General features: G+C 42.9%; 39 protein-coding genes and 1 riboswitch (1 of these 40 running past the window's edge). Of the genes, 24 read left to right on the forward strand and 15 right to left on the reverse strand.

Features of this window, described 5'->3' with window-relative positions; genetic code table 11:
• Positions 1-294 precede the first annotated feature (294 nt).
• From K5R16_RS12875 to K5R16_RS12905, 7 genes are all read right to left on the reverse strand, one after another.
• Positions 295-2,355 carry an alkyl/aryl-sulfatase gene (locus K5R16_RS12875; protein ID WP_220737968.1) on the reverse strand — a complete coding sequence of 687 codons (2,061 nt, stop codon included), beginning with the start codon at positions 2,353-2,355 and terminating at the stop codon, positions 295-297.
• A gap of 342 nt (positions 2,356-2,697) precedes the next feature.
• Positions 2,698-3,600 (reverse strand): LysR family transcriptional regulator, encoded by a 903-nt coding sequence (locus K5R16_RS12880; RefSeq protein WP_220737969.1) that lies wholly within the window; start codon positions 3,598-3,600, stop codon positions 2,698-2,700.
• Positions 3,601-3,813: 213 nt separating this feature from the next.
• Complete coding sequence (locus K5R16_RS12885) at positions 3,814-4,818, reverse strand: bifunctional oligoribonuclease/PAP phosphatase NrnA (RefSeq protein ID WP_220737970.1); 1,005 nt, start codon at positions 4,816-4,818, stop codon at positions 3,814-3,816.
• 450 nt (positions 4,819-5,268) lie between these two features.
• The gene (locus K5R16_RS12890) at positions 5,269-6,939 is read right to left on the reverse strand and encodes a hypothetical protein (protein ID WP_220737971.1); all 1,671 of its coding nucleotides are present in this window, start codon (positions 6,937-6,939) and stop codon (positions 5,269-5,271) included.
• A 471-nt stretch (positions 6,940-7,410) separates the two neighbouring features.
• On the reverse strand, positions 7,411-8,802 hold the full coding sequence (locus K5R16_RS12895; protein ID WP_220737972.1) for an FUSC family protein: 1,392 nt from the start codon (positions 8,800-8,802) through the stop codon (positions 7,411-7,413).
• Positions 8,803-8,825: 23 nt separating this feature from the next.
• Complete coding sequence (locus K5R16_RS12900) at positions 8,826-9,689, reverse strand: HlyD family secretion protein (RefSeq protein WP_220737973.1); 864 nt, start codon at positions 9,687-9,689, stop codon at positions 8,826-8,828.
• 12 nt (positions 9,690-9,701) lie between these two features.
• Positions 9,702-9,914 carry a DUF1656 domain-containing protein gene (locus K5R16_RS12905; protein ID WP_220737974.1) on the reverse strand — a complete coding sequence of 71 codons (213 nt, stop codon included), beginning with the start codon at positions 9,912-9,914 and terminating at the stop codon, positions 9,702-9,704.
• A 207-nt stretch (positions 9,915-10,121) separates the two neighbouring features.
• On the opposite strand from K5R16_RS12905, the gene K5R16_RS12910 reads away from it, so the two are divergent.
• From K5R16_RS12910 to K5R16_RS12955, 10 genes are all read left to right on the forward strand, one after another.
• Positions 10,122-11,033 (forward strand): LysR family transcriptional regulator, encoded by a 912-nt coding sequence (locus K5R16_RS12910; protein ID WP_220737975.1) that lies wholly within the window; start codon positions 10,122-10,124, stop codon positions 11,031-11,033.
• Positions 11,034-11,353: 320 nt separating this feature from the next.
• A complete protein-coding gene (locus K5R16_RS12915; RefSeq protein WP_220737976.1) occupies positions 11,354-13,036 on the forward strand; it encodes a hypothetical protein in 1,683 nt (560 codons plus the stop codon).
• A gap of 365 nt (positions 13,037-13,401) precedes the next feature.
• Positions 13,402-14,808, forward strand: coding sequence for a cation:dicarboxylate symporter family transporter (locus K5R16_RS12920; protein WP_220737977.1), 1,407 nt, complete (start codon positions 13,402-13,404; stop codon positions 14,806-14,808).
• Positions 14,809-14,904: 96 nt separating this feature from the next.
• Positions 14,905-16,227, forward strand: coding sequence for a CoA-disulfide reductase (locus K5R16_RS12925; RefSeq protein WP_220737978.1), 1,323 nt, complete (start codon positions 14,905-14,907; stop codon positions 16,225-16,227).
• A 211-nt stretch (positions 16,228-16,438) separates the two neighbouring features.
• The gene (locus tag K5R16_RS12930) at positions 16,439-16,846 is read left to right on the forward strand and encodes a rhodanese-like domain-containing protein (RefSeq protein WP_220737979.1); all 408 of its coding nucleotides are present in this window, start codon (positions 16,439-16,441) and stop codon (positions 16,844-16,846) included.
• Between the two features lie 98 nt (positions 16,847-16,944).
• Positions 16,945-17,499 carry an RNA polymerase sigma factor SigZ gene (gene sigZ, locus K5R16_RS12935; RefSeq protein WP_220737980.1) on the forward strand — a complete coding sequence of 185 codons (555 nt, stop codon included), beginning with the start codon at positions 16,945-16,947 and terminating at the stop codon, positions 17,497-17,499.
• Between the two features lie 342 nt (positions 17,500-17,841).
• Positions 17,842-19,611: an ABC transporter ATP-binding protein gene (locus K5R16_RS12940; RefSeq protein ID WP_220737981.1), complete on the forward strand. Its 1,770-nt coding sequence runs from the start codon at positions 17,842-17,844 to the stop codon at positions 19,609-19,611.
• Positions 19,604-21,481, forward strand: coding sequence for an ABC transporter ATP-binding protein (locus tag K5R16_RS12945; RefSeq protein WP_220737982.1), 1,878 nt, complete (start codon positions 19,604-19,606; stop codon positions 21,479-21,481). Before K5R16_RS12940 ends, K5R16_RS12945 begins: the two co-directional genes overlap by 8 nt.
• Positions 21,482-21,508: 27 nt before the next feature.
• A complete protein-coding gene (locus K5R16_RS12950; RefSeq protein ID WP_220737983.1) occupies positions 21,509-23,005 on the forward strand; it encodes a glutathione synthase in 1,497 nt (498 codons plus the stop codon).
• A gap of 405 nt (positions 23,006-23,410) precedes the next feature.
• Positions 23,411-25,228: a sodium:proton antiporter gene (locus K5R16_RS12955; protein WP_220737984.1), complete on the forward strand. Its 1,818-nt coding sequence runs from the start codon at positions 23,411-23,413 to the stop codon at positions 25,226-25,228.
• 93 nt (positions 25,229-25,321) lie between these two features.
• Here K5R16_RS12955 and fadE read toward each other — a convergent pair whose 3' ends face one another.
• Complete coding sequence (gene fadE, locus K5R16_RS12960; protein ID WP_220737985.1) at positions 25,322-27,769, reverse strand: acyl-CoA dehydrogenase FadE; 2,448 nt, start codon at positions 27,767-27,769, stop codon at positions 25,322-25,324.
• Positions 27,770-28,278: 509 nt separating this feature from the next.
• Between fadE and K5R16_RS12965 the strand changes: the two genes are divergently transcribed.
• Positions 28,279-29,055: a class II glutamine amidotransferase gene (locus K5R16_RS12965; RefSeq protein WP_220737986.1), complete on the forward strand. Its 777-nt coding sequence runs from the start codon at positions 28,279-28,281 to the stop codon at positions 29,053-29,055.
• Positions 29,056-29,444: 389 nt separating this feature from the next.
• Here the strand turns inward: K5R16_RS12965 and K5R16_RS12970 are convergent, their stop codons facing one another.
• From K5R16_RS12970 to K5R16_RS12990, 5 genes are all read right to left on the reverse strand, one after another.
• Positions 29,445-30,062 carry a MarC family protein gene (locus K5R16_RS12970; protein ID WP_220737987.1) on the reverse strand — a complete coding sequence of 206 codons (618 nt, stop codon included), beginning with the start codon at positions 30,060-30,062 and terminating at the stop codon, positions 29,445-29,447.
• Positions 30,063-30,179: 117 nt separating this feature from the next.
• Positions 30,180-31,271, reverse strand: a complete 1,092-nt coding sequence (locus K5R16_RS12975) for a two-component system response regulator (RefSeq protein WP_220737988.1) — start codon at positions 31,269-31,271, stop codon at positions 30,180-30,182.
• Positions 31,272-31,307: 36 nt separating this feature from the next.
• Complete coding sequence (locus tag K5R16_RS12980) at positions 31,308-36,806, reverse strand: response regulator (RefSeq protein ID WP_220737989.1); 5,499 nt, start codon at positions 36,804-36,806, stop codon at positions 31,308-31,310.
• A 542-nt stretch (positions 36,807-37,348) separates the two neighbouring features.
• Positions 37,349-38,140, reverse strand: coding sequence for a DUF3108 domain-containing protein (locus K5R16_RS12985; protein ID WP_220737990.1), 792 nt, complete (start codon positions 38,138-38,140; stop codon positions 37,349-37,351).
• Positions 38,141-38,170: 30 nt separating this feature from the next.
• Positions 38,171-38,524: an MGMT family protein gene (locus K5R16_RS12990; RefSeq protein WP_259649875.1), complete on the reverse strand. Its 354-nt coding sequence runs from the start codon at positions 38,522-38,524 to the stop codon at positions 38,171-38,173.
• A 222-nt stretch (positions 38,525-38,746) separates the two neighbouring features.
• Here K5R16_RS12990 and K5R16_RS12995 point away from each other — a divergent pair, with 222 nt between their 5' ends.
• Positions 38,747-39,415, forward strand: coding sequence for a hypothetical protein (locus K5R16_RS12995; protein WP_220737991.1), 669 nt, complete (start codon positions 38,747-38,749; stop codon positions 39,413-39,415).
• 68 nt (positions 39,416-39,483) lie between these two features.
• On the opposite strand, the gene K5R16_RS13000 is transcribed toward K5R16_RS12995, so the two are convergent.
• Positions 39,484-41,205, reverse strand: coding sequence for an MFS transporter (locus tag K5R16_RS13000; protein WP_220737992.1), 1,722 nt, complete (start codon positions 41,203-41,205; stop codon positions 39,484-39,486).
• Positions 41,206-41,417: 212 nt separating this feature from the next.
• Between K5R16_RS13000 and def the strand changes: the two genes are divergently transcribed.
• The 5 genes from def (at position 41,418) to K5R16_RS13025 (ending at position 49,016) form a co-directional block, all read left to right on the forward strand.
• Entirely contained in the window at positions 41,418-41,909 is a 492-nt protein-coding gene (gene def / locus K5R16_RS13005; protein ID WP_220737993.1) for a peptide deformylase, read from the forward strand.
• A 217-nt stretch (positions 41,910-42,126) separates the two neighbouring features.
• Positions 42,127-43,638 carry a translesion DNA synthesis-associated protein ImuA gene (imuA, locus tag K5R16_RS13010; protein ID WP_220737994.1) on the forward strand — a complete coding sequence of 504 codons (1,512 nt, stop codon included), beginning with the start codon at positions 42,127-42,129 and terminating at the stop codon, positions 43,636-43,638.
• Positions 43,639-43,662: 24 nt separating this feature from the next.
• Positions 43,663-45,255 (forward strand): DNA polymerase Y family protein, encoded by a 1,593-nt coding sequence (locus K5R16_RS13015; protein WP_220737995.1) that lies wholly within the window; start codon positions 43,663-43,665, stop codon positions 45,253-45,255.
• Positions 45,255-48,422 carry an error-prone DNA polymerase gene (locus K5R16_RS13020; RefSeq protein WP_220737996.1) on the forward strand — a complete coding sequence of 1,056 codons (3,168 nt, stop codon included), beginning with the start codon at positions 45,255-45,257 and terminating at the stop codon, positions 48,420-48,422. Before K5R16_RS13015 ends, K5R16_RS13020 begins: the two co-directional genes overlap by 1 nt.
• A gap of 78 nt (positions 48,423-48,500) precedes the next feature.
• Positions 48,501-49,016: a tRNA-uridine aminocarboxypropyltransferase gene (locus K5R16_RS13025; protein ID WP_220737997.1), complete on the forward strand. Its 516-nt coding sequence runs from the start codon at positions 48,501-48,503 to the stop codon at positions 49,014-49,016.
• A gap of 60 nt (positions 49,017-49,076) precedes the next feature.
• Here K5R16_RS13025 and K5R16_RS13030 read toward each other — a convergent pair whose 3' ends face one another.
• Positions 49,077-49,766 carry a hemolysin III family protein gene (locus K5R16_RS13030; protein ID WP_220737998.1) on the reverse strand — a complete coding sequence of 230 codons (690 nt, stop codon included), beginning with the start codon at positions 49,764-49,766 and terminating at the stop codon, positions 49,077-49,079.
• Positions 49,767-50,123: 357 nt separating this feature from the next.
• On the opposite strand from K5R16_RS13030, the gene K5R16_RS13035 reads away from it, so the two are divergent.
• The 7 genes from K5R16_RS13035 to thiH all read left to right on the forward strand — a co-directional run.
• Positions 50,124-51,122: a hypothetical protein gene (locus K5R16_RS13035; protein ID WP_220737999.1), complete on the forward strand. Its 999-nt coding sequence runs from the start codon at positions 50,124-50,126 to the stop codon at positions 51,120-51,122.
• Positions 51,123-51,288: 166 nt separating this feature from the next.
• Positions 51,289-51,387: riboswitch (TPP riboswitch) on the forward strand.
• A gap of 156 nt (positions 51,388-51,543) precedes the next feature.
• Complete coding sequence (gene thiC / locus K5R16_RS13040) at positions 51,544-53,556, forward strand: phosphomethylpyrimidine synthase ThiC (protein WP_220738000.1); 2,013 nt, start codon at positions 51,544-51,546, stop codon at positions 53,554-53,556.
• A gap of 2 nt (positions 53,557-53,558) precedes the next feature.
• Positions 53,559-55,157 (forward strand): thiamine phosphate synthase, encoded by a 1,599-nt coding sequence (gene thiE, locus K5R16_RS13045; protein ID WP_220738001.1) that lies wholly within the window; start codon positions 53,559-53,561, stop codon positions 55,155-55,157.
• On the forward strand, positions 55,144-55,956 hold the full coding sequence (locus tag K5R16_RS13050) for a HesA/MoeB/ThiF family protein (RefSeq protein ID WP_220738002.1): 813 nt from the start codon (positions 55,144-55,146) through the stop codon (positions 55,954-55,956). Before thiE ends, K5R16_RS13050 begins: the two co-directional genes overlap by 14 nt.
• Positions 55,957-56,004: 48 nt before the next feature.
• A complete protein-coding gene (gene thiS, locus K5R16_RS13055) occupies positions 56,005-56,208 on the forward strand; it encodes a sulfur carrier protein ThiS (RefSeq protein WP_220738003.1) in 204 nt (67 codons plus the stop codon).
• Between the two features lie 2 nt (positions 56,209-56,210).
• A complete protein-coding gene (locus tag K5R16_RS13060; protein WP_220738033.1) occupies positions 56,211-56,975 on the forward strand; it encodes a thiazole synthase in 765 nt (254 codons plus the stop codon).
• Positions 56,976-57,011: 36 nt separating this feature from the next.
• Positions 57,012-57,671, forward strand: partial view of a 2-iminoacetate synthase ThiH gene (gene thiH, locus K5R16_RS13065; protein ID WP_220738004.1) — the 5' portion only. The gene runs 450 nt beyond the window's last position; 660 of the gene's 1,110 nt are visible here — the first part of the coding sequence; its start codon is at positions 57,012-57,014; its stop codon lies beyond the right edge, outside the window.

Here is a 57,671-nt window from a genome sequence, read left to right on the forward strand (position 1 = left end):
AGTTCAGTTGGTTAGAATACCGGCCTGTCACGCCGGGGGTCGCGAGTTCGAGTCTCGTCCGTTCCGCCATTACAAAGACGAAAGCCTCATCGAAAGATGAGGCTTTTTTCGTTTAATTCTTCAGCAACTTTTTCGACTTAATTTCTTTTTTATTCTCTTGATAGTCAGCCATTTTCATACAGCTTTGTAAGCTGCGATGAGTGATACTTCGCAGTGGTTTTTGTATAACGGGAAAGCCTCTTGCTACATTAAGCAAGAGGCTTTCTTTATCTGAACATAAAATAGAGGTCGATTTTATTGATACAGTTGAGCATCAACTTCACTACCTGCAATAGGCCGAGGTAATATTTCAAATGATGGGTCGAACTCTATCGATGCTGCTGCAAGCTTGCTGAGTACTGATGCATCACCTTTGATACTGGCTTTACCTTCTTTTATTAACGTGTCTAATGTTGTTTGCCCAAGTAAGATCTGAGTGATATCAGTCTTATTGATATTCAAAGTCGCATCAGCTTCACGAGTGTTGTTCACAATAATATTATTGAGGTTACCGTTAGACATATCGACAAAGTGGATCTCATTGAGATCAACGACATTAACATTCAAGGTGAATGGTGTTTCAGCAGCCTTTTTAGCTACAATTTTAACCGCCATGAAATCGAGTAAATTTGTTACACTCATTTCAGATAATACGTCAGCAGAGCCTGATTTCGGTGTGCCGGGCATTGAACCTATCCGCAGCTCTTGTGCTGAGGTCAAGAAGGTGTTTCTCCAACCAGCACCCTCTGCTTGATAGCCTTGCTGCTCTAAAGAATCTGCTAATAATTTGCGTGCAGCCTTATGAGTCGGCTCAGCAATCACCACCTTGTTTAATGCCGTCGACACGAAACGGTATTCACCATTTTCAAAATCAATTTTGGCTTTTTTAACAACCGCGTCAGCGCCGCCCATGTATGCAGTGAACTTTACCGCCTCTGCATGGACTGGCAATGGGTCCAAATTTGCTGCGTTCATATCAAAGAAGCCCAAGTACATATTGTAGACGGCGCGAGCATTATGAGAGTAAGTACCGTGATAGCCATTTGTGTGCCAGCTTGTGCGGATCTGTTCGGGTAACTCATCATAAATAAAGCTACCGATATCCTGCATCGTCATACCATTATTTGCTAGACGAAGAGTTTGATTGTGCACAAAACCATAGTTATCTCGTTGCAGTGCCATAAACTGATTGATCTCTTGGTTACCCCATATTGGCGCAGAGTGAGATCCAAATAAGTACTCCACGGTGCCACCCCAAGCAGAAATCATCTCATTGATGTCTTTTGACCACTTTAACGAGTCACGTACTTTTGCGCCGCGCAGAGTATAGATATTATGCATGCCTTGATACATCATTTCTCCAGACCAAATAGCATTCATACTTGGAATGTAAGTGACCATGCCTGCAGGTGCTTCCGTACCTGCGGTATCCATGAAGACCATTTCAAGACCATCGACCTTATAGGTTTCAAATTTGTCACCGCTGTTAAAGGTGTAATCAGGAGCAACTAAGGTGACTTCGCCGTGAGAGAAGCCATTCGCCAGCGCGGCATCGACAACACCAGTAGCTGATGCCTGGCCTAAGGTTGAACCATACTGAATACCCACGCGGCGGCTCATGGCATTTCCCGCCAATACGTTCTCATCAACAGTTTCTTTAATGAAGCCTTCTGGTGCATAGATTTTTACATCGGGAAAAGCTTCGGCAATAGCGCGAGAACCACCAAAATGATCGGCATGGGAATGAGAATAGATCATTGCGACAACGTCGAGATTTTTTTCTGGTGCATTGTCTAAAAAGAAGGCCAGTGATGCTTCTGCCGCTTCTTTAGTCATTAATACATCGTAAACAATCCATCCCGATTTACCGCGAATAAAGCTCATCGAAGAAAGGTCGGTTCCACGAACTTGGTAAATACCATCTCTGACTTCATATAGCCCCGCTGCGGAAAAGTTCAGTTGCGCTTGGCGCCATAGTGAAGGGTTGACAGAGTCAGGTGATTGGTCTGCAATTTCCTGTCCTTGATGTAGGTGTGAGTACCTATCTTGCAAGGTTGCCTTTGTCGCTTTATTAAGTGGTACCAGCAAACCTCGGTCATTATTATCGAAGGCGCGTTGATCTTTGAAGTTAAGCCCTGCGGCAAAATGTTCATTTGAGCTGATGGTATGCGCTGATGCGGGTTTGCCTGAAACCGATATATCACCTGAGATCACCACATGGTCATGACCTGAATGGTCATCATGATTATGGTTTGAGGCGATTGAATTGAAAGAGATGGCCGATAAAACGGATAACGCAATGATAGATCTGTTCATAATAATACCCAATGGCTGAAGTTATTTTGAAAAGTAGCTGTCACAGAGTCAGGTTCTAAACTGTTCATGGTCATCAGAAGTGTTAAGCCAGTACTGTAAAATAAGTGTGGTTTAATTAGCTCTGTAAGCATCTACTTAATGTGTATGCCACCAATATACGCAACTCAATTCATACAATGTAGCTATGAAACTTGATATCTAATATAGCCATTGCTGATGGGAGGGTGGTTTAGAGGTTTAGAGGTTTAGAGGTTTAGAGGTTGAAAAGTTGAAAAGTTGGGTTTAAATAATGAGAGTATGCTTGAGATAACCTATCCGTTGACCATAAAGGCTAACACTCCTCTATAGGTTATTTGGGAGTAGATCCGTCAGTTTATTTCTGAGCCACTGGTGGGGCAGGGATTGCTCGTTTCTTTTATGCCATATCATTTGGTGGCGCATAGGTGAGGATTCAAAAGGGAAAGGGATGAGTTTGAGGCCAAAATTCTGTGCCTGTTCTTTAGCAATATTTTTAGTAAGTAAACCTAAACAGTTATTTTTTGATAACAGTGCCATCATCGAGAAGATAGAGTCAACTTCGCAGGACTCTTTTCTTGGTTTAAGGTTTTCTGCGGTTAAAAGATCGGCGACCGACAAACGAGAGCGCTTGAATCTTAAAATGACATGCTCTGCGGCGTAATATTCATCAGGTGATATTTGCTGTTTAAATACAGGATGGTGCTTGCGACAAGCGAGTACCATCTCTTCTTGATAAAACACCTTGGACGCAAAAGCGGTGTTATCAGCAGTACTTATATCAATGGCAAGATCTGCTTTCTGGAAATTAAGTAAGTTAAATATCTCATCATCAGTTGCTGGTGACGGAATAAACTTAATTGAGCAGTTTCCCATAGAGGTATCGTGCGCAACTCTTGATTGAAACAGGTGCATTGCGGGTTCATCGGCAATTACGGTGAATTGATGTGCTGATTGGGCGTCAAAACTGTCGATATTTTTTAGTGCGTTATTGATAAGGGTTAAGCCAACTTCAATATCGTTAGCAAGCTTTACTGCTGTCGCTGTGGGGGTTATGCCTCTGCCTTCTCGAAGAAACAGTTCAGCACCAATTTGTTCTCTGAGCCTTTTTATTGCACCACTGACTCCTGGTTGAGTCATATTCAGAGATTCAGCCGCCAAAGTGAAAGATTGAAAGCGATACACTTCTAGAAAAACATTGAGTAAATTTAAATCGACATTTGGCAGCATCGTTTACTGATTCTTGTTGCTAAGGGGAGACCTCTGTAGGTTATCCTATTTATCTTTACAGTTCCTCAAAATAAAGTTTGTTTATTATTGAGTGAATCAGAGTAAATCAAATTACCCATCGAAGTGGTTTGAGACTTTTATCTGCGCCACCTACATTGTGTAGTGGACATAGCTAAACTATGAAGGTGGCCAAAATCATCTTAACTTTAATGATTAGCCAGCGTGTAAACGAGTACTCCTTAAGGCTAAAATTGAATCTATTATTGGCGATAGGTGAAGCTCTTTTTCGGTGATGAATTCACTGAGAAAATCTTTAAATACAATACCGCCTGCCATGTGTGGATGGCCGCCACCAAAACCAAGGTTCTTAATGTTTAATTGATCCCTCACCACTTTAGCAACATCAACATACTGGCATTCTGAGCGCAGTGAGAGCTGAATGCCGCGTTGGCTGGACTGCGCGATGACCACGACATCGAGTTCATTAACCGTCAGTAAGAAATCGCCTAAAATACCGAGCATATTTTTTGGGCAATCAATCGACACAGTTGCAAGCCCGACACCTTCAGTTTGTTTAACTGACTGGCAAACGTGCTCAAATAAGTTGAGCTCAGAATAAGTAATTTCATTGCGACAGATTTTATTCACTAATGCCAAATCAGCTTGTTGATTGAACATCACAAAGGCTTTTAGATCGGCAGAACAAACGCCACGGGTCATATGTGCGGTGTCAATCTTAAGACCAACCAATAATGCGGTAGCAACATCTTTAGACATGTTAATGTTGAAAGCTTGGTAATACTCAAACAATATCGTTGCCGTTGCCCCATAGTCTTCTCTGACATCACTAAACCATAAATTATTGGGTGGGGTAACCACATGGTGGTCAATCACTGCAATCTCTTCACCCGGCATATCGGTGACATTGCGCTCACCAATACAACCATCAATGGTAATAATTTTGTCCATTGTAGTGAGTTGAGCCTTGCTGCAATGGCTCACAGGTATGTTTAGCCACTCAATCATATTAGATAACGATATACGGTCAATTTCGCCGTTATAAACAATAATTGAATCAATCCCCAACTCTTTGAGTAGCACTGACATGGCATAGGCAGAAGCAATGGCATCATGATCTGGGTAATCATGAGCTTGAATAACCACACGCTGCAAAGAAGATAACTTTTGTACAAAATTAATTAATGCCGATGTTTTCATTATATTGGTTACTTTTATTATGTTTAAGTATTTTGAGCGACTATTTAAAACCTCAAGAAATGAAGCTTGAGTACGAATTATTTAGGTGAGAGGCCATAACTAAGGCTAGCATTTTGAGTATTCTTTTTACTAGGCACACTTTATAGGCAAATAAATCATCCTTGAATCAATGATCTCCAATGAGATTGACCATGACATTATTTTACAGACAGTAACCTATTTTATTGTTGTTTTCCATCGCATTAATAAGTCGTCGCAGCTTTAGTTTATGTGCTAATAATATCAGCCGTGTGACATGAGTCGTCATTAACAAGGGGGGCTTGTTCTAACCGTTAAGATGGGGAGGGGGCGAAACCGCCCCATTAGTTATCCATTGTAATTACTATCAGACATTGGCGTATTACCAGTTAGCCGAGCGACTCAGAACTGTATATCTTATAGATCTTGGTGCTAGAATCGATATCCCAAGTTAATGGTAAAGGAATTTCTTGTTTCCCCTTTATTGTATAAACCGGTTAAGTTCAAATTTCTGCCTATTTGCTTGTTGAATCCAATGAGATAAGCCCATTGATTCAAGTCGACACCAACATCATAGGTAAAATCGCGGCCTAACGCATCGATATAGCCAAGGTTACCTGTCATTGATGACTTTAGCCCTTGGTATTCCGCACCAATGAACACTTGTGCGCGATAGTCTAAAAATTGATATCCCAACATGGGTTGAATTGTAACTATGCTGTCACCCCAACTTTCTTGGCCATTTAAGCGAGTTTTAGAGTAAGTGGCGGTAATCGATGCAAAAAACTCTTTATAACCGACAGACAGTGTTGTCCCAATGCCTGCTGAATCGTATTCAAGATGCAACGGGAGGCTAAACTCTCCTGGCGAACAGATATCAACACCTTTGCTTGCTATCGCCCTACAGGCAAGTTTGCCACCGATAGCTCCTAGCTTATCTTCAAAGATATCTTTCACTTTCCCGGTATATTGAGCATCAACAACCGCATCCACGTTAAGTTTCCCAACAAAGCCAAAGACATTCCAAAATGGTAAAATATTCATATCGGCTCTAAACGTATAGCTCTCGGCATTAACCGCTCCTATTGAGCTTGAAGGATCAAAAAAAGCATCCAGATTAGCGCCCATGATATTAAAAGTGTCAAATCCTATATCCATATTTTGGTTCCGGTATGCAACAGAGAAACCAAATGGTAGAGGAACATCTATGCCTTGCTGCCGCACCAAATCCGCCATTAATGGAAATAGTCTATCAAGATCAACTTTCTCTTCACGAATTCGGGGATCTGATACCGTAGAAAGTAAGCCTTCATCCATCACCATTACACCATGTACATCGTCGTAAAAAGCAACCGGTGTAATGGTGTTGCGATAACTGACCGTTTTTTCCCCTTGTTTGCCGCTCGCCTCAATCACTTTGTTTTTCATTACGGTTTTACCGCTTGCCAGCGTTGTAAATTCAATTTCTTGTGAGTATTGCTCAACTCTATAGCCATCAAAGTCGTAAGGTTTAGCATTGGTAATAATCATTTTTGTTGCTTTACCATTAATGAGCGTCAATTTGACACGCATAAATCTGAAGTAGGCAATGTCTTGTGGCAACCCATATTTTGAATAGTTGAAACTTATTTCTAACTGTTGTGAAGAAACGTCATTGATAATAACTGAAGACTTGTCATAACTATCCAAGTAGTCTTTTAGGCGATATTCAACTTTTGTTAATTTCTCGATGCTTCCAATAACATCTTCTTTAGCGTCTAAGTTATTTTCGTTATACTTTATTCTAAGGTCAATATTGCCGCGACTATCAGTGCTTTGAACTAAGAATACTGATGAGTCTGTCACTTCGTCACCGATCTGTAGCCGACGTTGAACATGCTCCACCAATTGGTCTCCATGAGAAAGAGAGCTTAAGCCGAGTTGCAACACTTCTTCAGAAATCCCATATTGCTCGAAAGTACTGTGTAGAACATTATCTAGCGGGGATTTTTCTGTGTTGAAATCAGTCGCAGAGACAATACTTGTAAAGGTTAAAGCGACTGTAAATACGAGGTTTTTCAGCCTGACTTTTTTGCCCACCATTTCTGCGTAAGTATCGAGCATTACTGTTACCTTTCTCGTTGGCCAGTCAATGGCACATTAATATCTGAAACGGGTAGAAAATACTGCTTCTGTCAGCAAGTGATTTCTAATATTCGTCGAAAGAATTAAGTGAGGTCATTAGCCACTACTTTTCAACAAGGGAATTCTATCCGTTGAGGTAAAAATGCAATAATCGGTTGTGAAGGATGAAACCCTTCAATAGCTTCATGCGTTTGAATCTAACAATGAGCACGTTAAATTCTTATCAAAGCTGTTCTATAGGCAGTGCATAGAGATATCAGGGGAGGTGAACTAACCTCAATCGATAAGATTTCTGTTGGAAGGTAGGTTTGCATAAGAGGATTGACAGTGAATACAGTCAAACTAAGTCGAGTGTGTTCAGCTTATATAGGAATATAAGCAGCGTATTTATAGGCTTACGCTGCTCGTTATCTAAGTGGGCGTTTAAAAACGCTAGAATGCTTATATTTCTCAGCGATGAAATAAGCGTGTGTAAAAGCCTGCAATAGCCAAAACCATCAGCATGATTATCAACATCAGTATCGGCATAATAATATCAAATTTAGGTGTCGCATAGAGTGCATTCATCGTCATTAATACCATCATGATCCCTCCTATCATTCTAGTCATCGCATCTGATGGTTTATTAAATACAGCGTAGATCAAAAAAGTGTTTACCATATAGAAGGCGATAAGCTGCCAAAGTTCAGTGATTGATGGGAGAACAAAGCAGTACTGGACTAGGAAAATACCTCCCCACGAAATGACGGAATATTTAGCCTGCCTAATAATACGATCAGGCATCAACCTAGTGGCATTGGCAATAACAGCGCCAAGCATTGGGAATATGAAGCTGCCAGGAATTGCAAAGTAGATCCATAGGCCAAAGCAGGTTGAGGAGGTCGCTACGGCGGAGGCTACTCTTTCTAATCTGCGCTTTAGCAGGCTTTTTGTAACAATAAAGCTGGATTTACTTTCTGTGCTGTAAATACTCTTCTTCCAATAGTTTATTAGTGCAACAGTATCGTTTTTGTTACCTTCAAATGCCTGCTCAAGTAATGCTATTTCCTGTTTTAAATCAATTAAATGTTGCTCAACATTTGTTCTGTTTATGTCTTGCTCTATATCTTCAACTATTAGGTTTATATGCGCTTGTATGCCAAAGCATGCATTGATAACCGCTTGCCATTTGTTTTTTTGATGCTTTAAACGATAGCTACTGGTCAAAGGCAAGTTAAGTAGTTCTTGTAGTTGATTAATAGTCGATTGATTATCGAATTGCTGTGACTCTGTCTCTAAGAATTGGTTGTTTGCGAACGTCCGCTCAATACTCGTTTGTGCTATGTGAAACTGTCGAGTGGTCGTCTTTAACGTTTCAAAGAAGCGTGACTCAGTTGTGACGGGCCAAATGAGCTTAAAGACTGCTGAATATGCTAATACTCCGAGTATGGTTTCTTGGGCGCGCAAAATGGCGTAGTTGAATGATACTTCTCCATTGCCTCTGCCCATCATTGCAATGATGGCAAATACAGTGAATGCCATGGTAAAGGCATAGCCATACTTCTTATTGTCGGCGAAGAAAACACAAACGGCTAAAAATAACGTGAAAAAGCATATGAATAGAAAAGGGTCTTGCGGAAAAAGACTAATCATTAAAAATGCGTAGCCAATCCCGGTTAGAGTTCCAACTAACAGTAGGTTAGCGCGCTGTATACCATGGCCAAATGTTTCGCTCATTGATACCGCGATAACCGTGATTGCAGCCCAATAGGGTTTCTCCCATTGAAAAAACAATGCTAAGGCAATTGCAATACTAATGGATAACGTGACTTTAATTGCCTCTTTTAATGTGGGACTGAGCATAGGGACCTCAATGTATAACAAAACTAATGCTTTATGATTTTGACCGATGCAGTCATACCAGCTCGTAGTTGAAGGCCTTTAGGTAGCTGATTGAGCTTGATCTTTACAGGGATCCGTTGAGCAAGTCTTATCCATTGAAAGCTTGGATTTACATTAGGGAGCAGAGAGTTGCCTGTACTTCCATCGGTCTTAGATATACCGTAACCAATGCTCTGAACTTCACCTGTTAGCATTTCACTGTCGTGCATTAACAAGGTTACTTGAGCCTTGTTGTGAGGAGCTACATCATTTAAGTCCGTTTCCTTAAAAAAGCCTTCAATCCAAAAGCTGGTCTCATCAATTAATGCAACGACAGGATTATTAGCGATCACTTGAGAGCCAACTCGGTAACTTAAATTAGTAATATAGCCATCTGTTGGTGCGATAATCTGGGTGTAGTCAAGGTTTAATTCAGCTTCCTCAACTTGAGCTTTGGCGAGCAACAAGTTTGCTTCTGCTGTTTCTATGGCATTTTGTAAGTTATTAAGTGTTAACTCCGACTGTGCTCCTGGAGTTAACTTCTCTAGATTAATCGCGCGGTAATCTTCATTTTTAGCTTTCTTTAGTAGAGCCGCAGCTTGCTTTTCGCTGGCAATCGCTTTACTCAAGCTAGTCTGGTAGATACTAGGGTCAATAGTAAATAGCAGTTGTCCTTTTCTAACATGTTCATTATCTTCAACAGACATTCTAACTATCTGCCCAGTTACTCTCGGCGTAATTTGAATAACATGGGCACGTACTTGGCCATCTCGTGTCCAAGGGTTTTCTGTATACGTATGGTATTGCGAATAGATGATGCTAGCGGCTATAGCGACGATGAACAATGTAATTGAGATACGTTTAAACATGGTAATACCTATCTAAAAAATATAAACAAACTGACTGAGAACACCAATAAAGATGATCATAAAGGCAAACTCTACTACTGCCGGACATACAACATATTTATACCAGCCTAGTTTGGTCGCAATTGAGGTAAATAGAGCGGCTAGAAAGTAAGCTGTTATACCGACAAGCAATAATGGTGGGAAATAGACATCACTCAATGCTATTTCATGTGGCATTATGTTCATTCGTAAGCCTTAAAGGGTAAATTAAGAGCTGCTTTCAGCATCTTATTGGGTAGGGTTAATAATAATGGGTTTAATATTTACTGGTTAATCGCTTATGATGGATCAGACCCTACATAAAAACATAAGTGAAATAACGGTAAGCTTTAGGGCAGAGACTAGATATTGACCACTTTTATTGGTCATCCACATTTTAAATGGAGTTTGGCTATGAGTTTCAGCTTAGAACAATTACTTGCTTTTGTGACCGTTTATGAACAGAAAGCCTTCAGTAAAGCGGCTGTTAAGTTGAACAAACACCGAACTACCATTGGTCAAGTTATTACTAATCTAGAAGATCAGCTCGCGATTACATTATTCGAAAGAGTTGGACGCACAGTAGAGCCCACTGAAGATGCGACTCTTCTCTACCATTATGCGAAACAAGCTATTGAGCAAACTAGGACCTTTGACAGGGTTGCATTAAGTTTATCTTTTGGCGAATTAGAATCTGTCACTATCGCTTATTCAAGCTTTATTCCTCAGCAACTTTTAACTTCGATACGTAGCAGGTTAAACAGTGATTTCCCCTCAATGAGGGTTAATTTATTAGTAAGATCGAAGTCTGAGATTAAGCAAGGTATTCAAGATGGTGCTATTCACTTTGGTATGGTAAACATATTTGAAAGTAAACTGATCAACAGTATCGATTCAGTATTAATGCGAAATATGCCTTTTGTACCTTTTACTTCTATCGATAGTACGTTAGCACAATTACCGTCAGACCAAACTTTCAACAAAATGAAATCAACTCGACAATTTGTACTCAAATCAATGCTAGACGATGATATGTCCGGGAAAGTGATTCTCTCGTCAAATTATGAAGTGCTTGATCAACAAACGCTCATTATTAGAATGGTCCAGGAAGGATTAGGTTGGGCTTTATTACCGCGCAGTACCTTGCGAGCAGAGTACTATTCTGAAAATATTGTACAAATAAAAGCGGACCAGATAAAGGAGGCCGTTAATGTTCCTGTTTCGCTTTGGTGTCCACACTCTAAACAGGTTGGGCCGGTTAAACAATCAATAGTTCAATGTATTACAGATTATATCGAAGCAGCTACATCTGGATTGAGAGGCTAACATTGTTAATACCTTATGCATATAGCCTTTGCTGATGATGGAAGTCATCGCTGTATCAACAGCTGTTTTATAGTCTAAACCTTTTCGAAACAGGATTATCCGACCTTCGTCGCTTAGAGTGAGGACTGGATCCTGCATATGCGATTACCTTCTCTTTGACATTTTGCATAGACTTACTCACTAAGATACTGGTTTGTAATTTTTACTCCAGATATTGATATGGAAAACATAAACGAGTCACAAGCTTACCGTCGCTCGTTTAATTCTAACTGCATGTGGCTTTTAGCTGAGCATGTGTAAACCATAAAAGTGATTAAGCTATGGATACATTGCAATACATATTAAATACATCACCGTATTTTCCTGTTTTAGTAACCTTGGTGCTCGGATTAATAGTTGGAAAACTAACCATAGGCCGTTTTTGCCTCGGCAGCACACTCGGTATACTGACCATCGCTGTCATTGTCGGTCAAGTTGGCGTCAAAGTAGATCCTGACTTGAGATGGATTTTTTTTGGTGTATTTATGTATGTCGTTGGATATCAAGGCTATTATCAACTTGTTGGTGTTATTAAAGATCATAAAAAATCGATAATAATTGCAAGTATATTGATGAGCTTTGTTCCGCTAATAGTTGTTGCGGTAGCAAGTCAATTATTTGATATCAATATATACAAGGCAATTGGTATTGCAGCTGGTAGTTTTATTCATCCTGAAATCATCCCGGTTGCGACTGAGACTATTCAACAATTAGTGGGGTTAAGCAATCAGACAAAAGAAATTGCTATAAATGAGCTTTATATTGGGTACGCATTAACGGTTATTTTGGGTATAGCAGGAACAGTTATTATTCTGAAATGGTTATTTCCCATAATGGTGAAGCGGAGCAACACTGATAACTATATAAATCTACAGCGGGACTTATTTTTTAGTGAGCCCAACAAAGGAAACTGTGTCAACACTGTGGGTAATGTTGTGCGACGTTCTTTTCAAGTAAATGTTCATAGTACGGTAATAGGAAAGACAATTAAGCAACTTAATGCTCCCTCTGTCGATGTTACTTTTGAATTAGAATCGAATGATAAAGATGAGTTCAGTCTTATTACGACGGGTGACATCATAACTATTACAGGTAGAAGTAATACTCTATATTATTTCGATGATAACATATTGGGAAATGAATTACCGTTAGATGATAATCAGTGTGCTATCGAAGAACATACGATGGTAATGGTAAGTTCTACCCCTTTTGTCGGGAGTAAATTGCAAAGCGTTAAATGTAAGATTAATGAGAATACATTCCGTGAAGTTTGTGTTACTCAAGTAATAAGAGCTAGGGAAGAGATGGTTCTTACACCGGAACTGGTGTTGAAGAAAAATGACGTTATCCAACTTATAGGGCATGGCGTTGATATTAAATTGGCTGGAAGTTACTTTAAAACGTCTGCTGAAGATGTTTGGCATCATCAGTTGTTATTTGGTTTTGGGTTAGTCATAGCTTATTTAATTAGCCTTTGGCATATTAGCCTTGGTAGTCTAAACCTTTATTTTAGTTTAGGGATAACGAGTTTAATTTCAGGCGCTGTTATTGGTTATTCCTGTAATAAAAATATTCCACTAGCTTTGATGCCGAAAGAAATTTCAAATCATATCCGTAGGCTTTCCTTAGGTGGATTTATTGCAATCTCTGGTCTTTATTTTGGACCTATCACGATTAACGCAATCAGTGATGTTGGCGTTAATGTGTTTTTTATAGGTTGTGGTATTGTTGCCTTGTCCCAACTGGTTTATTTTGCTATTTGTTACTCTCTCTTTATGCGTAGCTCTTCAGCGGCAAGTGCAAGTTACGCCCGCAAAACTCCTGGTGCTGGTAGTGGTTTTTCAGACCCATATAGTCAATATTTGAATCGTTCAGTGATGCTGTCATTTTCAATATCTTATGTATCTTCGAGTATGTTAATGCTCATTTTAGTTTCATCAGCACTAAACCTGATATCAAGATAATTGAAACTTTGATCTGATGAAATAAATAATACCTTTTTATCAAGCTGATCGATGTATCACATTGATCACCGAGGGACTGTGTCAGATATTTATGGTCAAGGGGCTTATCATCCACTTAGTATTCTATAAGTCAGTATCCTTTGAGTTTGTGCCATGCAATTCACTTTTTGATATTGCTGATTTTTGGTGGCGTAGCGACTAAGTCAATCTTTGACTCTGTATGATCTAAGTTCACAATCTGCTCGATGCTACAGTTGTAAGCCTTGCTACAGTTGTAAGCCTTGCTACAGACTATTTTCATGAATTTCGCATCTTTTCTCAATTGAGGGCGTCTTACTAATATCATTTATTATTAGGGAGCTCTGATGAGCATACCATTCATCTTATTGAGCATATTTTTTTTAGGATTTTATGCACTTTTAGCGAAACTTAAAAAACAGAAGAAAACTTTCAATTTTAGAGTATTGAGCGCATTGATTGCTGGTCTACTATTTGGAGGGCTCATCCAAGCTATATTTGGTGTTAATAATTTGGCGACAGTTGGCTTTACTGAACTGTTGTCGATATTTGGCAATGGTTATATCAAGCTACTTCAACTCATTGTTATACCGTTGATTTTAGTCGCTATGATCTCCTCTATTATGAATGTAGAGGGGAATGGGTCATTATCGAAAATAGCCCCAAAAATTATCGGCATACTTATCGCCACGGTTGCTGTTTCAGCTGCAATCGGTGTTGCCAGTGTTTACCTTTTTGGTATTGATGCTAATGCCTTGGTTAGCATTGTTGGAAGCAACAGTGCAATTGAAACTCGTGGGGATTCCTTACTTGCCACTCAAGATGCATTAACAAGTGCAGGTCTATCCGGTTTGGTATTGTCTATTATTCCAACCAATGTGTTTGAGATGCTAACGGGATCAGAGCGCACTTCAACTCTTTCAACTGTCTTGTTTGGTATGTTTCTGGGTTACAGCATTTTACAAATTAAGAAGCGAAAACCGGAGAAGGTGGCGAGTTTTGTAGCCTTTATTAATGCCTCTAAAGAGGTTGTGCTGTCCATGGTTCGTGAGATCCTAAAGCTCACTCCCTATGGTGTATTCGCTTTAATGACCTCATTCATGATGACTAATGATTTGTTCGCTTTGGCCGAAATGGGACGTTTTTTAGCTGCAAGTTATGCAGCAATAGGCGCGATGTTTTTGATTCACTTTACCCTTGTGTTGGTATTTGGTTTATCGCCAATCGCTTTCATCAAAAAAACATGGCCAGTATTAGTATTTGGTTTTGGATCTCGTTCAAGTATGGCAGCCATTCCACTCAATGTTGAAACACAAACTCAGCGCTTGGGTGTCGATGAAGAAACCGCAAATATGTCGGCTACTTTTGGTACCAGTATTGGTCAAAACGGTTGTGCCGGTATCTATCCAGCGATGCTTGCTGTTATGGCTGCGCAGGTGATGGGGATCCCGATTGACTTGAGCTTTATTTTGCAACTTATAACCGTAATAGCCATTACTTCATTTGGTATAGCGGGCGTCGGTGGCGGTGCAACCTTTGCTGCCGTAGCGGTACTGACCATTATGGGGTTAGATATTACGATTGTGGCGATTCTCGTTTCAATTGAAGCATTGATCGATATGGCCCGTACAGCCCTTAACATTTCAGGCTCTATGCTTTCTGGTGTTGTCACATCAAAGGCAAATGGTTCGTTAGATACTGAGCGATTTAACTCTAACAACCTGACCACCAAAGACAGTGAACTAACAGTTTAAATTGTCGATAGTGCGAATTTATTTAGGTTTAACATTACCGTATAAGAAGGACACCTTTAGTGTGTGCTCTTCTATGCTGAGTTTAGGAAGTAGAAAATGAAAGTAGTTGTTATTGGTGGAAATGCTGCGGGTATGAGCTTTGCCGCAAAATACAAAAGAAATAAACCTTCCGATGATGTTGTGGTTATAGAAAAGCGAGATCATATCTCTTTTGGTGCATGTGGGTTGCCATACTTTGTGGCTGGTATGTTTGATGATACAGAGCGAATGATATCTCGCACGCCTGAACAGGCTATAGCGTCTGGTTTAGATGTTCATGTAAATACAGAGATGTTGTCGGTAAATCGAGTTAAAAAGCAGATCCTTGTTCGAAAGCAAAACAGTGAGCAGGTGTTGGATTACGATATGTTGATCATTGCTACGGGAGCTCGTCCTGTGATACCAGATTTTGGCGAATATCGTTCTGAGTTTGTTTATACATTGACTAGTCAAGCAGATGGATTAGCCGTAAAAAAGGCGCTAGGTGACAACAACAAACAACGCATTGCTGTCATCGGCGGTGGGTTTATTGGGCTAGAAGTGTTTGATGCTGCTCATGGACTTGGCAAACATGTCACCATTATCGAGCGTGAAGAGCACATTATGAGCCAGCAGTTTAGCCCTGACATGATCAAGGTTGTTGAAGAGGCCATTCGTGATTCAGGGGCTGATTTAAAAACGAATACCAGTGTGTTGGCTATCCGCGATTCAGAACAGGATGGCTACATTATTGATACGGATCGTGGCCAAGTGGACGCAGATATAGTGATTCTTGCCCTTGGATTCATACCTAATACTGAATTGTTCGACCTCCCCAAAGCGGCTAACGGTGCATTATTGGCAGATGAATTTGGCATGACTGAAGATCCTCATATCTATGCCGTGGGCGACTGTGCTGTCGTTCATCACTTAACCCTCGAACATTCTGTCTATATTCCTTTAGCGACAACGGCAAATAAGCAAGCACGTATGATGGCAGACAAGCTAGCTGGAAAAGAGACGCATATGTTGGGTTTTCTGGGTTCCTCTTCTTTAAAAGTGCTTGATTACGAATTGGCGAGAACGGGTATTTCAGAGCGCATGGCCAATATGTACAACATGGATGTCAGTGTTTCTACCATCGTTGATAAAAATCAAACCGATTACTATCCAGGACAAGAGGATATAGCATTAAAGCTGATCTATCAGCCAGAGAGTCATGAGTTACTGGGCGGTGAAATCATTGGTAAGAAAGGTGCTGTGAACCGCATTAATGCCTTAGCCGTGGCGATTAGCGCTAAGTTAACAACTGAGCAACTTGGTTATGTAGATTTTGCATACGCACCACCATTTTCACGCACATGGGATGCGCTGAACGTCGCTGGTAATGTGGCTAAGTAATCGTTGATAGAAGATGACTGCTTTAAAACAAGCCTGTGCTTTTTAAACAGTCAATCTATTCAGATATTGTTTCATAAGGAGAGGGTCTATTACGGTCCATTTTTACAGGCAAAGAGTGCGGATAAAGTTAAGTCACCAATATTTATTGTTTGCGTCTATTTATTCTTACAGCCGTCTTATTACAGTCAATCAATTACAATGAGAGTAAACCATGGTACAAAATATCACTAAAGGCATTAAGACGTTGACAGAACAAGCTCGTAAAACTGTCGAAGAGATCTCTATTGAACAAGCTAAAACATTTCACATTGATGAGCGATATGTCTTTATTGATGTTCGTGAAGCGGAAGAAATAACTAAGCTAGGCATGATCCCCGACGCTTTTACGTGCCCCAGAGGAATGTTGGAGTTCCTAATTGATCCAGAATGCCCTGCGCATAATAAGGTGTTTGCACAAAATAAAATATTTATCTTCTATTGTGCTCATGGACTACGTTCACTCTATGCAGCTAAACAAGCTGCGGATATGGGGTTAAGGTCGGTGAAGAATCTCGAGGGTGGTTTTGCCGCTTGGAAAGCAAGTGCAGGAGATATACAAATTAATCACGAGGGTCAATAGATTTTTAATCAGTTGAATGTGTCTTTGCCACTTTAAATTTGTTAATATTTCCATTATTGTCGAAATGATGGGCCTACATCGTAAATTTAGGAAATTTTATGCTAACGGAGTGGTTAACACACAAAGACCAACTAAGAAGTTACATTGTGAAAAAAACGGGTGATCGAGACTTAGCTGACGACATTTTGCAAGAGGTATACATCAAAGCAAGTCAGAAAATTAAACAGCTAGAGGCCAAAGATAAACTTAAAAATTGGCTTTATCGTATTACTCATAACACAATTATGGATTTTTACCGGACACATCAAAATCATGAAGAGCTGGTTGATAACCAATTCGTCGAGGAGCTACCTGCAGAGGTTGTCAATTTGCAAAAAATGGGTCAATGCTTACGCCCGATGTTTGACTGTTTACCCGAAAAATATCGCCAAGCCATGATCCTTTCAGAGCTCGATGGGTTATCTCAACAGGCAGTGGCAGACCAATTAGGTTTGTCACTATCTGGGGCTAAAAGTCGAATTCAGCGTGGTCGAGTCAAGCTGAAAGATATTCTCACCGACTGTTGTAACATCGAAACTGGGCGTGAAGGCATTATTGACTTTCACCCGAAACATAAATGTACAGGGTTCGCCAAAAAAAGTGGTGTGGATTAACTCTTTTTCGAGAGCTTCCTTGGCACTTTAAGTTTTTATCACGATAAATCGATCTGCTTCAGGATCGATTTTCAACCTATGCTGCTAATTTTCTCTATTCGTTCCCTATCAGTTTTCGATTTATTGAATAAATAATAAAAGTTGCGTCTTTTTTTATTTTCTTACGTCTTAAGTGAATCAATAACATTTTAATCGTTTAAAACAAATGAAAAATGAAACGGCTCCCTTTGGAATGACTGCATCAGTTATCTCATCTCGGCAGGTATTTTTAGTAAGCATTCAAGTCTAAAGGTTAATAGCAGCACGATGAATATTCTCTATAAATTAAAAGGCTACCTTAAAATGTTTAGTCGTCACTATCTGATTGCTTTTGTGGCATTACAGGTCGTTGCGTTGATTAATTTGGTGCCTTCATGGCTGATAGGTCGAGTTGTTGACGGCATAAGTGAAAAGACACTCGACACGCAAATGATGGTTTTATATGTGGTTGGGATTATTGTTTCAGGCGTTGTTATGTACTGTCTACGTTTTGTATGGCAAAGCAAACTGTATGGCGCCTCAATTGCGATAACCCGTGTTATTCGTAGCGAATTATTTCAAAAGTTTCTGTTACTTTCCCCTGTATTTTATGCGAGCCGCAGCACGGGAGAACTGATGGCCCATGCAACGAATGACTTGAATGCAGTTGAAGAAACTATGGGCGTGGGGATCATGACCTTGGTAGATTCTTTTATCGCTGGCATTACAATCATCTTGGGAATGATCTTTATTGTCAGTGGTGAGCTAACAGCAGTCGCATTAATGCCTTTTCCTCTTTTAGTACTCATGACTCGCCGTTATGGTATCAAGCTGCATAAGGCCTTCGGGAAGGCGCAGTCGGCATTTTCTGACTTAACTGAAGAGACGCGTGAAACGGTATCAGGGATCCGTGCGGTTCGCTCACACGGCATTGGCCAACGTCAACAAAAGCGCTTTGTAAAAGTCCTAGATGACACGGTAGAGGCAAACATTTCTGTGGCTAAAGTAGATGCGGCTTTTGCGCCTACGATCCAATTGGTTTATGGCTTATCGTTTGTTATTTCGCTGGTTTATGGAGCATGGCTGATTGAGCAAGGCAGTATCACAGTGGGTATATTCACCACATTCACACTTTACCTAGGGCAATTGCTTGGGCCTTTTATGCAGTTTGGGTGGCAGTTTAATGTCTTCCAACGAGGCGACACCTCTTGGCGTCGTTTGGAGCGACTATTTTCTGAAAATACAGAGGTGGTCGAAGGGGATAAAACATTACCCAATGACGGCAATGCATGTATGTCTTTTGATATCCAGTCATTCACCTATAAACAGGCCAATCGTAAAGCCCTTGATAGGGTGACATTTGATTTGCCATCAGGCGGGTTAGTTGGCATTACCGGGCCAACGGGCAGCGGAAAAAGTACATTATTACATTTGGCCTTACGCCAGTTTAAGCTTGATAAGCCGTCGAGCATACTTCTGTCGGGTATACCAACCGATAGCCTGACGTTTGATTCCTTACGCAGCAAAATGGCATGGGTTCCACAAAAGCCACATCTATTTTCAGGCTCTATCGCAGAGAATATTGCGCTAGCAAAACCCTGTGCGCAACAATCTGAAATTGAACATGTCGCTGAAATGGCTGGCATTCGAGCAGAGATTGTTGCTATGCCTGAAGGTTTTAATACTCTATTACGCGAGGGCGGGACAAATTTGTCGGGTGGTCAAAAGCAGCGATTAACACTTGCGAGAGCGCTATTATCTGGTGCTGATATCTTATTACTCGATGACCCTTTTAGTGCGTTGGATATGAAAACCGAGGTGCTAGTACGGCAAAACCTTAAGATACATTACCCTCATAAAACGATACTGCTGGTGACACAGCGATTAACCAACCTTATCGAAGCGGATCACATTTTGGTACTCAATGATGGACAAGTCGCTGAGCGTGGTTCACATCATGAATTGGTAAACATCCAAGGCTGGTATTCGCAAGTGTATCAGCGTCAAAGTCAACTGGGGCAGTCCATCAATGTTGCTGTTATTAAAGGCACTGTTGTTAAAAAGAATGGCATTAAGGTGGCAGGCGATGAGTAACCGTCAAACAAGTGAAACTTCCCAGGGTAAAGATAAGTCAGAGCAGTCTCTGAAAGGCTATTCACTTTATCGTCGTTTATTGAGTTTTTCATTACCGCACAAGGCCCGCTTTGGCTTTGCTTTTTTAATGTTGGCGTTAGCTGTCAGTGCCGAAATGGCGATCCCTTGGATGGCAAAAATTATATTGGATGAGGTGATTGTTCCTCAGCAATTCGAGTGGCAACAGTTGCTTACGTTGACTAGCCTTGTGATGTTATTTTATGTGCTGGCCGCTGTGTTCGGCTATTTACAAGCGATAGCTTTTAAACACAGCGCGCTGCTGGTAGTAAAAGATGTACGAGAACAATTGTTCACACATGTATTGCAATTCCCGATCGCCGCATTCGACAAACTGTCAACCGGCAAACTGGTTTCATATATTACCAACGACACCGAATCACTTCGTAATATGTATGTCTCGACGCTACCTACGGTGATACAAGGGGCTTTGCGCATAACAGCGATATTCATTGCCATAGCTTTACTAGATTGGCGTTTGATGTTGCTCACTCTCGTACTTATCCCTGTTTTGTTGATCACGATGAATCTATATCGAAAGATCTCAACGGGCGTGTTTGACGGTATTCGTATTCAGGTTAGTCACATAAACGGGCAACTCAACGAATCACTCCAAGGTATGGCATTAATTCAGGCATTCCGTCAGGAAAAGTCGTTCCAAGCGAAGTTTGAGAAAGACAACCAGAGCTGGTTTAGCTTCCGTACCCAGTCAGTCAAGATAGATAGCCTTATGCTGCTGCCTTTGACCCGTTTGATCGCCACTTTAACAGCAGCAGGCATTGTCGCTTGGTTTGCCGGTGCTTCAGTGTCGACAGTGGTCGAGATCGGTACTTTATATGCCTTCTTGAACTACATTGAGCGTTTCTTTGACCCGTTTCGACAGCTATCAATGGAGTTGCACAAGTTGCAAGTGGCAACGGTATCCTCAAAACGTGTTTTTGAACTACTCGATGATCATGCTGACATTCATCATCAACCTATGCCGGAAGTTAAGTTCGACCAGGCGTACGACATTGAGTTCCGTAATGTCAGCATGGAATATGAAGCGGGTAAACCGGTACTTAAAGATGTCAGTTTTACAGCTAAAAGTGGCGAGTTTACTGCAATTGTTGGACACACAGGCAGCGGTAAAAGTTCGGTCATCAACTTGTTGATGCGCTTTTATCAACAGCAGCACGGTGACATCCTTATTGGTGGGCAACCAATTGATGAACTTCCTGAAGCACAGTTGCGTAAGTTGTTTGGCTTGGTGTCGCAGGACCCAACCATCTTTAGTGGCTCAATTGTCGATAACATCAATTTATCTCCTGATAGCTCAGGCACTGATGAAGAAGCGTTGACAGGTAACCGCGATAAAGCCATACAAGCGGCTGTGATGGTAAAGGCTGACCACTTCATCCATCGCTTACCCGAAGGCTTTGAACATTCCCCAAGTAACAGCGGCGGTACGCTGTCTGTCGGTGAGCGACAGTTACTCGCATTGGCGAGGGCGATATCCCACGATCCGAAAATATACCTGCTGGATGAAGCTACAGCCAATATCGACAGCGAATCGGAAGAGACAGTTAAACAGGCATTAGAAAATATACAAGGTGACAGAAGCGTTATTACTGTAGCTCACCGTTTATCGACAATTCAAAGCGCCGATAAAATCTTGGTTCTGAATAGTGGCAAGCTGGTACAAAGTGGTACGCATCAAGCGCTAATAGCACAAGATGGCGATTACCGAGATTTATACCTTGCGCAGCAAGCGCAAGAAGAAAATGAACATAAAAACAGCTCATTAGGCTTGACCGCTGTGAGCGTTACGTAACTCATAAATGAGTAAGAGCCATACATTATGAATAAAAACACGATTATTAACGACAGCAAACAATTTGTCTCTCAACACGTTATTGACGATATCCTTGAGTGGGAAATCATGCATGGGGTGGCATTTCGTCAGGCCGATAATACTGCCAGACATGTGCCATTTAGCATCGCGCCGATGACGATGGAGCGTTCGGTATACCAACATCTACAATCAGTGACACCACTAATAGCGAAGTTGGTCAGTAACGTGTCTGAAGACCATGACTTCTTGCAAGAATCGCTGAGTGACATGGCAAAAGCGGATCCGTTTTTTGGCCGCTTGATGGAGTTACATCAACTGGCACACGGTGATGCGACTCAGCGTCATCAACCTGCTCGTCAGCCATTACTGTTGATGCGAACTGATTTTATGGATGATCGACAGTACGGAGCCAAAGTTATTGAGTTTAATGGTATTGCTGCTGGCATGGGGCCGTTTGGTCAGCGCGCTACTGAACTGCATCGCTATGTACAAAACCAATGGCACAATGTTTACCAGCATTGGCTAGAAGATGCTACGGCAATATCTGCTGACAATCAGGGCATGGAACAACTGGCCCTTGGCATTGCGACAGCGGCTAGAAAAGTGAGGGCGCACTTTGTCGACCTAGGAGAACAAACAGGTGAGCAAAAGCCGACTTTTTTAATGGTAGTGCAAAAAGGTGAAGACAATGTTTACGATCAACACCTATTAGAAGTGGCATTGCAGCAGCTAGGGGTTCGGACGGTAAGACGTACTTTTGAGCAGTTGAGTACACTGCTTTCAAGCGGTGATAATCAGCGCTTAATCCTTGAAGAATTTGGAGAAATTGATACGGTTTACTTACGTGCTGGGTATCAATATTCAGATTACTGGGCGCCAGAATTAAACGAAGAAATTTGTTGTCAAACATTAAGCCAAACGCGTTTATTTATTGAGAAACATTTTGTCGCAATGAATGCAACTATCAGCCAGCAGCTAGCAACCAGCAAATCCATGCAGATGCTATTGACTATGATGCCCACACAAGAGTATGCCCGTTGGGGGATCACCCTAGAAGAAGCTCAATTAATCAAGAGTGTTTTGGCAGAAATGAAGCCTATTTCGTTAGAAACAATAAAATGGTTTAATTCCGATGCTGATAAGCAAGAGTGGGTACTCAAGAATCAAGGGGAAGGTGGTGGCCATTGTGTCTTTGGCGACAATATCAGTGACACTCTTGCAAAACTGAAACCTGAAGAGTACGACGCATGGGCACTGATGCAGCGTTTGTATCCTCATGAGCGAGATACGCCGACTATTGCTGTGCGGGATGGCAAGCAGACGCTGGTGGACGATCTTGTCAGCGAAGTCGGCTTGTTTACTGCTCATTATCAAGGGGAGCCAGTCACTAATTTTGACGGTTATGCTGGCTACTTGATACGCAGTAAACCCGCCAGTGAAAACGAGGGAGGTATTCATAGTGGTCAAGGCATATTGGATTCACTGGTGCTTATTGATGGATAATTGTTTATGACGATATGATTTTAATCCTGAAGGTATACTCTGCGAGATCTTGCATTCATTTATTCCCAATGTGTATAAAATTGACTTGGCGTAACCTAAGGTTGCGTCATTTGATAATACTGGGGCGGGAATATCGACAGTTATTGGCTACTACACTGATAAGGTTGCTGCCGACTCGGCTCTTTAACCATCAAGCTTTCACAGGGATATATGCTCGATGCTTGTCGAGCGGAGCATTCTTATCTAACTTGTTTTGTCCATTAGTGTGCTAGCGCTCAGCGAATGAGCACATTGATGATCTCTCATCGAATGCTACAGCTAACTTATTGCGATAATTTTTACATTCAGCGCATTTACTTCTATGTTAACAATGTCGTGATGCCAATTATTGAATAAGGAAATTGTATGCTGGAGCAGATCACCGCAATGCTTGCTTTGTTGGGGGTTCTATCGCTGTTTTGTCAATGGCTTGGCTGGCGACTCAGGCTTCCCGCCATTTTACCTTTATTACTCTGTGGATTGCTGCTTGGCCCTGCTCTGGATTTTTTAGACCCAGATGCTATTTTTGGCGATCTGCTGTTTCCGATTATCTCGTTAGGTGTGGCGGTGATTCTGTTTGAAGGCGCGCTGACGTTAAACTTCAAAGAGATCAGTGAACACGGCGGCATGGTAACGCGTTTAGTCACTTTAGGCACGGCTATCACATGGGCGTGCATCAGTGTGGCGACGCATTATCTGCTGGGGTTTGATTGGCTGATGGCTATCCTGTTTGGCGCGTTAGTGGTGGTGACTGGGCCAACGGTTATCGTACCTATGCTGCGCAGTGTTCGGCCTAAAACAGAGCTTGCGAGTATTTTGCGCTGGGAAGGTATTGTTATTGATCCCATCGGTGCCATCCTTGCGGTGTTGGTGTTTGAATACATAGTTGTCGCTGCCGATCCAACAACTCACGTACTGCATGCATTAGCGACCATGCTCATTGTTGGTTTAGGTTTCGGTGCATTAAGCGGCTATCTGGTCGGGCTTATTTTACGAAAAAACCTGTTACCCCATTATTTACGCAATACTGCGGTACTGACCTTAATGCTCGCGGTGTTTGTCGGTTCTAACATGTTGCAGGAAGAAGCTGGCCTGTTGTCTGTGACGGTGATGGGAATTTGGCTGGCGAATATGAAAGGGGTTGAGATCAGCGATATTCTTGAATTTAAAGAAACGCTAACAGTACTTTTAATCTCAGCGCTGTTTATCCTGCTAGCGGCTAGGCTTAATGCAGACGCGCTATTAAGTCTAGGTTGGCAGGGCTTGGCGCTGTTAGCTGTGGTGATGCTGGTAGCAAGGCCGCTGAGCATTTGGTGTTGCGGTATAGGTACCTCTCTGTCGAGTGGCGATAAATGGTTTTTAAGTTGGGTTGCTCCCCGCGGTATTGTTGCGGCAGCTATCTCTTCGTTGTTCGCGATTAAACTTGAAAACGCGGGTGTTGCGGGCGCTGAGCTTATAGTGCCTTTGGTGTTTTTAATTATTATTGGCACTGTGGTGATCCAGAGCTTAACGGCCGGGCGTTGGGCTAAAATGTTAGGAGTGACCGCAGGCTCTTCTCAAGGCTTACTCATTTTTGGTGCATCGCAGTTTTCACGAGCGCTGGCAAAAACCTTAGTCTCAAAAGGGGTGACAGTGCTGCTTGCTGACAATAACTGGGACAATATCCGTTTGGCAAGAATGGATAATATTCCTGTCTATTTTGGTAACCCAGCCTCGGAGCATGCTGAGAATCATATGGATATGAGCGGGATAGGGCGAGTGTTAATCATGTCGCCTTATAGGCAGTTTAATCCATTAGTGAGTTTTTACTTTCAAGACGTATTTGGTGGCGAGAAGGTTTATGGGCTTAATAATGGTGATAGCAGTAATGGCAGTGCTAGGCATCAGTTATCGGAGTCATACCTAAAGCGTTTATGCCTATTTGGTGATGCGGTGTCATACTCAAAGTTAGCCAGTTTGATGGCTAAAGGCGCCACAATAAAAAGTACTAACCTCACTGAGAACTTTGATTATTCAATGTTCATGCAGCAGTACGGTCAAACCGCTATTCCTTTAATTTATTTGCAAGAGGGTAAAGTTAAAGTCATTAGTGCGGCAGATACAGCATTGAGTCATGGTGTAGAGTTGATAAGTTTAATACCAGCTGATACCACCGTTATTGAATTGAGTGCCAAAGAGGCTTAATGCCATTGTTATAGTACTAATCAGAACCATTAAAAAAGCCAGTCGAGATTAACGACTGGCTTTTTGGTGTGAGCTTAGTTTTACAGGTTTTTGCTATGCAGCTTGTTCCTGCTTAGCAAACTCAAGCACGCGGGCTTTTAACTCTTCAGGGTCAAAGTCATCAACATTGATAGACTTCATACGACCGATTTCAGCACGCTCTAATAGCGCCACTTCATCTTCGCTCAAAACACCTAAAGCTTTACCTTCAGCAGCTATCTTATCTAACCACATAAACGGTAGACGCTTACCTGCAGCTTTACAGACTTTGTCGTAGATAGGCTCTGACGCCAAGATATCCTTAAAGGTTTGCTCTTGAATACCCACTGGGTTGTGCTCGCTTGGTGTCCAGAACTGGCCTTTACCCATACGCTCTCGGCTGGCACAAGGAGTTTGCATTATCTTAGCAACCTTATGGTCTAGTACGTCTGTAGGACGTTTTAATGGACGACCAAATGGGAAGATAATGGCACGCAGTGGTAGACCAAGCCCCATAGGGAAGTTGTCTAGTAGATCATCGAGTGATGTTTGTAGCTTGTGCAGTGAATCTTCAACGGCCCACTGTACTAAAGGTAGATCTTCAGATTGACGACCTTCATCTTCATAGCGCTTCAATGTGGCAGAGGCAAGGTACAACTGACTGAGCAAGTCACCTAAACGAGCTGAGATGCGCTCTTTACGTTTAAGGTTGCCACCGAGTGTCGCCATTGCAAGATCTGATAGTAATGCCAAGTTTGCGCTGAAGCGGTTCATTTGCTGGTAGTAACGCTTCGTTTTATCTGAATAAGGCGCGTTAGAGAAGCGGCTTGAGGTAAGACCTAACCAGAAGCTGCGGACTAAATTACTGGTGGTAAACCCGATATGGCCAAAGATAGCGGCGTCAAAATCACGCAGACCTTTGCTTGCGTCAGTATCAAACGCTGATTCCATTTCTGCCAGTACATACGGATGACAGCGAATTGCGCCTTGACCATAAATAATCATAGAACGGGTAAGAATGTTTGCACCTTCAACCGTAATGGCAATAGGCGCTGCTTGGTAGCCACGACCGAGGTAGTTTCCAGGGCCTAAACAGACACCTTTACCACCGTGAATGTCCATTGCATCAATAACACAACCTTGCATTCTGTCGGTAAGGTGGTATTTAACAATCGCTGAGATAACAGAAGGTTTCTCGCCTAAGTCGATACCGGTGGTTGTTAACGTTGTCACTGCATCCATCAGGTAAGCATTACCACCGATGCGCGCCATAGGTTCTTCAATCCCTTCAAGTTTGCCGATAGGCAGTTTGAATTGACGACGAATGCGAGCGTATGCACCTGTGGCTAATGCTGCAGTTTTTATTCCACCCGCAGAGTTAGAAGGCAGGGTAATACCACGGCCAACAGATAGACATTCAACCAACATTCTCCAACCTTGGCCTGCCATCTCTGGGCCACCAATGATAAAGCTAAGTGGTACGAAGACTTCATTACCGCGGGTTGGACCATTTTGGAACATGCAGTTTAGTGGGAAATGTCTGCGGCCTGTTTCAACCCCTTCAATATCAGTAGGGATCAGTGCACAGGTGATGCCTAGCTCTTCTTGCTTACCCAGTAACTGATCTGGATCGCGAAGTTTAAAGGCAAGACCGAGTACGGTCGCGACTGGCGCAAGAGTAATATAGCGTTTGTTCCAAGTCAGTTTCATACCTAGCACTTCTTCACCTTCCCACTGGCCTTTACAAACGATGCCGAAATCTGGGATTGCGCCTGCATCACTACCAGCTTCTGGGCTAGTCAGTGCAAAACAGGGAACTTCTAAGCCTTTTGCAAGACGCGGTAGGTAGTGATCTTGCTGAGCAGTAGTACCGTAATGCTGCAGTAATTCGCCGGGACCGAGCGAATTAGGTACACCTACGGTAGAGGCAAGTTCACTGCTTAAACCTGCAAGCTTTTGTAAGACTCGCGATTGAGCGTAAGCTGAATACTCTAAACCGCCATATTTCTTTTTGATAATCATGGCAAAGAAACCATGATCTTTTAAATACTGCCAGATCTCTTCAGGTAGATCGGCTATCTCATGGGATACTTGATGCTGATTAAGCATCTTACAGACCTCTTCAACTGGGCCGTCTAAAAAGGCTTGCTCTTCAGCACTTAGCGTGGCTTTTGGGTAGTTGTGAAGTTTGCTCCAATCAGGTTTCCCTGCAAATAAGTCGGCTTCCCACCAGGTGGTACCTGCTTCAATCGCTTCTTTTTCTGTGGTCGACATTTCTGGCATAATCCCGCGGTACATTTTTAGTAGCGGACGGGTAATGACATTTTGTCTGAAAGAGCTGAGGTTAAGCGGTAGGGCGATAACAAGAAACGCAACCCATAATAGCGGGCTGATAACTGCAGTACCTGTGCCGATAGCCATCACGATGGCAGCACCTAAGGTCGCAGTGAGTAGGGAGACTCTTAAATAGGCAAAAGCGCCTATGGTAAAAATCATCGCCAAGATCCAAAGTAGGGTAGTCACTGTAATTCTCCTTTTAGTTGTGACTTATCACTTTCAGCGAGTCACTTATTTGCGGGTCTACTTCACAATTATAGCGTGTGGTCAGACCTGTGTCTCATAAAATCTAAACCCAAGTCAGTTTTAATACAAGCCTTTTTCAAACAAATGTTTAAATTATTTGTGTTAAGGGAGCATTCCACTATGCGCAGCAACTGGTTAGAATGGGTTAATAGAGTTGTAGCTTATACCAATCAGTATAAGACGTTGATCTACTCAGAGTGTTTTTGGCGAACTAATTCAAGGCGGGTAAATGACACAATGGTTATTCCCTTATGAGTTTATTCAACGCAGAAGTAGGAAGCCAAAAACACTCCTAACAGGCGAGTTTTAGAGGCTTTGATGCTGTGTTAATGAACTTGAATGTAGAATAACTATGTTCTTCATTCATTGCCTTACCTCAAAGTCGCTAAACTCTTGCTGAGCGATCAAATCTTTATACTGATTGGTATTATTGAACGGGATTAAGATTAATGTGTGAGTTACTGGCCATGAGTGCCAATGTACCGACTGATATTGTGTTTAGTTTTACAGGCCTTGCTGAAAGAGGCGGGGTAACCGGACCACATATTGATGGTTGGGGAATTACCTTTTATGAAGGTAAAGGCAATCGAACATTTAAAGATGCACGCCCAAGCAGCGAATCCCATGTTGCAAAGTTAATCAAATCTTATCCGATTAAAAGTGAAGTGGTGGTGAGCCATATAAGACAAGCTAACCGCGGTGGTGTGTCTTTGGAAAATACTCACCCCTTTACTCGTGAGCTTTGGGGACAGTATTGGACTTATGCTCATAATGGTCAGTTAAGCGATTATCAAGATAAGTTTATCTCTACACGTTTTAACGCTGTAGGCGATACCGACAGTGAAATGGCATTTTGCTGGATTATGGATAAAGTGGTTGAGCAGTTTGGTGATAAAGCACCTGATGATATGCAGCAAGTGTATCGCTTTATTGCAACCTTAGCGGACGAGATCAGAGCCCTTGGCGTGTTTAATATGATCTTAAGTGACGGTGAACACTTAATGAGTTATTGCAGTAATAACTTGTGTTATATCACTCGATGCGCGCCTTTTGGCAAAGCTAAACTGATTGATACCGATGTGGTGATTGATTTTGATAAAGAAACAACCCCTAACGATGTGGTGACCGTTATTGCTACTCGTCCACTGACAAAAGATGAGCAGTGGAATGTACTTACTGCTGGAGAGTGGAAGCTGTTTAAAAAAGGCGAGTTACTGATAGGCTGAATTTGAATGTGAACCGTCATCAATCATTGGCATAAGTAATCGGTATATAAAAGGCAGTTATTAGGGGCTGTTGATCTTTCGAGCTTAGTTTTTGTTCGAATTCAATTGTTTTAGTACAAGGCTTGAGCGATGATGCTTAGCTGGCTAAGCGAAAAGCTCGTAACGCAGTAATAAAAGAATTGAAACGAACCCAAAGGGCAGCGTTTCTTGGCTATTTTTACTGTGTTGTAGACTATTTGTGGAGAATAACTAAACGGCATAGCCTCCGCCTTGTCAAAATAGCCAATAAACTGCGGCAAAAACAACCGTGAAAGATCAACAGCCCCTAGTTAATAGCTGCCTTTTTATTGTTGCAGTTTTACGATTTTAAATCGTGATCAAAACATAACTTAATGAATATTCGCAATCACTGCACTGGCGCCATCTATTACCATTTGCACACCGATAACCGCCAAAATAAGCCCCATTAAGCGTGTCACAATACTTAAACCGCTTTCGCCAATGGCGGATATAATCTTTGATGAAAACACAAAGCAGATAAAAGTAATCAGGCAGAGCACTGCAAAGGAGGCCACTGTTAAGGTTATTTCTTGCCAACCACCAGCTGCCGAGTAGTTCATTGCGGTGGCGATGGTGCCTGGCCCTGCAAGTAAAGGCACGGCCAGCGGTGAAATAGCGATATTGTTATCTGTACTTGCCGCTGCAGTATGCAGCTTAGAGCTTTGTCCGTGGAGCATATGGTAACCGACAAGGAACACCAAAATACCACCCGCTATGCGCAACGCTGGCAGCGATATGCCAAACAGGTGGAAAATGGTTTTACCCAAAAATGCAAATAACACGATGATGACGAAGGTAATCATCAGTGATTTAAAGGCAATCTTTCTCTGCTCTGTATTACTCATTCCGGCAGTTAGACCTGCAAAAACGGTTGTGTTAGCAATAGGATTCATGATTGCAAAAAATGCCATAAATACGGTTAGTAAGTGTTCAATAAACTGGTTCATTAGTGTTTTTTCCTGTAAAAATAGATACTAACAGTCATTTTTGGCAGAATACGTTATTATTTTAGATTTTGCTATCAGTGGTTTACTGTTTTTATTGAGCACGATTAGGTTGCTCCGTTAATCTTGGTCGAGGAACTGCAGCGCAATGGCATTAAACTCATCGGTTATTGTTAAGAAACAATCAACCATGCTGGGGTCAAAATGGTTGGCACGCCCCTCAGCAATAATAGCGACTGCTTTTTCATGGCTAAATGCGGGTTTATAAACACGGCTGCTAATTAGCGCGTCGTACACATCTGCAATGGCCATTAACCTTGCCGACAATGGAATATCTTCAGCAACTAGCCCTTCAGGGTAACCCGTACCGTCCCACTTCTCATGGTGGGAATAAGCGATCTCTTTGGCGAAGGTTAAAAAGTTGTCAGCCACTTCAATCGACTTTTCAGCAGCGACAATGGCATCACGTCCATATGCGGCGTGCTTCTTCATTATCTCAAATTCTTCCTCTGTGAGTTTGCCTGGCTTTAGCAATATATTGTCCGCAATACCGACTTTACCGATATCATGTAACGGTGCAGACTTGTACATGGCAGTTATGACTTCAGGTGTTAGTTGCTGTTTATATAGCGGCATTTTTGATAAGGCTTGTGCTAATACTCTAACGTAATGCTGGGTGCGACGAATGTGGTTACCTGTTTCTGGATCTCTTGATTCTGCCAATGCCCCCATTGCAACCATTGCCACATCCTGTAGCTCAGCGAGCTGATTGGTTCGCTCAATAACCCGCTCTTCAAGAATCTCATTTTGTCTTTCCATGAGATCTCGAGATGCTTTTAGCAGTAGGTGATTCTTGACACGCTCTTTAAGGATCGCAGGGCTGATAGGCTTAGTAATATAGTCAACCGCGCCAAGTGCTAATCCTTTGGTTTCATCGTCCTCTTGTACTTTTGCTGTTAGAAAGATGATCGGGATATCTTTGGTTGAGTCCTGCGACTTTAACTGCTGGCATACCTGATAGCCGTCCATTTCAGGCATCATTACATCGAGCAAAATAAGATCTGGCTGCCGTTTTTCAATGATCTTCAATGCCATTTTGCCACTTAGAGCAGCTTGAATAAGATAATCCTGAGACAATATTCCTTTGACGACTTCAATGTTGGTAGCGGTATCATCTACTGCAAGAATTGTTGCCTTCTTTACATCGACCATTGTTATATTCCTTTATTATTGGTTTAGGTGACGGCATCATTTTTTATCAATCGTACTCAAAAGCTGTTTGAGCTGTGACTCTGCAGTTTCAAAATCGTATTGACTCAAGGTTGCGAGTAGCCCTTGCACAGCTTGTTGCACATCCGATGGTAGTTGGCATTCGAGCAAGGATTCGATGCCATCAACCGCAGCAGAGTCAAAATCCTCTATTTGCGACTCAATGACTTTAAGTTGGCTTACGATCTCATCAACTGCAAGATGGTTAATTTGCTGCACAGGATCTGCTTGTTCAAGCAATGACAGTAGGTCATGGCTGAAAGGTCCGATGAGCGTTTCAGCTTCGTCGAAATCATATTGTGATAGTGCTTTATACAGTGATTGACCGATAAGTGAGTCATTAGCGGCTTGTAGCTGTTCAAATAGGGTATCTAAGCCATCGACTGCGGTGCTATCAAGTTGCTCTATTTGTTGATTAAGGTTTTCAAGCTGTTTTTTCAATTCAGCTTTAGATATCCCACTCCCGAGTGTTGTCGTGTTTGCCTTAGTTAATGCCTGTTCAATGGTGTTGACCATTTTATTTAGTTGTATTTGGCACTCGTTTAAAAGTCGTTGCAGCTGTGTATCAACAGCACAATAGTTGTCCTGTTTTTGCTGGTTTAGGTTGGATTCAATTTGTTCCGCGACTGGTACCACAAACATTGCGCCAATATTGCCTGCTACTCCTTTTAATGTATGAATGGCAATTATTGCACTGGTTATATCGTTATTGGCAATAGCTTGGCTTACGGTGGCAACAGCATCCCCTTGGGATTGCACCACTTTTGCTAACATTTTCTGGTATGCCTTTTGATTGCCAGACATGCGTGCTAGTGCACTGTCGACATCAAAATCAGGTAGTTCAAGCTGCACTATTTTGTCATGTGCATCGTTGCTATTAACGGTTTGAGGCAACTCTTTTCCTGTCGGTTCGATCCACTTGGCCAGTGTTTTGTATACCTCTTGCGGGTTGATAGGTTTTGGAATATGGTCATTCATCCCTGCTTCAAGGCATTTCTCTCGATCGCCACTCATCGCATTGGCCGTCATGGCGATTATAGGAATAAGCTGTCTGTCAGGATTGCGCCTAATATTTCGGGTGGCTTGGTATCCATCCATAATTGGCATTTGAATATCCATTAAAATGGCGTCGTAGTGATTGGCAAGTGCCATATCGACAGCGACTTCACCATTGCAAGCGGTTGAAACCTCGATGCCTGCCATATAGAGCAGTTCGGTAGCGATCTCTTGGTTAATATCATTATCCTCAACTAATAAGACATGGGCGCCAACGATATCTTTTGCTGCAGAGATATTCAGCTTCCCATGCTGGTTAGCTGCGGGTTGGGGCGAGGTCTTACCCATTACGGCCATCACTGTGTCGAATAGGGTCGAGGCACTGACGGGTTTGGTTATTGCACTATCAAGTTGCACTTTGTCCGCCTTCTTTAGCATTTCATCACGATCGTAGGCGGTGACGATGACTAACTTAGGTTGGTTGACTAATGTGTCGTCATCTTGGATTTTTTTGCACAGCTCTAGCCCATCCATCTGAGGCATTTTCCAGTCCGCGAGTACCAGTTGGTAAGGTTCACCTTGGCTATCTGCAAGCTTAACTTTCTCTATTGCTTCTGCGCCTGTCGCGGCTAAGTCTGCTCGGAAACCTAGACTCTCTGATAGGGTGTATAAGATCTCTCGAGCGGCAACGCTATCATCGACAATGAGCATCGGAAGATCTAATAAGCTCTCTGACGAGACTTCAGTCTGGGTGGTATCTATGTCTGCAATGGCAAACTTAGCCGTGAACAAGAAGGTACTGCCTTCACCATAGGTACTTTCAACCCAAATTTCACCAGACATTAACTCGGTCAATGTCTTACAGATTGTTAGTCCTAATCCAGTTCCACCATATTTTCGAGTGGTCGATGCATCTGCTTGGCTAAAAGATTTAAACAGACGACTTTGCTGCTCAGGTGTCATACCTATGCCGGTGTCTTTTACCGAGAATTCGATTGTTACATGCTGTTCGTCTTGCATTGCTGCACGGGCTTTAACGATGATCTCGCCTTCTTCGGTGAACTTCATTGAGTTGTTGGCAAGGTTTATCAACACTTGTCCCAGCCTTAAAGGGTCTCCAATGAGGTCTACTGGTAGATTGGGTTCAATATCGATAAGCAACTCTAACCCTTTTTGTTGGCTCTTATGGGAGATAATTTGCACAAGATTGTCAAAACTATCATTAAGGTTAAAATGTGTTGTTTCGAGCTCCAATTTTCCTGCTTCAATTTTAGAAAAATCGAGAATATCGTTAATAATGCCCAGTAATGATTCGGCTGAATTTTGGATTTTGGTTACGTAATCAGATTGTTTTCGGTTTAATTCTGTCTGCTGAGTTAAATAACTCATCCCAATAATAGCGTTCATTGGTGTACGGATCTCGTGACTCATATTGGCTAGAAAGTCACTTTTAGCACGGGTCGCTTCATCGGCCGTTTTGACGGCTATTTCAAGCTGTCTGGCATTTTCCTTCTCAGTGGTAATATCAATAAAATTACCGACTAAGCCAGCGGGGATGTCGTTACTGTCTTTAAACCCCGTTACCCAATATAGCGTGTCGTGCACCTTGTTATCGGCAAAGGGGATCCGCATCTCCTTTTTGATGGTGGTTTGATTCGATATGACTTCATCGTCTTCTGCTTGGTAAAGTTTGCGATCCGCTTCGCTCAAATAGGTGAGGTCATTGACTGTTAAGCCAACCAAGTCTTTAGACTCAACTTGAAATATCTCTTCGTAGGCTTTGTTAAACCCTAAAAACTTGCCATCAGCATCTTTATAGAAAAGTGGAATAGGGACGGTATCTATCAGTAATTGTTGGAATTTCATCTGCTCAGCTAATGATAGTGTCGCCCCTTCAGCTTTTTGCATGGCAGCTTTTAGCGCTTCGGTTCGCTCTTTAACAAGCACTTCTAGCTCTTTACGTGAACGGGTTAAGGCGCGAGTTGCACGGGTACCCACCCGTAAGGTAAATAAGGTACTGCCCAATAGTAGGGCTAATGAAATAAACACAATCGACCAAGCGGTGTATTTAAAGATGCGAATAAGGGCAAAGGACTCATCGACATCAACCTCGGCGGCAAGACCCATGTCGAGGTTTTCATCCCATAGCCAGCTGCCGACTACTTGTACACCTCGGTAGTCATTGTAACCCTCCAAATTAAAACCTGATTGCTTATTAGATATTCCCGCTGACATTAAGGTTAACGGCCAATTTGCATCGGGGGTCACAGGGTTTTTAGCATTAAGTAAATTGGTTCCGGGATCGGCAATGCGCACATTTAGTGAAGCGTCTTGATCTTGTGTGATAAGCCCGATATCGCGCAGTTGGGTTTCAAAGCGCACGTTAGATAATAGTAGGCCTGTTTTATCAATGGCATAGGTTTCACCACTGTGGCCTATAAAACCTGCCGATAGAATAGAAGAGAACTCGCCATTAAAATTCACTCGTTTGGTTATAATGGCAATAACTTGATTGTTGCTATTCACCACTGGCGCGGCAAAAAACATTGTCGGCGGCTTATCAGCAATACTGCTACTGGACTTTTGCTCAAAGAAAACGTCTGATCTGATAGGCGGGACGAACACACTTTCGCCTTGGAGCACTTTTTCTAGTAGCGCTGGGCGTTGCAGCTGAATGATATTGATAGCGCCAATATTGGCATCACGGCGTGAAGACAGACTGATTTTATCAGGGGCGATGATGAAGAAGCCAAAGGATCCAGGCTCGCCTTCACGATCACTAAAGAACTTACGTACTTTGGCTTGAAGCGTTGCTTCAAGCAGTGATTCTTTATCTCTTGGTAGCACCAGTAGTTGTTCAACTAAATCGACCAGTTCGTGGTTTCTACCCACTTGTTGCAAACTGCTGAGCTCGTAATCGACCCAAAAAAACAGTCGTTGATGCGTTGAAGCAAGTAAGGTTTGTAAGTTGTATTCGACTTCGCTAAGTGTTTTTTGCTCTGCAAATCGGGTGACCATGGCTATAACACCAATAAGCACGATGGATAAAACCGTAAGCCCGATATAGATCGCACGTTTAAAGCTTTTGGAGCTAAAACGTGTGGCTAACTCTTTGTCATTAGCTTTTAAAATTCGTGAACTGATAATAGTGGCAAATACGAACAGAGCGACTACGATAAGCATGATCGTAAATAAAGAATCTAGGTACTCAGGTTGCTTCTCTCGGGTAGGTTCCACGTCCGAGGTTAACCAATCGTTCTTGGTTAACATTAGATCTCTTAGTTTGAGTGAATCAAGTCCTTTTTGTAAAATAGAATGCAGAATAGGGTAGCGATTAGTGCTAAAAAGGTGCACCGAAGTCGGTGGAAATACATCCTCATCTATTGCTCTAATCTGCTCGGTATTACCCTGTTGACGCATAGCGTGTTGAATGGCTAACTCTGAGTCGAGTAATGCATCCACTTCTCCTGATAAAACCATCTTAATAGAATCATTAATATCCGCAGTCTCTACGATAGTGATATTAGGGTATAGCTGGATGAGCTTTTTACGACTGGTATAGCCTTGCGGCATTGCAATCGTGGCGTTGGCTAGATCGCCATTAGTGAGTAAATAAGTATTTTTGTTTTTTACATGAAAGAGTTCGCGGACTAAGAAGAAAGGTTTGCTGTAACGACCAAATGCTTTTCTGTCCTCCTCATAATAAGCATCAGGCAGTAGATCTATCTCGCCACGTTTAAAGGCGTCTACATTGCTATTCCATTCGCCTTGTTTAATCTCAAACTGTAACCCGGTATTTTTAACTATCTTGTTGATGATAGCGCCAGCCAAACCACCAATGTTGCCGTCCTCTTGCATGAATAACATTGGTGGCCAATTGTCGATACCAATAACCACTTTATGTTCAGCTATCCACTTCTTCTCTTCAGGGGTTAATATGACTTTTTGATCGGTACTGTCTGTTGAGGTGGTTACCCTAGCGCTAAGTGTTTCGGTAAAAGAGATAATGTCTTCGAGATAGTCGTGTTTTAGCTTGTGATATTCATCACCGTTGATAATTGCCATCGCTTGCTTGCGATCGCCTTGCTTAATAGCATTTATCATCTGATTTTCTAAAGTCACGAGCTTAACATTAGTGCTTTCCAATGCTTTAACTAGTTCGTTGTCTGCTGCATTTTGTCTTGATAGAAGTCGCTCAATTAACTTTTCAAGTTTAGGTTCATATTCATCATAGCGATTTAGCCATTTCTCATCACCAGAAAACCCATAGCTGAGTACGGAGGAGGTTAGAATTTCATCATAGTATTTCAGCTCTGTAGCGATATTTTTAATATCAGCCGCCGACAACTGAGCTTGGTATGCTTTTGGCTGGTCTGCTGCATAAGAGTATGAAAATGTAAGACCAATGACGAGTACTATGAATAAAACAACCCATTGCATCCTGTTGACCGGCTTTCTATTTTGTAGAATGACAGTGTGCATGTTTTACGTCCTAGTAACATATGTAGAGGGCTACCTTAAAACTACACAAGAATGGTACGTCTAACAAGGAAAACAGGTTGTTGCTTATTGAATAAGTAGAAGTTTTTATTTTATATTTACGCAGGTAAAATCTTAACTAACAGGCTGAAAGTGCTATACCAATATTGCTAATGGTTTAACGTGTTTGTATGTAAAAACGAGCTAAAGCTTCTCTTATCCCCGTTCTACCTGAAGATGCAGGATTCAGTGGGAATTTAATGGACTTTAATCACGGCATTGATTGCCACGAATGGTCATTCCCTTAGTAAAATCAATAACACTGAGTAAAGCCGATTAAAGCCCATCGACGAAGGCTTTGTGTCAGCCCACTTCGTTGTTGCACTCACTTAAAAGGGAATAACCATTTTTACGTTAATGCGCCTAGAATTGAACTGGCACATTGCCTCTGAAACGAGCATCTTCAGGTAGAACGGGTATATACTGATTGGTATTAGCTATCATAAAAGAGAGGCTCAGCTCATTACAGTAAAAAGCGAGAACCTCTAGTTATCTGACCCTGCATCTTGTGGTTTTGTCGTTTCAGTTAATGCTTGCTCGGGAGTGGTGATTATCGGAGCGACTTTTTGCTCAAATTTATAGTTGAGTAGGGTGATATCGAGTTGTTTACTGCCTTTTTCAAAATGAGTTAGGCGGATTGGTAGGTAGCTTAATTCTGGCGCCATCCAGAAAAAGGTTTGTCGTTTAGTACTGTCACGCTTAACTTCAAACTTTATAGTTTGATAGCTTCCACTCTCAATATTAACCCGCTCTTTACCGACAATTTTAAAGCCATAGTCATCAATCTCACCCTCTTTCACCATGGTGTAATGCAGTTCCTCTTTCTCTGCAGCCATGTCGAGTCTAAATTGCAACTGCACCATCAGTGGATCAAATAGCTGTTCATCGTAGGGGAATTTTGCCCGCTCATCTTTATAGCGGCTATGAACGACGTTTTGTCCTTTAGCAAAGGCTATCTGTTCTCTAAAGTTAGGCCCTGTCCCCGTTCTTTCTACTGAGTAGCGCATCGGAATGAGTTGATTATTGTCTAGTGTAAATTCGCTGCGGATATGACGTTGGTCTGAAAGCATGAGCAGGCTGACGTCGCTATCAAAACGGTAGCGGAATTGATCACCCTCGGGAGCCGCTAAAATGTATCGTGCTCGGCCAAGTTCAATACTGCCATAGTTGACCTGATACTCTGCAGTGTGAGGCGTCAGAGGCGTAGTGTCTGCAATAACTATGTTGCTTGTAAACAGTAAGCTGACCGCAAATATAATCGATAATTTTCTAGACAAATACGTCTCCTTTACATTGAATTTTGGGCTTCAAAAGGGTATTGAAAGTACTAATGTTGCCATATCCGGTCGCCACTCGTGATCTGATAATTTCACTTTACCGCGATTAACCATAACACCTTCGCCGCGTAGTCTCTCCATTTGATCAATATAAGGTTGGGTATGTTCTGCAAAAGAGATTTTACCCTGACTATTGATCACTCTATGCCAAGGCAGAGCGAGTGAATCAGGCGCTGCCTTCAGTGCTTTGGATACATAACGCGCTCGACCTGGTAGCCCTGCTAAATCTGCTATTTTTCCGTATGAGCTAACTTTCCCTTCAGGGATCATAGACACAATATGCCAAATTTGCGTCATCGGTGAAGCTTTGATATCGCTTTGCATTTACCACTATCCCTAGATTTTATACTGATTGGTATTGAATACTATCGCTAATTTGTATCACTCTACAGTGCTTTTAAGCTTTTTTAATGTGTTTAATTACGTTACGTCTGTTAATGTTTTACGTGCATGCTGCGCACTTATTAGTGCATTGTAATATAAGGTAAAAGTTCTTGCTGACACTTGGTGCTAACGTAATAATAGCGCTTTTTTACGGTATATATCATGTCTATGCAGGTTACCAAGCCTCTTGTTTGTTCATTGTTGCTGTCAACTTTTTCCGTGCCTGCTTTAGCCGAACAGTATCGCCATATTGCTGATCCACTAAATCTCAGCGATTCGCTCTATGTTGGTTTTGATGGCGATGTGCTTAAAGTGGGTGGTAGTTTGGCCACTAGCCATCAAAAATTTTCGGGCAATACGAATACCGGCGGTGATAAATGGCATTTGGGTTACCTTTATTCAACTAATCAGTGGCACCTGCGGGCGTCGATTGATCATGGTAAAACCGATACCCCTGACGGTAGATCGAGTCATTACCAATATCAGCTAGGCTTAATGTATGAGCACAAAGGCTGGCTAAACACTCAAGTGTTTACTGAGTTAGCGGTTAACCATTTGGCGGTTAAATCCTACACCGATAGCACTGCAGCTAATGCCAGTATGACAGTACTTAAACCTATCACAGAACATTGGTACAGCGAACTGTACGCCAGTGCGAATGCTGGTATTGACGGCATTGAGCGTTTTGATGCTCGCGGATGGTTGGCAATGGGTTATCAAGTTAACCCGCAGTGGTCATGGGTAATTCGCTATCAGTATGATTGGGAAAAACTTGAAAATATTGAAAGCAATGATACGCAGTGGGTGTTTGCGGTACGTTCGCAGTTCTAATCTAGATAAAGCCCGCGCAGATAGCATTTGCGCGGGCTTTATCATGACGATTTAGCGCTTATATCAATTTAATTTGCTTGAGCAAGATCGCCATTAATCTCATCTTGTGCTTGTGGAGTTACACCAAATTTATGGAAGATGATCAAACCAAATGCGGTGAGTAGGCCAAGTGCACCAATAATAAACCACATTAGATCTGGGCGTTCAGCACCTTTAGCGACTTCACTGTAAAGGTAACCAGATAGCGGGCCTGCCAGTAAGAATCCAATCGCTGATGATACAAAGTAGTAACCCATGAACATGGCTTTCTTGTCATTGGGAGCAAAGCTTGCGACATACTCTTGGCTCTTTGGAGACGCAACCATTTCGCCAATCGAGAACACTAAAATAGATGTCAGTACCATCGCGCCGCCCATGACTGCACCATGTGCAAAGCCACCAATTGCAGTACCCAGTGCGAGAATAATCGTACCACCAACCAACACTGGTAATGCTTGGAAACGTTCAACAAAACGGCTGATTAATAACTGCATCAAAACAATCGACAAGAAGTTAAGTCCAATTAGGTATTCAGGGTTCACTTGGCGATAGTCATTAGCCCAGCTTTGAGCATATTGTGCTGCTAAGGCTGGGGTTTGAGAAATGGCGGCAAACGCTTGGCCTATTTCTGTTGTAGGCACCATCACTTTGGCATGAACTAGCTCAAAATAGGCTTGCTTGGCATTTAATGTGCCTGCGCCGAACTCTTGCGCTAAGCGAGTTAGCTCTGATTGCAGTAACGCGGTATCGACAGGGGCAAAGAATTGCTGCAAGTCAGGGTAGTTGGCTAGCATTAACACTAAATCCGTAGTGTCGACAAAGTCGCGAATGTAGATTGGAAGGGTAATAAATATCTGCTGATAGACCATCCATAGGCCAGATAGAATAAGCAGATAGATCACAAAAGGTTTATTGCCTAAACTAATTTTTTGACCATACCAAGGTGCACCCTTATTAGAGGAAGCTAGCTTGTCCCATATAAGATGACCTGTGAACCAGGCAGCGTAGATGATTAACGTTGTTTCGCCGGTGATCCACTTCGCGCCATAAGACATTAATATAATGAGCGTACCAAAAAATAGAATAGCGAAACGGGCGTTACCGAGTACTTCTTGGATATCGTTAAAGACTGCTTTGAGTGGTTTACCTTTTTGGCTATTTTGATCTGTTGGTTCTTTGTAGAAAAACAGTGCAGGAATAAAGTTTAGTGCAATCCAGAATGAGGACATGATGAACACCCAGTCCCAGCTGATGGCGCGAACATAACCAGCAACGAATGGACCCAAGAATCCACCAATATTGACCATCATGTAAAAGATCCCAAAACCTAGACCACGGTTAGTATCATCGGTTGTGCGTGCCACGGTACCTGTTACGACAGGCTTAAAACATGCAGCTCCGACGGCAACGCCCATAAAGGCAATAAAGAAACCGCTGAAACTGTCTACTTGACCAAGTAAGTAGTAACTGGGACACATGATCGCATAGGCGACTAAGAACATTTTTCGGTAGCCATAGCGGTCAGCGAGAGCCCCCGTTAGTACTGGGAAGAGATATAAGAAGAAAGGGATCATACCCTGTAAAAGGCCACGCTCTTGGTCTGAAAACCCGAGTCCCCCTTGGTTTTGTGGTGACGTCATATAGAGGGATGACAACGCGAAGAAACCATACCAAGCGAGTCGTTCAAAGATCTCCATAGTATTAGCGACAAAGAATGTAGGGGGTAAAGGGGAGCGCACAGCTTGTGACATATTATTATCCGTATATTTTATACATTTCTGCAAATATAACATAACTGATCCATTAAATGGACTGAATTGTCTGCTTATGGTTTTTGTAGGGGAAGTTGCCGAGGGGCTCAATTGGTATAAGTTTACCAAGCTAAACCAGCTGGGAGTTGCCTTTGTTGTTGATTCGGTCATAATAGCGCGAATTTTTTAGTTAATACTAGTGTGATAATGATATGGCTGTGTTAGAAATTTTAACGATCCCTGATGTTCGACTTAAGCGTAAAGCTGAGCCTGTTAAAGACATTGATGCGGTACAGGGTTTTATTGATGACTTGATTGAAACCATGTACGACACCGATGACGGTATTGGGCTTGCAGCAACACAAGTGGGTAGCCTACACGCCATTTTGGTTATCGATCTGTCTGAAGAGCGTGATCAGCCTATGGTATTAATTAATCCTGAAATTGTTGAAGCACGTGGTGAGTTCCAAGGCGAAGAGGGCTGTTTATCTATCCCAGGTTACCGCGCTAAAGTGAATCGCCATGAAGGTGTTAAGGTCACAGCATTAGATCGCACAGGTAAAGCATTCGAAATTGATACCGATGAGTTTCTTGCGATTGTACTGCAACATGAGATGGATCATCTGAAAGGTATTGTGTTTACCGATCATCTGTCGATGCTAAAACAACAAATCGCGCTTAAAAAAGTGAAAAAGTATAAATAATTCATTCACTGTAAACCATTTCGATAACGCCCCTCTTTTTAGAGGGGCGTTTTTTTTGGCTGGAAGAACTGGCTTGGTATAAACCAATGCTTGCGATCTTAATGAAGATAACTATACTGTATGTATATACAGTGTTTGTTGTGTGGGAATAAATCCAGTCAAATGTGCAGGGGTCCCTTCAAATGAATACGCTTTTATTACCACAAAAGGTGTAGATATGGGGCATTCAAGTGCGAAGGCATATTCGATACTGCAAGATATAGCGACATCAGAGCGGGTTGGCAGTGCGCCGCGTCTAAATCCCGTTGAGGATAATGCGAGCTCATTGAATCAATTACTGGCACGGCAAGATATTTGGCGTGGGCAGCAGTGGCAGCAGCAACAGTTGGCTTATCCAACGGGGTTCTCACTACTTGATGAGCACCTTGCAGATAATGGCTGGCCACAAATTGGTGTATGTGAAGTGCTGTGTGATGGTGTCGGTCAAGGTGAACTGAGTATGGTACTACCCATGCTCAGTCAACTTATTGGCTATAATTTATCAGCAACAAAAGCCTTTACACAACAGCAAGATGCGATGGTTATGCTGGTGGCACCGCCTCACATTCCTTCTGCTCAAGCACTCTTGCAGCAAGGGCTCGAATTAGCGCGTTTAATCTGGATTGATACCGAAGAGCGAAAAGAACGTCTTTGGGCTATTGAGCAGGCGCTTTCGAGTGGTTGTGTGCCGCTAGTGCTGGCTTGGTTAGATAACTTGTCGACCACTGAAGCGAGACGTTTACAGCTCGCAGCAGAGAAGGGCGAGTCGTTATGCATGCTCTATTTGCCAACCCGTTGTGCACAGCAGTCACATCCTGTGAACTTACGCTTAGGGCTGCAGCGACAGCATTTTTCGGCTCGAAATAGCGTTAATCACCTCAGTGCTCATCATGACCATGCAGGCTCAAGCGCTGCTGCGCCTATATTGAAATTGGTGCCTAAACAAGCCGCATTTACCCCATTTTTAAATAGTCATTTAGGTATGACCGAGGTCAATATTATTAAACGCAGAGGAGGCTGGCCTAGCCCTATGTTGAGTTTGCCCTTGCTACCGCCACATATAAAGGAAAGTCTACTTGGTGTCGATGCACACCCGATGCAAAATACCTTACAGGAACAGAGCTTTGATGTTGAGCCGCACAGTTGCCAGCAGTTTACTCAAGTACACGATACTGCAGCCTTTGAAACGTTATCGATGAGCATTGATGAAGGGCTTGCCGATTATAGTGTGGTGTTTAGCCAGCCACTGTTATTGATTACTGCAAGTTATCAGCATGCATTTATCAAGGTGACAAATGTGAGTATCGCTATGACAACACTGACTATGACAACACTGACTACGACAACCACTAGGATTACCAGTCATCGTACGGGTATCCGCATTAAAGAGCAGAACGGCGCGGATCTTCAACCCGTTTATCAAGGCTCGGTACAGGATAAAGAGTCAGCTTTATCCCTTGAACCTATACGCAGATTAAGCCTGCAAGCTACAAGCTCTCTTAAACGCCCCTTTAGTGAGTTTGTGCAGGGCTCCATTAAACAAGGTGACGAACTTGCCGCTACCTGGTTTTCTAAGGTTGGAGATTGCCCCCAAGGTACACTTGAAGACAGCTCCACTGCCGATTCGTGGGCTGACCCCTCTTATAGCCTATTACCTGCAGCGCGCAATCTTGCTCACAAGATCCATTAACCCTTATATAGGCTGCTGATTGACATGTTATGGCTAGCCGCCCATTACCCGCAATGGGCATTGCAATATTTTTGTTATCGTAATGAGCTGGAGCAAAGCACAGCAGTATTGCTGTATGAGCCGAAGTCACTGCAAGTGCTCGCGCTTGATAGTCAGAGTGAACAGGCTGGCGTGAAATTTGGAATGAGCCTGTCTACTGCACAAAGTTTAATGCCATCGGCTATGTTGGTGGAGTTTGATGCTTCTATTAGCCAACAAGCTTCAGACTGGTTGTGTCAATGGAGCTACGAATTCAGTGCCAGAGTTGTACCGCTACGCTGTTCATTAACCAATGAGCAGCAAAAAAAGACGTCGAAAACTAAGCTTGATGTCGATGACTTTTTGCCCAATACACTGCTACTGGAAGTCAGTTCCATGGCGCTCATTTTTAATGGTATTGATAAGCTTGTTGAGCAGTACCGCCAACGCGCTCAAGCGTTAGGTTTAGAGGTTTCACTTGCGCTCGCCAAAACCCCTTTAGCCGCGCAGCTACTTGCGTGTGATATTTCAATGGGAAATCAACAAGCTAAGCTCACTGCTGAAACGTTTAGCCCAAATGACTATCTTAACGCCGATAAAACTTTGCCATTACTTAATCAACTACCGATTGCTTTATTACCACTATCAGATTTTTTAAAACAAAGTTTGCACGATATGGGTATTAAATCTTTTGCATCACTGTCTGCTTTACCTGATAAAGAGCTTGGAAGGCGCTTTGGAGTAAAGCTGTTGCAGTTACTGGCTAAAATATCAGGCAGCTTACCTCAACCGTTAATCTATTTTGAGCCGGAAGAAAGCTATCAACAAAAGCTCACCTTACTGTATGAGGTTGAATTAATGCAGGGGATCGTTTTCCCCTTGGGAAGAATGTTAAAAGAGATGGCAAGCTACTTACAGCTGCGTCAGCTTGCCATTCAACAACTTAAGCTGAGCCTTATCTATCGTGACAGCGATCGGAGTAAGCTCGATATTGTTATTCAATATCCTTTTGCAGAGCATCGTAGTGACAGTTTATTGAGCCTATGTCGTATGCAACTTGAGCGTGTCACTCTGTATCAACCTGTGGTTGAAATGGTTATTTATGTCGATAAATTTGTGCCAATAGCGGTTTCGCATGACAGTTGGTTTGGGCAACAGAAAGTAGCGCAAGGGCAGAGGTCAGAAAAAGCATTGCGGCTAATGGCTCAGTTGCAAGCAAGGCTTGGCAAAGACAAAGTAAAAGGGTTGCAGGCTAGTTCTGCGCACCTGCCAGAGGATAGTTGGGTAGCTACCGATCTGTCTGTAACAGCTAAAGATCAGTCTATAACGGACAAACGACAACAAGCATTGCCTGAAGTTACATCTGGCTCAAGTGCTCTGTACGCTGGAGCGTGTCGCCCAAGCTGGCTGTTAACAACGCCAGAGTGGATCGCGGTTGAACAAGTTGAGCTTTTAAAAGGGCCAGAAAGGTTGCAAACCTTATGGTGGCAAGAGCCGCAAGTATGTCGAGACTACTATGTTGCCTGCCATTATCAAGGTGGACTGTGTTGGGTATTTAAAGAGGGTAATCGCTTCTTCTTACATGGCTGGTTTGGCTAATGTATGCTGAATTACATGCTATCTCTAATTACACTTTTCTTAGAGGTGCCTCACATCCCCATGAGTTGGTAGGGCAAGCTGCTGAGCTTGGTTACCAAGCGATTGCTATTACAGATGAGTGTTCATTTGCCGGGATAGTCAAAGCGCATGAGGCTGCTAAAAAACATCAAATAAAGCTGCTGGTGGGCACTGAGTTTCAGTTAGCTGAAGGCGTATTTGTATTACTTGCCATGAACCGCAAAGGTTATGGACAGATCAGTCAACTGATCACTACAAGCCGCCGTGCTGAAAAAGGTGCATATCGACTGCAATTTAGCGAACTGTTGCAGGGCTTAGATAGCACCATTTTGTTATGGCAACCGCCTACGCTTAAATCTATCCGCAGCGATCTCGGTGAGCTTTCGACTCAAATTGCCGCTTATCAGGCTGCTGTATTAGCGGTGGGGCAATCTCTGCAGCAGCATTTTTCTCAGCGTTGCTATCTGCTGATGGAGCGTAGTTTGGTGGCTGGTGAAGCATTAAAAATCCAGCTTTGGACACAAATGGCTATGCAACTGGCTATGCCTTGCGTGGCTGCGGGTAATGTACGCATGCATTGCCAGCAGCGGCAGAAGTTGCAAGATGTGCTTACTTGTATTCGATATGGGACTGAACTTGTGCAAGCCGGAGAGTTGCTGCTGGCCAATGCTGAAACCGCGTTAAAGCCGACTGCGACCCTCTATAAGCGCTATCCAAAGGAATGGATTGAGAATAGTTTATCGATTGCTGAAAGATGCAACTTTAGTTTGGAGGAGCTTAAATATGAGTATCCCAGTGAGGTGGTTCCGAGTGAACTCTCAGCAAGCGAATACTTGGCACAAGAGGTGTATAAAGGTGCATTGCGCCGCTTTAATAATCAAGTTCCAGCCAGTGTAACAGCGCAATATAACAAAGAGCTGGTTTTGATTAAGGCGATGCAATATGAGTATTTCTTTTTAACTATCTACGACATTGTTAAATATGCGAAGTCACAACAGATTTTGCACCAAGGGCGTGGTTCGGCGGCAAACTCTGTGGTCTGTTATTGCTTAGGGATCACAGAGGTCGATCCGACTAAAGTCAATATGTTGTTTGAGCGTTTTGTCTCGAAAGAACGTAATGAACCACCCGATATAGACGTTGATTTTGAACATGAACGCCGTGAAGAGATCATTCAATATATCTATCGCAAATATGGCCGTGAACGGGCAGCGTTGGCGGCGACAGTGATAAGTTATCGCTTTAAGAGTGCGCTCGCGGATGTGGGGAAGGCTCTGGGGATTGATAAGCAACATTTAGATCATATGCAGCACAGTATCGATAGGCGTGATACAGAAACTGACTGGTTGATGCAACTGCAGGAAAAGTCATTGCTGCCTAGCGAAGGGATGGGGAAATACCTATTCCCCTTAGTGCAGAGCATTTTGGGTTTTCCAAGGCACCTGTCACAGCACGTTGGTGGCTTTATTATCTCCTCTGGACCGTTAAGTGAACTGGTCCCGGTTGAAAATGCATCGATGGCAGATAGAACTGTTATTCAGTGGGATAAAGATGATTTAGAGAGCTTAGGGCTGCTAAAAGTCGATGTGCTTGCACTCGGTATGCTCACAGCCATTCGTAAGTGTTTTGAACTTATTAGCACGCGCAAGCATCGTTTTACGATGGATCAAGTCGAATGGGAGCAAGCGCCGGTGTATCAGATGCTACAACGTGGCGATAGCATTGGGGTGTTTCAGGTTGAGTCGAGAGCGCAAACCTCAATGCTACCTAGGCTTAAACCCAATTGTTATTATGATTTAGTGGTGCAAATAGCCATTGTCCGACCAGGGCCTATTCAGGGCGATATGGTGCACCCCTATTTGAAGCGTAGAGATGGTATCGAAAAAGTGACTTACCCCAGTAAAGAGGTAGAGTCAGTATTGTCGCGCACTATGGGGGTGCCTATTTTCCAAGAACAAGTTATTCAGTTAGCTATGGTTGCTGCAGGCTTTTCTGGCGGAGAGGCTGACCAATTGCGGCGAGCGATGGCGAGTTGGAAACGTTCCGGAGAGCTACAGCAGTTTGAAGCCAAATTATTGCAAGGCATGCAGAGCCGAGGTTACTCGGCAGAGTTTTCTAAGCAGATTTACCGGCAAATAAAGGGATTTGGAGAGTATGGCTTTCCAGAGTCTCACTCCGCAAGTTTTGCATTGTTGGCGTACGTATCTGCTTATCTGAAGTTTCACTATCCGGCAGCATTTTGCTGCTCGCTACTTAATAGCCAACCTATGGGCTTTTATAGCCCCTCGCAACTAATCCAAGATGTGCAGCGCCATGGAGTGGTGGTACTCGCTGTGTGTGCGAATCGTAGTCAGTGGCAGCATACATTGGTGACAATAGCAGACAATCGTGTCGCGATCCGCCTCGGTTTTCGCTTGGTAAAAGGCCTAAATAGACAAGAGATCGAGAAGCTGATAAAGCAGCGACCTGAGCAAGGTTTTTCGCATATTGACCAAATCTATTACCTAGGTATCGCACGTCATGAACTGGAAACACTTGCCAGTGCCGATGCATTCACCGACATTGCAGGCCATCGTCATCAAGTGCGTTGGCAATTATCAGCCTGCCAACCAAGCTTACCGCTATTTGATACTGCTTTAGAAGATATGGCTCTTAAGCAAGGCGATAGTCAACTGCAGCAAGCTCCCAGCGGATTGAGCCAGAAAGCAGAGGTTGCTCTGCCCAGTCCAAGTGCTGCTGAGTCTATGCAGGCTGACTACGCCTATACCGGCGTGACACTAGGCCAACATCCCATGAGCTTGCTACGGGGGAAATCTTGCGTACACCATTGTTTAACTGCTGAGCAATTGGATGAACGCCGCAGTGGTCAAGTGGTTACTGTGGCTGGACTTGTGGTTGGACGACAACGCCCAGGTACGGCATCCGGTGTTACTTTTATTACGTTAGAAGATGAAACTGGCAATGTGAACTTAATTGTTTGGAGCGCAACGGCCAAGGCGCAAAGGCAGGCTTATCTGGTTGCTAAAATCATGAAGGTGACCGGTGTGTTAGAACGTAAATCAGGAGTCACTCATGTGGTTGCTGGCAAGTTGACTGATATTTCAACGGCGTTAAATGAATTAGTTGTACGCTCACGAGATTTCCATTAATAACAGCTAAGGTAATGATTCACTCATTTAGCAACGCTCGTATATAATGAACCAGTCGACTGTAAAAGAGAAAAGCGCTTGCAAATTATTCTGTTAACCCATGAACGAGAAGCTACCCGTCCAACGAATACCGGCCAGCTTGCCATTAATGTTTACCCTGAGCATTGCAAACGCATTGTTTGGGCTAGAACTGCGCCAGATGAAGCATTATTAAAGCTACTTAAAACAAGTGATTGTGCTTTGTTGTTTCCTGATGAGGCCGTAGTAGAAAAAGCTGACTTAGCTGAAGCTAGTTGTACAGAAAAGCATGAAAGCCGTATTAGCAAATCCAGGCCTAACACTTTGGTCATCTTAGATGCTACCTGGCAAGAAGCGCGTAAGATGATCCGTCGAAGTCCATATCTCAAAGAGGCAAAGAAATACGCTTTAACAACTAGCCAAAACTCTCAATTTAACTTAAGACGTAACCAAGTTGACGGCGGACTTTGCACCGTTGAATGTATCATCGCACTTTTTAAACAAGCCAATATGCGACATGAGGCCGAAGTATTAGCTATCGAGTTTGAACAAATGCTTAGCCAAGCTAAAGGTTAGCAAAAAGCTTTATCATTATTTTGATAAAAACTGTTTGTATGGTTAGGGTTAATGAAGCCTCTAAATCACCGTCAAATAGATACACAGAAAGTGACTAATTGCGCCGCCTAATACAAACAGGTGCCATATGGCATGATTGTAAGGAATGCGTTTAGCGACATAGAATATAACCCCTAAGCTATAAAACAGCCCGCCAATAATTAATAGGTTAAAGCCCAAAGGCGACATGCCTGCAATCAACTCTTTCATTACTGTTACGCAAAGCCAGCCCATCGCAAGGTACAAGAGCAAACTGAATACTTTGAAACGGTTAATAAATAAGGTCTTAAACAGAATACCACCAACGGCCAATGACCAGATTGCAATTAATACTAAGTTAGCATTCTCATTGCCGGTTTCACTGTTTAAGCTGATCAGCATTAATGGCGTATAAGTACCTGCTATAAGAAGGTAGATAGCACAATGATCTGCCACTTTAAGCTTATGTTTTAAAACAATATCGGTTGCACTGTGGTACAGCGTTGAGCAAAGGAAAAGTAAAATGATACTGGCGCAATAAACAATAACACCAGCCATTTGGACAAAGGTTAATTGCTCGTACCCTTTGAGGATACACATGATCAAACCTACGGCTCCGGCAACTACACCTAGCCCGTGGCTTAAGCTGTTTGCAAGCTCCTCTTTAACACTATAACTCGCGTTAGTGACCACATTTGGCTTTGAAGAAAGGGTAGACTCTTGACTCGGCATAGGGGAAAGCGACTTCTGGTTAGACCACGATTATCTGCAGTGTATCAGCTTTAATCATAAAAGCTATAATTTTAGCGTACACGTGTTAGCTTAAAATAGTATCTAGTGCATAGTACTGATATTTAGGTAATTTACCTGAAATATTGCTGTTTTATTCAGATGTTGAACTTTTGTAAAAAAGCAGTCTCTAATGGTTTAAACTGCAATAAAATAGAGATTATTGTTTCAGTTTGGATTAAAGGGGTTTTGAAATTGGCATATTTAGAACACTCGAATGTAAGCCGTTAAGTTACTTATCTCGCAGCTTTTTATGGACAAAAAATAAATTATCGGACTGAAAATTTGAAGAGATCTGTTATGCCATCTTTTACGGCAATTAGCGCTAATGGACAAGCGCAAAATGACTCAAAATCTAAGCAACGCGATAGCAGCATAGGGAAAATCAGTGCGAGTAGAGATCTTGCTGAGTCTGATTGTAAGCGGTTATTAGCGCCAATATATGGAAATAACGCTACAGATGGAGTCACTGCGATAGCAACGGCAATAAAAAGAACCAAGGATAGCAAACAGCCTATCAATCCTGCGTCGTCTTCACCCAGGCATAGCCCCGCGTTTATTCTACTTTTGTTCGTTGTTGCCATGCACGTTTTAGTTATCGCAATAATTAATCAGTTCTGGGCTAAACAAAGTTTACATCTGCCAGCTCTAACGCCAGTGAAAATTAGTTCCTATCTTTATGTTGCACCTAAAAAAGCACAGTTACAGCCTATTGATGATGAAGCGATAGCAAAAAAGGCGTCAGTCGCAAAAGAGCTTGTCGAGAAAAAAGCAAAAATAAATGGAAAACTTGAACCGGACACACCTGCGGAAAGTTTACCTAGCGTAATAGCTGACCAAACAATGCTAAACAACAGTGCAGAAGCAATTAAAGAGAGTGTTATAGAGACTAGCGCTAAGATAGTGAGTAAAAGCAATCGTTATAATGCCATGGCAGCCGCACAATCATATTTACAACGTCAAAATGATGCGGCGCTGGATGCATTGATCATCGACAAAGCGAATGAGTTCACAGGCCCTCACTCTTTAAGCGTAATGGATGGTGATATGGAGGAGCTGGTGTTTCCTGATGTGGATGAGTACAGCAAAGTTGTTACTAACGATCATCGACTCGATCCAAATCGAGTGGTGCGCCAAGGTGATACCTGCTTTCGGATTGTAAAGACCCCAACTCAGATTAATCCCTATGCTGAAAATATCGGCTTTCCGTTTAACTGTGGTGGCGATAAAGTCAAAAAAGCGATCAATGCAGCTATCTCAGCACGGTTAGAAAAACGCATGATCAGCCGAAAGAAATGATTAATTGACATGATGTTTTTTCACCATAAAATTCAACATTTGGAGTTTTTAGAGAAATATTCTTTTATTTATAGTTGTTTATGTGTTCTTTTTTATTGATTCTAGATTGAAGTATTATTATGGCTGTTAACTTGTGTCTTAGCCTGAGATAGGATTATACTGCAGCCTCATCTTGTCGGAGTGCCATATGGCTGAGACCGTTTATTCGGGATCCGTTGAACCTGATCAGGCTAGAACCTGCGAAGGAAACAAGCGAAATTTTTTGCATTTGTAAGGCTATATTAAAATAGCCATCTGCAATATTTCGGTGGTTAAGTGCATCTTAAAACTGCGTGCATACGCTGTTTAATTTTGAGCTTTCAACTTTACATTCTCAACTCTCCTGACAAGCAACTTCATTTTTATAATAGTGAGTTTGCTAATGTCTAAACGCCGCGAAACCCGAGCTCAGGCTCAACAATTCATCGATAACTTAAAACCATTACAGCATCCAAATTCTGAGAAAGTGTATCTACAAGGCAGTCGTCCTGATCTAAAAGTGGCTATGCGCCAAATTCACCAAGCTGACACATTGCTTGGAGGAGATGAGAGCAACCCTCAATTTGAAGCTAATCCGCCACTTAAAGTTTATGATTGCGCAGGTGCTTATTCAGATCCTGACGCCAATATTGATGTGCGTAAAGGCTTGGAAAAATTCCGTAATAACTGGATCATTGAAAGAGGTGACACTGAGCAATTGAGCGCAGTTAGCTCAGGCTTTACCCAGCAACGTCTAGCTGATGATGGTTTAGATCACCTACGCTTTGAATCTTTACTGCCTCCTCGCCGTGCAAAAATGGGTCAGCGTGTCACTCAATTACACTACGCCCGCCAAGGCATTATCACTCCGGAGATGGAATATATCGCCATTCGTGAAAATATGGCAATGGCTGAGGTTACGGATCCAATTTTGACCCAAAAAGATAAGGGGGAAAGCTTTGGCGCCTCAATCAGCGAGCCAATTACTGCTGAGTTTGTTCGCAGCGAAATAGCCCGTGGCCGCGCGATTATTCCATTGAATATCAATCATCCTGAAGCTGAGCCTATGATTATAGGGCGTAACTTTTTGGTAAAAGTGAACGCTAATATCGGTAACTCTGCAGTGACTTCATCTATCGAAGAAGAAGTTGAGAAGCTTGTTTGGTCAACACGTTGGGGCGCAGACACTGTAATGGACTTGTCTACTGGCCGCTATATTCATGAAACCCGTGAGTGGATCATTCGTAATTCACCAGTGCCTATTGGTACCGTCCCTATCTATCAAGCATTAGAGAAGGTGAACGGCGTTGCAGAGGATCTTAATTGGGAAACGTTCCGCGATACTTTGATTGAGCAAGCAGAGCAGGGCGTTGATTACTTTACTATTCATGCAGGCGTACTGTTGCGTTACGTGCCAATGACGGCAAAACGATTGACAGGCATCGTGTCTCGTGGTGGTTCAATCATGGCTAAATGGTGTTTGTCACACCACAAAGAAAACTTTCTTTATGAGCATTTTAAAGAGATCTGTGAGATCTGTGCCGCCTATGATGTGTCATTGTCACTCGGTGACGGTATGCGCCCAGGTTCGATTGCAGACGCCAACGATGAAGCACAGTTTTCTGAGCTTGAAACGCTAGGCGAACTGGTGAAAGTGGCTTGGCAATATGATGTGCAAACAATCATTGAAGGCCCAGGTCATATTCCGATGAATTTAATCAAAGAGAATATGGATAAACAGCTAGATGTTTGTGATGAAGCACCTTTCTATACATTAGGCCCACAAACAACAGACATTGCGCCAGGTTATGATCACTTCACTTCAGGGATTGGTGCGGCGATGATCGCTTGGTATGGCTGCGCAATGCTATGTTATGTGACGCCAAAAGAGCATTTAGGTTTGCCGAATAAAGAAGATGTTAAGCAGGGCTTAATTGCATATAAGATTGCTGCACATGCCGGTGATGTTGCTAAAGGGCACCCAAGTGCGCAAATTCGCGATAATGCATTATCAAAGGCTCGTTTTGAATTTAGATGGGAAGATCAATATAACCTCGGTTTAGATCCCGATACGGCGCGCGCTTATCATGATGAGTCTCTGCCACAAGAGTCAGCTAAAGTGGCACATTTCTGCTCTATGTGTGGCCCTAAGTTCTGTTCAATGAAAATAACCCAAGAAGTACGAGATTATGCGGCAGCGCAAGAGAAGCAAGCGCTTGAATCTAGCGGCTTAGAGGTCAAGTCTGCTGCTGAATATCAAGCATACAGTGAACAAGCCACTCCTGCTGGGCTATCTGATAGTGATATTAATAGCGGAATGGCGCAAATGTCAGCCGAATTTAAAGCCAAAGGTGCCGAGCTTTATCATGAAGCGGGTGTTGAACAAAGCGTTAAAGAAGCTGCTTTAGAGGATTAAATATGGCGCAGGTTAATACTAACCCAGTGCCAAACTGCAATCGACCTATCGTGTGGACGATTGCAGGATCTGATAGCGGCGGCGGGGCGGGCATTCAAGCTGATTTGGCGACGATTAATGATTTAGATGCGCATGGCTGCAGTGCTATTACTGCTGTCACAGCGCAAAGCTCTGTCATTGTCGCATCAGTGGAAGCGGTATCTCGACAGATGTTTACCGCACAGCTTGATGTGTTGGCGGCAGATATTGTTCCTCATGCCATTAAAATTGGCTTACTGGCAAACCAGCAACAGATAGATTTACTGGCTAGCTGGTTACAGCAAAGCCACTTACAGTGGCGAGACCGTGGTTTAGTTGTGCCAGTGATTCTCGATCCTGTGATGGTGGCAACTTGCGGAGATACGCTTACTGGGGCTGCAACGCTCGACTTTACGCCGCTTAAAGGGCTGCTAACATTGATAACCCCTAATGTCACAGAGCTTGCGACGTTAGCTGGACGGCAGTTGCTAACACCGGAGGAGAGTGTTCAGGCTGCACAAACGTTAGCTGCGCAGCTACAAACGTCAGTACTCGCCAAAGGTGGCGATATTGGGCCTCATTGGGATGAAGAGCTTGCTCGAGACTTGCTGGTATGTCATCAAGTAGCTGGCATATCTAGTATGCATAGTGAGCAAGTATTTTGGCTCACCTCAAGCAGAATCAGTACCAAGAACAACCATGGAACTGGTTGTACACTGTCATCGGCAATTGCGACTGTGATGGCACATGGCTTTGTGTTAAATGACGCGGTAGTGGTTGCTAAAGCTTATGTTTCTCAAGGATTAGCTCAAAGCTACCAGGCAGGCAGTGGTCCCGGCTGTTTAGCGCGTTGCGGTTGGCCAAATGCACTGTCCGTTTATCCATTTATCGAACCGCTATATGAGGCTACGGCGAGAACGAGTGCTAATAATCTGAATACTAGTGGCTTTAAGAAACTCACTATGCAGTTAGGTGTTTACCCTGTGGTTGCTGAGCTTGATATGTTGCAACAACTGCTTAAAGCGGGAGCTAAGACGATTCAGCTACGAGTTAAAGATCCCACTGACCCGTTACTTGAGCAAAAAATTGTACAAGCAATTGCGTTCGGACGAGATTACAGGGCTCAGGTCTTCATCAATGATCATTGGCAGTTAGCCATAAAGCATCAAGCTTTTGGGGTTCATCTTGGCCAGGAAGATCTTATTGCTAGTAATCTACAGCAGCTGAGTGATGCAAATATCGCACTTGGATTATCGAGTCATAGTTACTTTGAGATCTTGTTAGCGATGCAACATAAACCATCCTATATCGCTTTTGGGCATATTTTTCCGACAACGACGAAGCAGATGCCATCAGCGCCCCAAGGGCTTGATAAGTTAGCTCGCTATGTTGACTTGATGCAGGGCGAGCTACCAATAGTAGCGATTGGCGGTATCGACTCAGATACGCTCGCTAAAGTGAAACTAACGGGTGTGGATGACATCGCAGTCGTGCGAGCTGTCACGCAGGCAACACATCCAGCCGAAGCTTACCAAGCCTTAGTCAACCAGTGGACCGAGGGGGCTGTTAATGACGCTCTCTGATAAGGACTTTTTGCACTACTCACGGCAAATCCTTTTGCCTGAGGTGGGTGAGCAAGGCCAAAGTACTTTTAATCAATCCCATCTATTGATTATTGGTGTTGGGGGGTTAGGCACATTGGCGGCGCATTACCTTGCTGCAGCAGGCATAGGCAAAATAACACTGGTAGATGGCGATGTAGTTGAGCTATCGAATCTTCCTCGGCAGTTACTATTTAGCAAAGAGGATTTAGGCGTTAATAAAGCACAGGTTGCAGCCACAAAGCTGATGCGTGCTTATGAAGATTGTGAGATCTATAGCTACTGCGAATACCTAAGTGCAGCCAATACTGATGATCTGTTTAGTCGCAAGCCATCGGAGTTTGATCTGTTACTCGATTGCAGCGATAACTTTGCTGTGAGGCAGCTAGTTAATCAACAAGCTTTAAAGCATGGGATCACTTTAGTGTCAGCATCGGCAGCTAATTTTCAAGGGCAGCTATTGAGTATTAACCAACAAATCGCTTCTGAATCAGGTTGTTACCAGTGTTTATATCCAAGCGATATGAGTGTGAGTCAAACCTGCCAAACGATCGGCGTGTTAGGGCCAATGGTCGGCACGTTAGCCTCAATGCAGGCATTAATGAGCTTGAACCTATTGCTAGAGGCTGAGCTTAGACCGTTATTAGATGAGATTGCTGACACAGCAAACACTAGCGGCTCTCAATTACTTGGAAAGCTATTTCGCTTTGATGGTGCAAGGTTTGTTTGGCGACAAGCATCTCTTTTACGCGACCCCAACTGCAGTGTCTGCGGTGTTTAGGGGTTTCACTCTGAAATTGATTGCTAAACAGAATAAGGAAAATGAGAAATGATTAGCATTTTTTTAAATGATGAAGCGATGAATGTCGCTACCGGCTCATCATTGACTGATGTATTACAAGGTCAAACCATCGCTGAAAACGGCGTGGCTTTAGTACTCAACTCTGAAGTTGTACCTCGAAGTCGATGGCCGCATATCATGTGTCAGCAAGATGATACGTTAGAAGTTTTTTCCGTTGTCGCTGGAGGTTAATGATGTTGAAAATTGGTGATACAGAGTTTAGCTCTAGGCTGTTTACTGGCACCGGCAAGTTTGCTGATGAAAAGGCGATGCTCGCGGCGATTAGCGCTTCAAGTTCTGAACTGGTGACGCTGGCAGTTAAGCGGCTTGATCTTAAAACGGGCAGCGATAATATTTTAAAACCACTGCAACAGCGTGGAGTAAAGTTACTGCCAAACACAGCTGGTGCACGCAATGTGAAAGAGGCCGTTTTTGCGGCGCATTTATCTCGAGAGATGTTGGGGACTAATTGGATAAAACTTGAGATCCACCCTGATCCTAAGTACCTGATGCCCGATCCTATCGAAACATTAGCCGCAGCACGGATTTTATGTGAGCAGGGCTACGTGGTGCTGCCCTATGTGCATGCTGATCCCGTCTTGTGTCGACGTTTAGAAGAGGTTGGTTGCGCCGCAGTGATGCCACTTGGAAGCCCTATAGGCTCGAATCAAGGTTTAGTGACAGAACCATTTTTAAAGATCATTATTGAGCAGTCACAAGTGCCTGTAGTGATTGATGCTGGAATTGGCGCACCATCGCAAGCGACTAGAGCGATGGAACTTGGCGCTGATGCGGTATTGGTCAACACTGCGATTGCTAGCAGTGCTGATCCAGTTGCTATGGGGCGCTGCTTTGCTCAAGCCGTAGACACGGGGCGAACAGCATTTATTGCTGGGTTAGGAAGTGTCAGTAAGCAGGCAAATAATACCAGTCCATTAACGGGTTTTCTAAATGTTTAACCGCTTACACACCCAAGCTAGCCAAAAGGTGGCATCATGAGTTTTGTCGATGAATTTAGAAAGCTGTCACGCAGTGAATTACAGATGTCCTTGTATTCAACGACTAAGCAGGATGTAGAGCAAGCGCTTATCAGCCCTGAGGGCAATTTATCGAGTTTACTTGCGCTGCTTTCGCCAGCCGCAGAGCCCTATATTGAACAGATGGCGCAGCGTTCTGTAGCACTTACTAGACAACGTTTTGGCGCGAGCCTTGGCATGTATATTCCGCTTTACTTGTCTAATTTATGTGCCAATGAATGTGACTACTGTGGCTTCACCATGAGTAATAAAATTAAGCGTAAGACTTTGTCTGAAAGGGAGTTGTTGAAAGAGTTATTGATAGTGAAAAATATGGGCTATGACTCAATACTGTTGGTCTCGGGAGAACATGAAACCAAAGTCGGCATGGACTATTTTAAGCAGATGTTGCCGTTGGTAAAACAGCAGTTTAGTCATGTTGCGATAGAGGTTCAGCCGCTTGAACAAACGGATTACCAATCTTTGATTGAAGATGGCCTTGATGCGGTCATGCTTTATCAAGAAACCTATAATCCAGTGACTTATGCTAACCACCATACCCGTGGCAAGAAGAAAGATTTCAGTTATCGATTAGAGTCCCCTGAGCGAGTGGCTAAAGCTGGAGTTGATAAAGTAGGC

This window comes from Shewanella sp. c952, from assembly GCF_019654975.1.
Taxonomy (GTDB): Bacteria; Pseudomonadota; Gammaproteobacteria; order Enterobacterales; family Shewanellaceae; genus Shewanella.

Coding starts and splice junctions, on each gene's coding strand:
- K5R16_RS12900 (WP_220737973.1), bottom strand. CDS start 9,689: ATGTTTAAACGTATCTCAATTACATTGTTCATCGTCGCTATAGCCGCT.
- K5R16_RS12995 (WP_220737991.1), top strand. CDS start 38,747: ATGTCTATGCAGGTTACCAAGCCTCTTGTTTGTTCATTGTTGCTGTCA.
- sigZ (WP_220737980.1), top strand. CDS start 16,945: ATGCTAACGGAGTGGTTAACACACAAAGACCAACTAAGAAGTTACATT.
- K5R16_RS12895 (WP_220737972.1), bottom strand. CDS start 8,802: ATGCTCAGTCCCACATTAAAAGAGGCAATTAAAGTCACGTTATCCATT.
- K5R16_RS12890 (WP_220737971.1), bottom strand. CDS start 6,939: ATGCTCGATACTTACGCAGAAATGGTGGGCAAAAAAGTCAGGCTGAAA.
- K5R16_RS12875 (WP_220737968.1), bottom strand. CDS start 2,355: ATGAACAGATCTATCATTGCGTTATCCGTTTTATCGGCCATCTCTTTC.
- K5R16_RS13050 (WP_220738002.1), top strand. CDS start 55,144: ATGACGCTCTCTGATAAGGACTTTTTGCACTACTCACGGCAAATCCTT.
- K5R16_RS12955 (WP_220737984.1), top strand. CDS start 23,411: ATGCTGGAGCAGATCACCGCAATGCTTGCTTTGTTGGGGGTTCTATCG.
- K5R16_RS13015 (WP_220737995.1), top strand. CDS start 43,663: ATGTTATGGCTAGCCGCCCATTACCCGCAATGGGCATTGCAATATTTT.
- K5R16_RS12965 (WP_220737986.1), top strand. CDS start 28,279: ATGTGTGAGTTACTGGCCATGAGTGCCAATGTACCGACTGATATTGTG.
- K5R16_RS12885 (WP_220737970.1), bottom strand. CDS start 4,818: ATGAAAACATCGGCATTAATTAATTTTGTACAAAAGTTATCTTCTTTG.
- K5R16_RS12915 (WP_220737976.1), top strand. CDS start 11,354: ATGGATACATTGCAATACATATTAAATACATCACCGTATTTTCCTGTT.
- K5R16_RS13000 (WP_220737992.1), bottom strand. CDS start 41,205: ATGTCACAAGCTGTGCGCTCCCCTTTACCCCCTACATTCTTTGTCGCT.
- K5R16_RS12880 (WP_220737969.1), bottom strand. CDS start 3,600: ATGCTGCCAAATGTCGATTTAAATTTACTCAATGTTTTTCTAGAAGTG.
- K5R16_RS13020 (WP_220737996.1), top strand. CDS start 45,255: ATGTATGCTGAATTACATGCTATCTCTAATTACACTTTTCTTAGAGGT.
- K5R16_RS12975 (WP_220737988.1), bottom strand. CDS start 31,271: ATGGTCGATGTAAAGAAGGCAACAATTCTTGCAGTAGATGATACCGCT.
- K5R16_RS12930 (WP_220737979.1), top strand. CDS start 16,439: ATGGTACAAAATATCACTAAAGGCATTAAGACGTTGACAGAACAAGCT.
- thiE (WP_220738001.1), top strand. CDS start 53,559: ATGGCGCAGGTTAATACTAACCCAGTGCCAAACTGCAATCGACCTATC.
- imuA (WP_220737994.1), top strand. CDS start 42,127: ATGGGGCATTCAAGTGCGAAGGCATATTCGATACTGCAAGATATAGCG.
- K5R16_RS13035 (WP_220737999.1), top strand. CDS start 50,124: ATGCCATCTTTTACGGCAATTAGCGCTAATGGACAAGCGCAAAATGAC.
- def (WP_220737993.1), top strand. CDS start 41,418: ATGGCTGTGTTAGAAATTTTAACGATCCCTGATGTTCGACTTAAGCGT.
- K5R16_RS12980 (WP_220737989.1), bottom strand. CDS start 36,806: ATGCACACTGTCATTCTACAAAATAGAAAGCCGGTCAACAGGATGCAA.
- K5R16_RS12905 (WP_220737974.1), bottom strand. CDS start 9,914: ATGAACATAATGCCACATGAAATAGCATTGAGTGATGTCTATTTCCCA.
- K5R16_RS12950 (WP_220737983.1), top strand. CDS start 21,509: ATGAATAAAAACACGATTATTAACGACAGCAAACAATTTGTCTCTCAA.
- K5R16_RS12920 (WP_220737977.1), top strand. CDS start 13,402: ATGAGCATACCATTCATCTTATTGAGCATATTTTTTTTAGGATTTTAT.
- thiS (WP_220738003.1), top strand. CDS start 56,005: ATGATTAGCATTTTTTTAAATGATGAAGCGATGAATGTCGCTACCGGC.
- K5R16_RS12945 (WP_220737982.1), top strand. CDS start 19,604: ATGAGTAACCGTCAAACAAGTGAAACTTCCCAGGGTAAAGATAAGTCA.
- thiC (WP_220738000.1), top strand. CDS start 51,544: ATGTCTAAACGCCGCGAAACCCGAGCTCAGGCTCAACAATTCATCGAT.
- K5R16_RS12940 (WP_220737981.1), top strand. CDS start 17,842: ATGTTTAGTCGTCACTATCTGATTGCTTTTGTGGCATTACAGGTCGTT.
- K5R16_RS12925 (WP_220737978.1), top strand. CDS start 14,905: ATGAAAGTAGTTGTTATTGGTGGAAATGCTGCGGGTATGAGCTTTGCC.
- K5R16_RS12970 (WP_220737987.1), bottom strand. CDS start 30,062: ATGAACCAGTTTATTGAACACTTACTAACCGTATTTATGGCATTTTTT.
- K5R16_RS13030 (WP_220737998.1), bottom strand. CDS start 49,766: ATGCCGAGTCAAGAGTCTACCCTTTCTTCAAAGCCAAATGTGGTCACT.
- K5R16_RS12990 (WP_259649875.1), bottom strand. CDS start 38,524: ATGCAAAGCGATATCAAAGCTTCACCGATGACGCAAATTTGGCATATT.
- K5R16_RS13060 (WP_220738033.1), top strand. CDS start 56,211: ATGTTGAAAATTGGTGATACAGAGTTTAGCTCTAGGCTGTTTACTGGC.
- K5R16_RS12910 (WP_220737975.1), top strand. CDS start 10,122: ATGAGTTTCAGCTTAGAACAATTACTTGCTTTTGTGACCGTTTATGAA.